At 28.4% G+C, this 57,671-nt stretch carries 52 protein-coding genes and 1 riboswitch (1 of these 53 running past the window's edge); of the genes, 32 read left to right on the top strand and 20 right to left on the bottom strand.

Annotation, left to right across the window (positions count from 1 at the left end):
• The 3 genes from IC173_RS15995 to IC173_RS15985 form a co-directional block, all read left to right on the top strand.
• Nucleotides 1–573, top strand: partial view of a PRD domain-containing protein gene (locus IC173_RS15995; protein ID WP_227825111.1) — the 3' portion only. Its footprint begins 276 nt before the window's first position; the window shows 573 of its 849 coding nt (coding positions 277–849); its start codon lies off the left edge, out of view; the stop codon is at nucleotides 571–573.
• A gap of 426 nt (nucleotides 574–999) precedes the next feature.
• Nucleotides 1,000–1,479 (top strand): GyrI-like domain-containing protein, encoded by a 480-nt coding sequence (locus tag IC173_RS15990; protein WP_227851368.1) that lies wholly within the window; start codon nucleotides 1,000–1,002, stop codon nucleotides 1,477–1,479.
• A gap of 312 nt (nucleotides 1,480–1,791) precedes the next feature.
• The gene (locus IC173_RS15985; RefSeq protein ID WP_227435351.1) at nucleotides 1,792–2,148 is read left to right on the top strand and encodes a VOC family protein; all 357 of its coding nucleotides are present in this window, start codon (nucleotides 1,792–1,794) and stop codon (nucleotides 2,146–2,148) included.
• Nucleotides 2,149–2,344: 196 nt separating this feature from the next.
• On the opposite strand, the gene IC173_RS15980 is transcribed toward IC173_RS15985, so the two are convergent.
• Nucleotides 2,345–3,676, bottom strand: a complete 1,332-nt coding sequence (locus IC173_RS15980) for an MATE family efflux transporter (RefSeq protein ID WP_227855850.1) — start codon at nucleotides 3,674–3,676, stop codon at nucleotides 2,345–2,347.
• 102 nt (nucleotides 3,677–3,778) lie between these two features.
• Here IC173_RS15980 and IC173_RS15975 point away from each other — a divergent pair, with 102 nt between their 5' ends.
• From IC173_RS15975 to IC173_RS21030, 4 genes are all read left to right on the top strand, one after another.
• Nucleotides 3,779–4,690, top strand: coding sequence for a LysR family transcriptional regulator (locus IC173_RS15975; RefSeq protein WP_227855849.1), 912 nt, complete (start codon nucleotides 3,779–3,781; stop codon nucleotides 4,688–4,690).
• Nucleotides 4,691–5,031: 341 nt separating this feature from the next.
• Nucleotides 5,032–5,886, top strand: a complete 855-nt coding sequence (locus IC173_RS15970; RefSeq protein WP_227855848.1) for a helix-turn-helix domain-containing protein — start codon at nucleotides 5,032–5,034, stop codon at nucleotides 5,884–5,886.
• A gap of 251 nt (nucleotides 5,887–6,137) precedes the next feature.
• On the top strand, nucleotides 6,138–8,255 hold the full coding sequence (locus IC173_RS15965; protein ID WP_227855847.1) for a 3'-5' exonuclease: 2,118 nt from the start codon (nucleotides 6,138–6,140) through the stop codon (nucleotides 8,253–8,255).
• Between the two features lie 114 nt (nucleotides 8,256–8,369).
• Nucleotides 8,370–8,648, top strand: coding sequence for a DUF4368 domain-containing protein (locus IC173_RS21030; protein ID WP_413927197.1), 279 nt, complete (start codon nucleotides 8,370–8,372; stop codon nucleotides 8,646–8,648).
• Here the strand turns inward: IC173_RS21030 and IC173_RS15955 are convergent.
• The 4 genes from IC173_RS15955 to IC173_RS15940 form a co-directional block, all read right to left on the bottom strand.
• Entirely contained in the window at nucleotides 8,632–8,985 is a 354-nt protein-coding gene (locus tag IC173_RS15955; protein ID WP_227483366.1) for a hypothetical protein, read from the bottom strand. The genes IC173_RS21030 and IC173_RS15955 overlap by 17 nt on opposite strands.
• A 59-nt stretch (nucleotides 8,986–9,044) precedes the next feature.
• Nucleotides 9,045–9,830: a type II CAAX endopeptidase family protein gene (locus IC173_RS15950; protein WP_227435340.1), complete on the bottom strand. Its 786-nt coding sequence runs from the start codon at nucleotides 9,828–9,830 to the stop codon at nucleotides 9,045–9,047.
• Between the two features lie 56 nt (nucleotides 9,831–9,886).
• Nucleotides 9,887–10,552, bottom strand: coding sequence for a TetR/AcrR family transcriptional regulator (locus IC173_RS15945; RefSeq protein ID WP_227483365.1), 666 nt, complete (start codon nucleotides 10,550–10,552; stop codon nucleotides 9,887–9,889).
• A gap of 571 nt (nucleotides 10,553–11,123) precedes the next feature.
• Nucleotides 11,124–13,367 (bottom strand): excinuclease ABC subunit UvrA, encoded by a 2,244-nt coding sequence (locus IC173_RS15940; protein WP_227855846.1) that lies wholly within the window; start codon nucleotides 13,365–13,367, stop codon nucleotides 11,124–11,126.
• Nucleotides 13,368–13,702: 335 nt separating this feature from the next.
• Between IC173_RS15940 and IC173_RS15935 the strand changes: the two genes are divergently transcribed.
• The 4 genes from IC173_RS15935 to IC173_RS15920 all read left to right on the top strand — a co-directional run bounded on the left by IC173_RS15935 (nucleotide 13,703) and on the right by IC173_RS15920 (nucleotide 19,018).
• Entirely contained in the window at nucleotides 13,703–14,419 is a 717-nt protein-coding gene (locus IC173_RS15935) for a hypothetical protein (protein WP_227483363.1), read from the top strand.
• 28 nt (nucleotides 14,420–14,447) lie between these two features.
• The gene (locus tag IC173_RS15930; RefSeq protein ID WP_227483362.1) at nucleotides 14,448–15,383 is read left to right on the top strand and encodes a penicillin-binding transpeptidase domain-containing protein; all 936 of its coding nucleotides are present in this window, start codon (nucleotides 14,448–14,450) and stop codon (nucleotides 15,381–15,383) included.
• A gap of 294 nt (nucleotides 15,384–15,677) precedes the next feature.
• The gene (locus tag IC173_RS15925; RefSeq protein WP_227435330.1) at nucleotides 15,678–16,361 is read left to right on the top strand and encodes an ABC transporter ATP-binding protein; all 684 of its coding nucleotides are present in this window, start codon (nucleotides 15,678–15,680) and stop codon (nucleotides 16,359–16,361) included.
• The gene (locus tag IC173_RS15920; RefSeq protein ID WP_227483361.1) at nucleotides 16,358–19,018 is read left to right on the top strand and encodes an ABC transporter permease; all 2,661 of its coding nucleotides are present in this window, start codon (nucleotides 16,358–16,360) and stop codon (nucleotides 19,016–19,018) included. Before IC173_RS15925 ends, IC173_RS15920 begins: the two co-directional genes overlap by 4 nt.
• Nucleotides 19,019–19,147: 129 nt before the next feature.
• Here the strand turns inward: IC173_RS15920 and IC173_RS15915 are convergent, their stop codons facing one another.
• The 4 genes from IC173_RS15915 to IC173_RS15900 all read right to left on the bottom strand — a co-directional run bounded on the left by IC173_RS15915 (nucleotide 19,148) and on the right by IC173_RS15900 (nucleotide 22,103).
• A complete protein-coding gene (locus IC173_RS15915; RefSeq protein WP_227483360.1) occupies nucleotides 19,148–20,329 on the bottom strand; it encodes a sensor histidine kinase in 1,182 nt (393 codons plus the stop codon).
• A complete protein-coding gene (locus IC173_RS15910; protein ID WP_227435324.1) occupies nucleotides 20,329–20,991 on the bottom strand; it encodes a response regulator transcription factor in 663 nt (220 codons plus the stop codon). The genes IC173_RS15915 and IC173_RS15910 overlap by 1 nt, the downstream gene beginning before the upstream one ends.
• Nucleotides 20,992–21,105: 114 nt before the next feature.
• Entirely contained in the window at nucleotides 21,106–21,303 is a 198-nt protein-coding gene (locus IC173_RS15905) for a hypothetical protein (protein WP_227435321.1), read from the bottom strand.
• Between the two features lie 161 nt (nucleotides 21,304–21,464).
• Nucleotides 21,465–22,103, bottom strand: a complete 639-nt coding sequence (locus IC173_RS15900; protein WP_227483359.1) for a TetR/AcrR family transcriptional regulator — start codon at nucleotides 22,101–22,103, stop codon at nucleotides 21,465–21,467.
• A 166-nt stretch (nucleotides 22,104–22,269) separates the two neighbouring features.
• Here IC173_RS15900 and IC173_RS15895 point away from each other — a divergent pair, with 166 nt between their 5' ends.
• The 5 genes from IC173_RS15895 (at nucleotide 22,270) to IC173_RS15875 (ending at nucleotide 26,363) form a co-directional block, all read left to right on the top strand.
• Nucleotides 22,270–22,878: an MBL fold metallo-hydrolase gene (locus tag IC173_RS15895; RefSeq protein ID WP_227483358.1), complete on the top strand. Its 609-nt coding sequence runs from the start codon at nucleotides 22,270–22,272 to the stop codon at nucleotides 22,876–22,878.
• A gap of 97 nt (nucleotides 22,879–22,975) precedes the next feature.
• The gene (locus IC173_RS15890) at nucleotides 22,976–23,707 is read left to right on the top strand and encodes a PadR family transcriptional regulator (RefSeq protein ID WP_413926960.1); all 732 of its coding nucleotides are present in this window, start codon (nucleotides 22,976–22,978) and stop codon (nucleotides 23,705–23,707) included.
• Between the two features lie 101 nt (nucleotides 23,708–23,808).
• Nucleotides 23,809–24,567 carry an ABC transporter ATP-binding protein gene (locus tag IC173_RS15885; RefSeq protein WP_227483357.1) on the top strand — a complete coding sequence of 253 codons (759 nt, stop codon included), beginning with the start codon at nucleotides 23,809–23,811 and terminating at the stop codon, nucleotides 24,565–24,567.
• A 3-nt stretch (nucleotides 24,568–24,570) separates the two neighbouring features.
• Nucleotides 24,571–25,311: an ABC transporter permease gene (locus tag IC173_RS15880; protein WP_227483356.1), complete on the top strand. Its 741-nt coding sequence runs from the start codon at nucleotides 24,571–24,573 to the stop codon at nucleotides 25,309–25,311.
• Entirely contained in the window at nucleotides 25,311–26,363 is a 1,053-nt protein-coding gene (locus IC173_RS15875) for an ABC transporter permease (RefSeq protein WP_227483355.1), read from the top strand. The genes IC173_RS15880 and IC173_RS15875 overlap by 1 nt, the downstream gene beginning before the upstream one ends.
• A 129-nt stretch (nucleotides 26,364–26,492) precedes the next feature.
• Here IC173_RS15875 and IC173_RS15870 read toward each other — a convergent pair whose 3' ends face one another.
• Both IC173_RS15870 and IC173_RS15865 read right to left on the bottom strand, forming a co-directional pair.
• On the bottom strand, nucleotides 26,493–27,152 hold the full coding sequence (locus IC173_RS15870) for a CatA-like O-acetyltransferase (protein WP_227435303.1): 660 nt from the start codon (nucleotides 27,150–27,152) through the stop codon (nucleotides 26,493–26,495).
• A complete protein-coding gene (locus IC173_RS15865; RefSeq protein ID WP_227483354.1) occupies nucleotides 27,145–27,723 on the bottom strand; it encodes a TetR/AcrR family transcriptional regulator in 579 nt (192 codons plus the stop codon). Before IC173_RS15865 ends, IC173_RS15870 begins: the two co-directional genes overlap by 8 nt.
• A gap of 344 nt (nucleotides 27,724–28,067) precedes the next feature.
• On the opposite strand from IC173_RS15865, the gene IC173_RS15860 reads away from it, so the two are divergent.
• Nucleotides 28,068–30,146, top strand: a complete 2,079-nt coding sequence (locus IC173_RS15860; RefSeq protein ID WP_227855845.1) for a penicillin-binding transpeptidase domain-containing protein — start codon at nucleotides 28,068–28,070, stop codon at nucleotides 30,144–30,146.
• Nucleotides 30,147–30,574: 428 nt separating this feature from the next.
• Here IC173_RS15860 and IC173_RS15855 read toward each other — a convergent pair whose 3' ends face one another.
• Nucleotides 30,575–32,377 carry a BlaR1 family beta-lactam sensor/signal transducer gene (locus tag IC173_RS15855; RefSeq protein ID WP_227855844.1) on the bottom strand — a complete coding sequence of 601 codons (1,803 nt, stop codon included), beginning with the start codon at nucleotides 32,375–32,377 and terminating at the stop codon, nucleotides 30,575–30,577.
• 2 nt (nucleotides 32,378–32,379) lie between these two features.
• Complete coding sequence (locus tag IC173_RS15850) at nucleotides 32,380–32,766, bottom strand: BlaI/MecI/CopY family transcriptional regulator (RefSeq protein ID WP_227435294.1); 387 nt, start codon at nucleotides 32,764–32,766, stop codon at nucleotides 32,380–32,382.
• A 261-nt stretch (nucleotides 32,767–33,027) separates the two neighbouring features.
• Between IC173_RS15850 and IC173_RS15845 the strand changes: the two genes are divergently transcribed.
• The 3 genes from IC173_RS15845 (at nucleotide 33,028) to IC173_RS15835 (ending at nucleotide 34,991) form a co-directional block, all read left to right on the top strand.
• Nucleotides 33,028–33,705 carry a flavodoxin family protein gene (locus tag IC173_RS15845; protein ID WP_227435291.1) on the top strand — a complete coding sequence of 226 codons (678 nt, stop codon included), beginning with the start codon at nucleotides 33,028–33,030 and terminating at the stop codon, nucleotides 33,703–33,705.
• Nucleotides 33,706–33,716: 11 nt separating this feature from the next.
• Nucleotides 33,717–34,142 (top strand): MarR family transcriptional regulator, encoded by a 426-nt coding sequence (locus IC173_RS15840; RefSeq protein WP_227855843.1) that lies wholly within the window; start codon nucleotides 33,717–33,719, stop codon nucleotides 34,140–34,142.
• A 69-nt stretch (nucleotides 34,143–34,211) separates the two neighbouring features.
• Entirely contained in the window at nucleotides 34,212–34,991 is a 780-nt protein-coding gene (locus IC173_RS15835) for an EFR1 family ferrodoxin (protein ID WP_227825130.1), read from the top strand.
• Nucleotides 34,992–35,146: 155 nt separating this feature from the next.
• On the opposite strand, the gene IC173_RS15830 is transcribed toward IC173_RS15835, so the two are convergent.
• Nucleotides 35,147–35,770, bottom strand: coding sequence for a uracil-DNA glycosylase family protein (locus IC173_RS15830; protein ID WP_227435286.1), 624 nt, complete (start codon nucleotides 35,768–35,770; stop codon nucleotides 35,147–35,149).
• A gap of 372 nt (nucleotides 35,771–36,142) precedes the next feature.
• Between IC173_RS15830 and IC173_RS15825 the strand changes: the two genes are divergently transcribed.
• Nucleotides 36,143–36,658: a hypothetical protein gene (locus IC173_RS15825; RefSeq protein ID WP_227855842.1), complete on the top strand. Its 516-nt coding sequence runs from the start codon at nucleotides 36,143–36,145 to the stop codon at nucleotides 36,656–36,658.
• A 354-nt stretch (nucleotides 36,659–37,012) separates the two neighbouring features.
• Here the strand turns inward: IC173_RS15825 and IC173_RS15820 are convergent, their stop codons facing one another.
• Complete coding sequence (locus IC173_RS15820; protein WP_227855841.1) at nucleotides 37,013–39,487, bottom strand: FtsX-like permease family protein; 2,475 nt, start codon at nucleotides 39,485–39,487, stop codon at nucleotides 37,013–37,015.
• 2 nt (nucleotides 39,488–39,489) lie between these two features.
• Nucleotides 39,490–40,158, bottom strand: coding sequence for an ABC transporter ATP-binding protein (locus IC173_RS15815; protein ID WP_227483347.1), 669 nt, complete (start codon nucleotides 40,156–40,158; stop codon nucleotides 39,490–39,492).
• Nucleotides 40,159–40,751: 593 nt separating this feature from the next.
• Between IC173_RS15815 and IC173_RS15810 the strand changes: the two genes are divergently transcribed.
• Nucleotides 40,752–42,740 carry a sensor domain-containing diguanylate cyclase gene (locus tag IC173_RS15810; protein WP_227855840.1) on the top strand — a complete coding sequence of 663 codons (1,989 nt, stop codon included), beginning with the start codon at nucleotides 40,752–40,754 and terminating at the stop codon, nucleotides 42,738–42,740.
• 342 nt (nucleotides 42,741–43,082) lie between these two features.
• Here IC173_RS15810 and IC173_RS15805 read toward each other — a convergent pair whose 3' ends face one another.
• Both IC173_RS15805 and IC173_RS15800 read right to left on the bottom strand, forming a co-directional pair.
• Complete coding sequence (locus IC173_RS15805; protein WP_227483345.1) at nucleotides 43,083–44,243, bottom strand: sensor histidine kinase; 1,161 nt, start codon at nucleotides 44,241–44,243, stop codon at nucleotides 43,083–43,085.
• The gene (locus IC173_RS15800) at nucleotides 44,231–44,905 is read right to left on the bottom strand and encodes a response regulator transcription factor (RefSeq protein WP_227483344.1); all 675 of its coding nucleotides are present in this window, start codon (nucleotides 44,903–44,905) and stop codon (nucleotides 44,231–44,233) included. The genes IC173_RS15805 and IC173_RS15800 overlap by 13 nt, the downstream gene beginning before the upstream one ends.
• Nucleotides 44,906–45,168: 263 nt before the next feature.
• On the opposite strand from IC173_RS15800, the gene IC173_RS15795 reads away from it, so the two are divergent.
• Nucleotides 45,169–45,951: an EFR1 family ferrodoxin gene (locus IC173_RS15795; RefSeq protein WP_227435272.1), complete on the top strand. Its 783-nt coding sequence runs from the start codon at nucleotides 45,169–45,171 to the stop codon at nucleotides 45,949–45,951.
• Nucleotides 45,952–46,062: 111 nt separating this feature from the next.
• Here IC173_RS15795 and IC173_RS15790 read toward each other — a convergent pair whose 3' ends face one another.
• The gene (locus IC173_RS15790) at nucleotides 46,063–46,890 is read right to left on the bottom strand and encodes a carbon-nitrogen hydrolase family protein (RefSeq protein WP_227855839.1); all 828 of its coding nucleotides are present in this window, start codon (nucleotides 46,888–46,890) and stop codon (nucleotides 46,063–46,065) included.
• Nucleotides 46,891–47,107: 217 nt separating this feature from the next.
• Nucleotides 47,108–47,213: riboswitch (guanidine-I (ykkC/yxkD leader) on the top strand.
• Between the two features lie 72 nt (nucleotides 47,214–47,285).
• Here IC173_RS15790 and sugE point away from each other — a divergent pair.
• Nucleotides 47,286–47,606 (top strand): quaternary ammonium compound efflux SMR transporter SugE, encoded by a 321-nt coding sequence (gene sugE / locus IC173_RS15785; RefSeq protein ID WP_227435269.1) that lies wholly within the window; start codon nucleotides 47,286–47,288, stop codon nucleotides 47,604–47,606.
• 270 nt (nucleotides 47,607–47,876) lie between these two features.
• Here the strand turns inward: sugE and IC173_RS15780 are convergent, their stop codons facing one another.
• The gene (locus IC173_RS15780) at nucleotides 47,877–48,557 is read right to left on the bottom strand and encodes a phosphoribosylaminoimidazolesuccinocarboxamide synthase (protein WP_227435267.1); all 681 of its coding nucleotides are present in this window, start codon (nucleotides 48,555–48,557) and stop codon (nucleotides 47,877–47,879) included.
• Nucleotides 48,558–48,964: 407 nt separating this feature from the next.
• On the opposite strand from IC173_RS15780, the gene IC173_RS15775 reads away from it, so the two are divergent.
• From IC173_RS15775 to IC173_RS15740, 8 genes are all read left to right on the top strand, one after another.
• Nucleotides 48,965–50,017, top strand: coding sequence for a galactitol-1-phosphate 5-dehydrogenase (locus IC173_RS15775; protein WP_227435264.1), 1,053 nt, complete (start codon nucleotides 48,965–48,967; stop codon nucleotides 50,015–50,017).
• A 54-nt stretch (nucleotides 50,018–50,071) separates the two neighbouring features.
• Nucleotides 50,072–50,488, top strand: coding sequence for a PTS sugar transporter subunit IIA (locus tag IC173_RS15770; protein ID WP_413927365.1), 417 nt, complete (start codon nucleotides 50,072–50,074; stop codon nucleotides 50,486–50,488).
• A gap of 28 nt (nucleotides 50,489–50,516) precedes the next feature.
• A complete protein-coding gene (locus IC173_RS15765; protein WP_227435260.1) occupies nucleotides 50,517–50,990 on the top strand; it encodes a PTS sugar transporter subunit IIB in 474 nt (157 codons plus the stop codon).
• Between the two features lie 43 nt (nucleotides 50,991–51,033).
• Nucleotides 51,034–51,792, top strand: a complete 759-nt coding sequence (locus IC173_RS15760; RefSeq protein ID WP_227855838.1) for a PTS sugar transporter subunit IIC — start codon at nucleotides 51,034–51,036, stop codon at nucleotides 51,790–51,792.
• Nucleotides 51,793–51,816: 24 nt separating this feature from the next.
• Complete coding sequence (locus IC173_RS15755) at nucleotides 51,817–52,656, top strand: PTS system mannose/fructose/sorbose family transporter subunit IID (RefSeq protein WP_227435256.1); 840 nt, start codon at nucleotides 51,817–51,819, stop codon at nucleotides 52,654–52,656.
• A gap of 481 nt (nucleotides 52,657–53,137) precedes the next feature.
• Nucleotides 53,138–53,785: a response regulator transcription factor gene (locus IC173_RS15750; RefSeq protein ID WP_227435254.1), complete on the top strand. Its 648-nt coding sequence runs from the start codon at nucleotides 53,138–53,140 to the stop codon at nucleotides 53,783–53,785.
• Nucleotides 53,778–55,163: a sensor histidine kinase gene (locus IC173_RS15745; protein ID WP_227435252.1), complete on the top strand. Its 1,386-nt coding sequence runs from the start codon at nucleotides 53,778–53,780 to the stop codon at nucleotides 55,161–55,163. Before IC173_RS15750 ends, IC173_RS15745 begins: the two co-directional genes overlap by 8 nt.
• A gap of 472 nt (nucleotides 55,164–55,635) precedes the next feature.
• Nucleotides 55,636–57,671: cell wall-binding repeat-containing protein (locus tag IC173_RS15740; RefSeq protein ID WP_227855837.1), on the top strand; the 2,036-nt coding region annotated here is incomplete at its 3' end.

Here is a 57,671-nt window from a genome sequence, read left to right as displayed (position 1 = left end):
ATATATTTGGCTTTAACTGACCACATCGCCTTTGCAGTGAGACGCTTTAAAGAAGGTATAATGATTGAGAATTACTATTTGTTTGAAATTAAAGAATTTAATCCAAAAGAATATGATATAGGAAAATATGCGATTACTGTTTTTAAGGAGGTTCTTGGTCTAGACCTACCAGAAGAGGAAATTGGTAATATAGCAGGCCATTTTATAAATGCACAACAAGACAATCCTTATAGTGATAGAAATAAGAGAAGTGCTAAAATTGTGAATGCCATTTTACAAATAGTTCATTATCACTTTTCTATTGTATATAATAAAGAATCATTTTATTATATGAGATTTGTAATGCATCTAAAGGCTTTTTCTCAAAGATTTCTGGCTAATGAACCATCAAAAGAAAAGATAGATTTTATATATAATCAAGTGCGTAAAAATTGTAAGGAAGAATATGAATGTGTAAATAAAATAGGAGCCTATATACACAAGGAATACTCTAGAAAATTACCTCGTCAGGAGGAATTATATTTAATGATTCATATTCATAAGATTCTAGGGGAGCTAGATGAAAACTGTTAAAATGTTTTAGTATATTAGTAACTTGATAATAAAAATAAGAATTAACCAAATTTAAATAATGGAATTATTTTAAGAGATAGCTATTAAACTATCTCTTAATTTTATGCAAAAAATGACTCTAAAAGTAGTAACCTAGAAAATATGTTTAATCCTAATGTTATTTATATATTAGAAGAACTACAAGATTAATATTGATTTTCTTTATGAATTTCAAGGATGAATACTAGTGATTTATAATAAGCAGTACTATTTCTTATTTGAGTTATTCATTATTTTCAATCCATTTGTATTTACTTAAAATAAGAGCACTGTGTGACAAGCATCATAATATTGGTTTTGTTATACTGTTAATATAAAGATGCAACTAAGAATAAAAACTACGAAACAGAGGCTAAGAAATAAAAATAAAGTAATGGAGGATATGAAATGGCTAGAATATCTAATATAACGATGGCTGAACAGCCTTCGTATTGCATTTTAGCAATACGAAAAACTATTGACTTTATGGTAGAATTTTCAGAGTTTTCACAGCAAAGTTTTCGAAAAATTTCCAACTATTTGGAAGAAAAGGGAATATTGTCTGCAGGAGCACCAATTGTATGCTTTCATAACATGGACTTAGAAAAATTAGATGTTGAAGTAGGTTTTCCTGTAGCTAATCATTCTGTATTTAATAATATGGATACAGAAAATGAAATTTTGCAAAAGATTGTTCCAACACAGAAAATAATAACTGCAATTGATTTAGGACCATATGAACTGCAAGACCCTACACTTGAAGAATTATTTTTGTGGGCGAAGGATAGTGGATATGAACTTTATGGAGATATCTATTATCAGTACTTGAATGATTTAAATCGTCCTGAAAGTGAGTATCTCACTAAAATGATGTTACCTATTCTATAAATAACAAAACAGAATAGAAATTCTGTGGATACATAGGTTTAGCTGTAATAAAAAACAAGTTAACTACCATTTTACTATGAATGGTAGTTAACTTGTTTTTTATATGGATTGTTTATGATATGACAGATTGAATTGTTACTTAATGAGTGACTAATAGACGTTTTTATTGAAAGTTACTACCTGTTATGTGATAATAAGGACTTGTTAGGGTAATTATTATAGTTGTGGTTTAATGATTGAGATATTATCATAATATTTGCAAAATGATATAATCGAGAAGAAACAAGACAGATAAATAAAGGAGTAAATAATATGAAGATATATGATGTATTAACACGTTTTTATATTAAGGATATAGAAAATGCAATTCCTTTTTATGAAAATCTTTTAAAAGATAAATGTTCTTTACGTTTTTCTTATAAAGAAGTGGGGTTAGAGTTGGCTCAAGTAGGAAATGTTTTGCTGTTATCTGGTTCTGATACTGCTCTTAAGCCATTTATAGAAACGAAAGCTACTTTTATGGTTGATTCTGTGGATGAATGGAGAAGTCATCTGCTACAAAGTGGAGCAGTAGTAATAAGAGATAAGAAAAAAGTTCCTACAGGATATAATATGACAGTAAAACATCCAGATGGCACAATTATAGAGTATGTTCAGCATACAAAATAAAATTAGCTCAAAATATGGGATTAACTCAAACACAGGATTAACTTTAAAATAGAGTTATTAATAAATAGCTTAGGGTAATATATTATATACTCAAAAGTTTAATTTGTTAATCTTAACTCTGATATATTATAAATTAGATTAATATGTATCAAAATAAAAAAAGTTATTTACATAAAAGGTGAACTTTGGATAGAGTTCACCTTTCTATTTTTTTTGACCTACAAAAAATAATATACTGAAATGTCACAACAGAAACCCATCCTATGCCAGTAGCAAATGCAATTGTCTTTAAACCAAATTGTTGAATAAACAAATAAGAAATAATAACACGAATTGATATATGTAAGACGGTTCCAATTACAGGAATATTTACTTTTCCACTTCCTCTATACCATCCAACAAATGCACTTCCTATAAAACATAAAACATAGAAAATAGAGATAGTTTTCATGTACTCTATGCCATTTATCATAATTCTACTATTGGCATTATTTGTCATAAATTCAATAGTAGTCTTTGCGAAGAAATACATTATCAAAGATAATCCAATTCCTAGACAAACTAGTGTAATCAATCCTGTATAAAATCCTTGCTTTGCTCTTTTTCTATTTTCATTTCCAAGATTTTGTGCGACAAATATAGAGATAGCCTCAGCACCACTATCACCAAAAGAATTAGCAAAGCCTTCAATTCTTGTTGTAGCAGTGTATGCTGTAATCATGTCTGCTCCCATTAGATTTACAGCTCCCTGTACTAGTAATTTTCCAATATATAAACTGGATTGATGAAGAGCTGAAATTAGACTATAGGATAGAGTTAATCTTAATAATTTCCATTCAAACTTCATATCTTCCTTTCTAAACAAAAGAAATGAAATGTTTTTTCTTATATAAATAAAACAAAGAATTGATGCAAGAGTCTGTGAAAGTACAGTTGCAGAAGCTGCTCCTTGGATTCCAAAATCACATACTGCAACAAAAACTATATCCAAAACAGTATTTATTATCATTGAAAGCATTAAGATAATTAGGGTAGCTTTAGTATTCCCAACAGCTCTCAAGGCTGCTGATAATAAATTATAAAAATATGTTGCGATAAGTCCACAAAAAATAATATTTAGGTATGGTATCGCGATATTTGAAACTTCTTGTGGTGTATGAATTAGATTTAGTAATGGAGAGAGTATAAATATTGAACATATACTTAATCCTAAAGTTAATGTAATGCCAAAGATAGTTGCTAGAAAAGATTCTTTTCTAAATGAAGATAAATCACTAGCTCCATAAAAATGTGCAAATATAATTGATATACCTGTACAACTTCCACTTAGTACAAATATAAAAAGGTTCATAATAGTTCCAGCTACACCTACAGCAGCAAAAGCAGTTTGACTTACAAACCTACCAACTATAATAGCATCAATAGTATTGTAAAGTTGTTGGAGTATATTTCCTAAAAGTAATGGGAACATGAGTATGACCAACTCTTTCTTTATGTAACCTTCTGTTAAGTTAGTTGTATATTTCATAATGGCACCTCGTTAAATTTTAAGATACAATTAGTTTACAGTCAGATTAAATAATTGTAAAATGCTGTTTTTATCCATATAATATAAATAAATATTTATATTATGAATTGGGGTAAGATTATGACAGAACTTGAGATACAAGCTTTTTTGACTATTATAAAGCTGGGAAGCATTTCTGCTGCTGCTGAAAGTTTATATGTTACTCAGCCAGCTTTAAGTAGACGCATACATGCATTAGAAGCTGAATTGGGATACAAATTAATTAATCGAAAAAAGGGAGTACGAATATCAGAGTTGACAGAAGAAGGGAAGGCATTTGTTCCAATTGCAGAAAAATATAAAACTCTCTTACAAGAAGCTAAGTATATAACTAAGATTGATAGAAGTAAAATTATAAATATATCCTCTATAGGAAGTGTTAGCTCATACATACTTCCAGATGTATTTTCCTGTTTTATGAATACATATCCAGAGTATAATGTAAATTTTTATAACTATCATTCTTATGAAGCATATGATTATGTTTCCAAGGGGGAAGTTGATATAGCTCTTATTTCAGATGATATGTTTTTTAATGACATAGAAACAATACCAATATTTAAAGAAGCCATGTTACTGGTAACAAGTTATGGCTCAAAATACAATGGAGAATTGCATCCATCTGTTTTAGATGTTGCCGATGAAATAAGACTTCCATGGAATCCTGAATATGATTTGTGGCATAATTTTTGGTTTCGTTCAACTCTTCAACCTAAAGTATTTTTAGACCAAATGTCTCTTTTAGAGTATTTTATGAGACAAGAAAATGTATGGGCCATTGTGCCAGTATCAGTAGCATATCACCTTAAAGAAATATCTAATATCGAGATACATTACATAAAAGATGCTCCACCAGATAGGTTTATTTATTATTTAGTTAAAGAATCTAATAAACAGGAAATAATAGATAAATTTTTAGATTTATTAAACGAAAAACTATTGAAAATTAAAGGGTTGGAGTCTTTAATTAAATAATAGAAGAGAAGATAGTAAATCTTAAAGTTAAAAGTTTATTTAGAGTTAAATAAATTAAGTGTATATTTAAAAATAAAGAAATATTTATATAAAGAAGAGTATTTCAAGAGAATATTAAGAATCTCAAATGAAATACTCTATTTTTCTTTTTTAATGATTATATTATATGAAAAAATGTATATTATTAAGTTAGAAATATGTAAGAAAATTGAAAAATAGGTTACAAGATGAGATAAACATATAAAAAATAATTTTCACATTATAAAAAATAGCAAGATTTATTAAATATGACTAAGAAGTAATTGATATAATGTCTCATGGATAAAAGGAGGAGAGCTGCAATGTTTTATAAAGTAAATAATGTTATAACTGCTATTGATTATATAGAGGAGCATTTATCAGAAAAGCTGGATTTAGATATAGTTGCTAATGCTGTTCATTATTCAAAATATCATCTACATAGAACTTTTACAACTTCTGTTGGGTTGACAATGCATGATTATATAAAACGAAGAAAACTCACAGAGGCAGCAAAACTATTAGTATTTTCTAAAAAAACAATTATTGAAATTGCATTGATAGCTGGCTATGAAAGTCAACAAGCATTTACTTCTGTATTTAAAGATATGTATAAAAAATCTCCAAATAAATATCGAAAAGAACAAGAATTTTATCCTTTGCAGCTAAGATTTGTTTTGAAAAAAGAAAATCTATTTTCAAAAGATATATCGGAATTAGAAAAAGATATTACACTTGCTAAAATATCTGATATACCATCATGGATGAGTTTAGTGAGATTAGTCATAGATGGATTCCCAAATTTACAGGAGGAAGAATATATCTCTCAATTAAAACAATATATTTTGGAAAAAAGAGCCTTGATATTAAAATTTAATAACATTGCTATTGCAAATATGGTATTTAATAAAGAAACTGGGAGCATTGACTTTTTTGGAATACACCCTCAATATCGTAATTCAGATATTGCACAGGTGTTTCTAAAAAAGGTTATTGAGAATTTTTTGATAGATAAATCTATCTCAATCACAACTTTTAGAGAAGGAGATAAAGCTGATACAGGACATCGGAATATGATAAAGAAGTTAGGTTTTGCAGAAGCTGAATTATTGACTGAATTTGGGTATCCTACTCAAAAATTTATTCTGTCTTCTAAAAATGAAAAAGACACTGAATAGTACTAATAATCTATTGTATTAAAAAATAATTTTACATTTTTAGGTGTATTTATTTTGCTGTCCATGTTTCTCATAACTTTGATTATAAATATAAGAAAATGTATTTTTTATTTAAAAAGAAATATAAATTTTGAGGCTGAAATTTAAAACAAAAACTAAATTTGAATCAAAGAGCAAGAATGATTAAAAAATATAAAATTCAATTCAGTATAATGATTTAAGATAATACTTAATTGGCAAGGAGGATTCAAATGTCTAAAAATCAGCAATTAGAAAGTTGTAATTCTATTACATCCAATCCTAAACATAATATATCTGGACAAGAGATGGAGTTAGCAACATCTTTTCCAGATGAGATTGCATATCTTATAGATATAAATAATAAGCTGGATAATGCTTTGGAGAATGCAGAAAATTCAGTTGATAAACTAGATAAAGATTACATGGATGCTAAATTATATATGGTAAAAAATCGTGGAGAGATAGACCCACATGAAATGTTCCAAAATGAACTGGCACTAAAGCAAATAGATAGTTATGGGGCTTTTATGGTAAAAGTTCGAGACAAGATTGCTAAAATGAAAGATTCGCCATATTTTGCTAGGATAGATTTTCAACTAAAAGATGAAGGTTATGATTCAAAGTATTATATTGGTCGATTTGCATTTGATTATGAAAATGAACTTCTAATACTAGATTGGCGTTCTCCAATGGCCAGTATGTTTTATGATTGTGAGATAGGACCAGCAGGGTATAATGCACCACTTGGATGGATAGATGGAGAAATAACACGTAAACGACAGTTTAAAATTAAAAATGGAATACTGGAGTATGTACTTGAAAGTTCTATGAATATACAAGATGATATTCTTCAACAGGAACTTAGTAATACTTCAGATGAAAAGATGAAATCCATTATTTCAACAATACAAAAAGAGCAGAATCAAATTATTAGAAATGACAAGGCTGACACCCTCATTATTCAAGGAGTAGCTGGTTCTGGAAAAACATCTATAGCCTTACATCGAATTGCTTTTCTTCTTTATCGATTTAAAGATAAGATATCAGCAAATAATGTAATTATTCTATCACCTAATAAAGTCTTTGGTGACTATATTTCTAATGTACTTCCTGAACTAGGAGAAGAGCCTCTATGTGAATTAAGTTTTGAAGATATAGCAGAAGTTCAATTAGAGAGGATTATTGATTTTGAGGGAGAAAAAGATTCTCTGGAAGTAAATGATGTACAATGGGAAAAAAGAGTACGTTTCAAGTCTACACTTGATTTTTTAAAGCTTATGGATAAATATATAAAGCAAATGCCAAATATGGTCTTTATTCCTAAAGATTACACTTTTGGAGGTTTTATAGCTAAAAGTGACTGGATACTAAAAAGATTTGATGCATATAATAAATATCCAGTTAAGCGAAGACTGGAGATGGTAGCAGAAGATATTCATTATAGATTTGAATCAGATAATATTATGGAAGATGACTTACCAAAAGTAAAAAATATACTGAAAAGTTTAAATAGAATGCTAACAATAAAAAATACTCTAACAGTGTATAAGGACTTCTTCAAACAGATGAATATTCAAGATATGTTTGTAATGCCATCAAAGAATACTCTTGAGTGGGCAGATGTATATCCATTTATATATCTTCATGCTGCATATGAGGGATTACAAGAAGACAAAGTGATAAGACACATTGTTATTGATGAGATGCAGGATTACACTCCTATTCAATATGCTGTAATAAACTTGCTTTTCAAATGTAAAAAAACTATTCTTGGAGATTTTGGACAACTAATCAACCCTAATCATTTACATACATTAGATGATATGGTACAGATTTATGATGGTGGAGAGTTAGTAATGTTAAACAAGAGTTATCGTTCTACTTTTGAGATTATTAATTTTGCCAAGAAAATTCAAAATATAACTTCGCTGGAGGCTATTGAAAGACATGGTGAGGAGCCTGTTGTGATTAAATGCAGTAACGAATCAGATGAGATAGAGAAGATAAAAATGGAGATTGAGCAGTTTGAGGAAAGCAACAATGCTACCCTTGGTATTATACTAAAAGCCAACAGCGAGGCTAAAGCAATATATGATGTTATTAAGCAAGAATATGATGTTAATTTAATATCTCCTGAAAGTTCTAGTTTTATAAAAGGTGTATCAATTACTTCTATTAAAATGTCAAAGGGGCTAGAGTTTGATGAAGTTGTTATTCCTTCAGTAAATAATAAAACATATTACAATGATTACGACCGTAGTTTATTATATATTGCCTGTACACGGGCTATGCATAAACTTAAGCTTACATACACTGGAAATTTAACACAGTTGATAGAACTTAATTGAGATATATAGTTTACATTGTAAAGATTGATTTTTCTAACTTATTATGAGGTATCACACCTTGCCACTCAATTACTTGAAAATCTTATTTCATGTGCTTTTCCGCTTGTGCTCTTAATGGGGGAGCTTATTGACCTCATTGACAAATACAAAAACTTTGACACCATGACAGCAACTATGCTTAATGAGTTTGTTGAAAAAATTCTTGTTGTGCATGAGCGTTACCGCAAGGGTAGCCAAGAAGGTAGTCCTCCAATCCGAGGATATGGCTGGCTAAGGGCGTATATGCCCTTACCAGAAGTTTATCAAGGCAGGAACCCGTGTCGCCATTATTTGAAAGAAACTGGGGTAGCATTTACGCTTCTCCAGTTTCATCAATTTATTTTATCGTGTTAATAAGTTTTTTCGTTGATATTATATCTGTTTGAATAATTTGTGCACTGTGCTTGACGTTGCAAATAATATATGTAGGCAAGTCTTGGGATTTCAAAATTTCTATTTGATTTGAAGTACCTATATTGCTTTTTTCAAGATATTCTAATCGTTTTGTAAGAATATCAACTGCTTCTTTTCTATCTAAGAATTTAATAAAAAAAATAGCAATCATAAAAGGAACAAGGTTATAATTAAAAATTTGAATAAATGATACAAGTGTACCTTTCAACTCAATATAACCTGTCTTAGAAAGCAAATAAACGGTTTTGTCAGGTATATTTGCATTTTCTTTAGCCATATGAACTCCTTACAGCTCAGCAAACTTGCGTTTCGATATGAAGCATTGTATCTTCTGAGTTACTTCCAAGACAAATTCATCTGTATGTAAGCAATCATAGCTAAAATAACTTGGAGACCCAGCAGCACAATTGATTTTGCTTGTATTGGCTGGATAAGAAGGTCCATTGTGAATAGACCACCAATCGCATTGCACCACGCATGAAAACACACACAGATCATGACACTTCCAGTCAGCCTGTATAAGACTGCCAACATAAAAGACATCGCGATACACCAACACAAAAACGAGATGAAGTTCATGGAGGATTGGTTTGCGTTCTGTAGCAACCAGAGCGGAAGATGCCAAATGGCCCATATCACGCCTGTGAGAAGACATGCAGCAAAAAAAGGGAGTTTTTGCTCTAATGCTGGCTGCAAAAAACCGCGCCAGCCAAGCTCTTCCAATCCGCCGCCTATAATCATGAATGGAAACATAAGGAGTATCGTATACCAAGGCTTTCCTAGATATCGATTGCAAAGGATATTGATCACAATCTGGCTGGCAAAGAAAATAGCAACAATCAGGGCGCGAGAGCTGGATATATGATTGGTTCTGACGATACGTTCACAAAGTTCTTTAATCCCGTGAATCTGTCCGCTTTTTTTAAGAAGAATCGTAACAGCATAAGCTGGAGCAAATCCAATTGAGAAACCAACTAGTAAGTAGTATACGACAGTTCCAATCGGTTCTGCAAACCATTCAAGCCGTTCGCCTATTATGACGATTGTTGTAGCACTCCATGCAATTAAAAATACAAGCAATAAGTATTGTAGTATTGGTTTTTTCTCATAATAATTCCACATCAGCATAACCTCCTCATTGTAAATAAACTATGGACTCATTCTTGTTGTCCTTATTTTCAGACTGACTGGTTACTGCTTCCCAACATGAAAAGGACAGATGTACACAGGCTGAACAGTAATCCATCCGTATTCAACTGAATATATTGCATAGCAGGGTAGCACCTTGTTAGAATCAAGTCTCTTTCGATTCCGCTGAGACATACTGTAATGAAAGAATATATTTCATCTAACGTCTGTTTAGGAGAGAAATAGCCTTTTTGTATTTGCTCTTCAATATATTGATATGCTTGCGTTTGTAAATAATCGCTATGGGATGCAACCTTTACATTTGCCCGAAACCTCTGATAATATTGCTGGTCGCTGGCAAGCGTAGAAAGCATTTCATTTAAAATCTTACCGTACCCAGTGATGCCAATCATAATCGCATCAAAATATAGCGAAAACAGCTGCTTTACAACATCTTCTGGAGAATGTCCTGAGTGCAGTATTTCATCAACTTTAGCAGACACGTCAATAATTGATGTGTCTCTGTTAATGAGGGCAAATAGGATATCCTCCAAATTAGTAAAATAACGATATACAAGCCCGTGACTAAAGCCTGTTTTCTCAATAATATCTTTCATTTTAACTGTATATACTGGCTTGGACATGCAAACATCAAATGCAGCATCCAGTATCTGATCCCGTTTTTCCTCCAAATACTGTTCATTTACTTTTGGCATTACATAAACCTCCCTTAAAATGACTTTATCGTCATTATTATATGATATACTATACTCTCTTTTCTATGTCATGTCAATGTTAAAATGACGAATGTGTCATTTTAATATTGTGGATGTGGTCCAGTCAATCGCAGGCAACATAGCTGTTAATAAAACTGCGGCTGGTATCAGGTAGAACGAAGTGGGAATAGGAACCGAAAACGACGTGAAGACAAATGATTGTGTGGTAAAGTAAGTCGGAACATGAAGCTTAGCACTAATTAAAGCAATGTATCCGCTACTATATCAAGGAGGAGGCACTTTAAACTACGCCAGCACTGGATAAAACGATTTTTCCCTTGTTGATTTCTGATAGGGGAAATACTGAGATTTTGTTAATCATTTTGTTAATTCTATAGATTAAAGTGTCTTCTATAGAATTAACAAAATATCAGAAGTACTATTTGAGGTAATTAGAACTGTACAAGCCATAAATAAAATATATAATTATGTGTATTTTTATTCTATACTTTAATAGATATTTTTTAAAATAAAAAGCATTTTTTCTGTAGTTTTATTTACACCATTGTTCTTATTTTTTTATTGATTTTCTAAGAAAGTCTGATGTTATAGTATTACCTTTTTTTAACATTTCTGATGGAGTACCTTCAAATACTACCTGACCACCATTTTTACCACCATCAGGTCCAATATCTATCACCCAATCTGCTTGCTTTAAAACATCTAAATTATGTTCAATGATAATAATTGTATTACCTATGTCTACTATTCTTTCAAAAATCAACATAAGCTTGTCAATGTCAGACATATGAAGACCAGTAGTTGGTTCATCTAGAATATATATAGTACCTCTTTTATTAAGATTTTTTGCTAGTTTAATTCTTTGACATTCTCCGCCAGATAGTGTACTAAGTGGCTGACCTAAAGTCATATAAGATAATCCAACATCTTTCATAGTTTGTAATATTTTACAAAGTTTCTTTTCCGTAAAGAATTCAAGTGATTCATCTACTGTCATGGAAAGAACTTCAACTATATTTTTACCCTTATACAATTTTGACAGGACTTCTTCATTATATCGAGTACCTCTACAAGCTTCACATATATTAATAACAGGGTCCATAAATACCAGTTCTGTAACAAGTACTCCTTTTCCATTACAAATAGGACAAGCCCCTTTAGAATTAAAGCTGAATAAACTTTCACCAACATTATTTTCTTTAGCAAAAAGTTTTCTTATTTCATCAAAAAAACCAAGAAATGTAGCTGGCATAGAGCGATTTGTAGTCGTGATAGGGTTTTGGTCAATTTTAATAACATCTTTTTCATATTTTTTTGCAAAAATACTAGAAATCAAAGTACTTTTTCCAGAACCAGCAACTCCAGTAACAACTGTCATGATTCCAACCGGTATATCTATATCAACATTTTTTAGATTATACAAACAAGCTCCTCTAATGGGAAGAAAGTTTTTTGGTTTACGAGTATTAGATTTTAGAGATAATGACAAATTCATAGCTTTTGAAGTAAGTGTATTTGCTAGAAGTAATTCATTATAGGTACCTTGAAATATAATATTTCCCCCATGTTTACCAGCATTTGGACCAATATCTATAATCTCATCTGCTATAGATATGACATCTTTATCATGTTCTACCACCAGAACTGTATTTCCTCTGTCTCTAAGTCTTTTTAATAATTGATTCATACGATGTACATCTCTTGGGTGCATTCCAGTGCTGGGTTCATCAAAAATATAGGTTAGACCTGTGAGGCTACTTCCCATATAGCGTACAAGTTTTAATCTCTGAGCTTCTCCTCCAGATAGAGAAGTTGATTCTCTATTTAGATGTAAATAAGGAAGTCCAATATCAATCATTCTTTTCAAGCCATCAGTAAGAGTATCTACAACAGTTTCAACTCTATCATCATTTATTTGAGAGAGTAAATTGTAAAGTTCAGTAAATTCCATATTACTCATATCTGCTATAGAATACCCTAAAATAGTGCAGTTAAGAGCATCTTTATTTAATCTTTTTCCATGACATTCAGGACATTCCTCATCAGTTATAAGTCTTTCTGACTTTTCTTTGGTGTGTTTGCTCATATTGCTAATATCTCGATTTAGATATGTTTGATTGTATTTATTAAAAATACCTTCAACTTTTGAATTTTCAGGTTTGCTTTTTCCATCTTTTGAGCCATATAGCAATAAATTATATTCCTCCATAGAATAATCCTTCAGAGGTTTATCTAAATCAAATAGTCCAGATTCAGCATACTGTTTCCAATACCATGAATTAGGTTTAAATAGAGAGTCATTTACACAACCTGCATTCCATGAATTTTCAGGATTTAGAATAGACTCAATATTAATCGCTTTGACTCTACCAATTCCAGAACAGTTTTTACACATACCATTTGGGTCATTAAACGAAAAATATGATGTTGTTCCTATATATGGTTTGCCAATTCTAGAAAATAATAATCTTAGTGAAGAATACAAATCGCTTATAGTTCCTACTGTAGAACGTGCATTGCCACCAAGAGGAGACTGGTCCACGATTACAGAAGCAGTTAAATTATCAATCAGTTCTACATGAGGTTTTTTGTATTTTGGAAGTCGACCTCTAATAAATGCTGAATATGTTTCATTCATTTGTCTTTGTGATTCTGCCGCAATTGTGTCAAATACAATACTTGATTTTCCAGAGCCAGAAACTCCAGTAAAGACAATGATTTTGTTTTTTGGAAGTTTAAGTGAGATGTTTTTTAAATTATTATGTGTAAGTCCCTTTATTATGATATCTGACATAAATACTAAGCCCTTTCTTTATATATTTTAGTAGCATAATTATATTATGTAGTTATATTATAATAAGGTTAAAGTTTATTTTCATGATATATTCTGCTATATTACAGATATTATTTTTAAATTTACTTACAGTGTAAACAGTATTAATTAGTATGCTACATATAAAAACAAAACTCCTATTATAAAACTTATTTAGAATTTAGTAAAAATAAGCTAGTTTAAAAGATTTAAATAACTTGACTTTTAAAACTTACTATTGTAATATTTTAAATATTACAATGGTAAGTTTTAGGTGTATACTCAGACATAATTTTACTACTTGAAAGGAGAGAACAATGTTACTGATAGTTATAATAGCTGTTTTTATAATAGCTTTAATCAACATAATTATATTAGGTAAAGAAAATATAAAAGGAATAATTATTCCTGTAGCTTTATTTCTTGTAAGTGACTTCTTATTTCTTTGTGGAAATATTATATTGAGAGGAGGAGTGATTTTACTATTCATAGGATTATTTGCAATACCATTAATGTTGATTGCTTTCATATGGATTTGTGTACATATTATTAAGCTACATCTTAGAAAAGATTTAAATAAAAGAAAAGTAATCGGATGTATAGTTTGTACTTTTATAAGTATATCTACTATATTTCTTCCTAGACCAAGTGAAAGTTTTAGATTCCAACTTTACAAAAAGGATTATATAGAGGTTGCACAAGCAGTCTTAAAAGCATGTGATGAAAAAAAGTTAAATTCTGAATATAATCTAAATATTAAACTTGGCAAAAAGGAGTTAGAAAATATTTTTTCCGAAGAAGTAGTAAATAAAATAAATAAGTTAAATAGAAATGTAGATGTAACTAAGATAGTTGGTAATAAAAAATCAGTTTGTTTTTTCTTTGGAGCTGAATTACAATCTGTTGATGGGATTGTATTCTTTAAAGATTTAAAAGGAAATAAGCCAGAGTTAGATTTTACAAATAAACACATTCAAGCTCCACGTTTAGAGTATATGGCAGATGATGTCTATTATTTTAAAGGAGGATTATAAATATACATATATAGGGAAGGAGTAAGATATGAAAAGAAAGACAAGTTTTATTTTAATAATTATTCTATTAATCATTGCATTTATAGCAAAACATTCAATGGAAAGTAATCAAAAGAGTAAAGAACAAGATATTAAGAGTAACAATACAAATTTTAAATCAAATGAATTGGATAGTAAAGATAGTACACAACAGAAAAAAGATAAAGTTAATGTAGTTGATTATAGTAATTGTTTTAAAGATGTTAGTGGAGGGGCTGTTTTTTATAGTAGTAAAAATAAAGAATATAATATATACAATAAAGAGTTAATTGAAACAAGGGCTTCACCTTGTTCTACTTTTAAAATAATTTCAACATTAATTGGTTTAGAAAAAGGAATAGTAAATTCAAAAGAATCAGTTATGGGGTATAATGGCACAATTTATGAGATTGAAGATTGGAATAGAAATCTTAATTTGGAAGAAGCATTTAAAGTATCTTGTGTTTGGTATCATAGAAAACTGATGAATCAAGTTGATGCTAAATTTGTTCAAAATACACTAGATAATCTAAAATATGGGAATTGTGACATTAGTGAGTGGGAAGGAAATTTAAAAAATGGAAGTAAAGATTTAAATGGGTTCTGGTTAGAATCTTCATTAAAAATCTCTCCCAAAGAGCAAACACAAGTATTAACTAAAATTTTTGAGGGTGATACAAGTTTTAAAAAAGAGAATATTAATCTCTTGAAGGAGATTATGAAAATAGATACAAATGATAAGAAAATAAATGTATATGGTAAAACTGGAACAGGATTTGATGAAAAGAAGCAATGTGTTGATGCATGGTTTGTTGGGATGGTAGAAAATGAAGATGATAAATATTACTTTGCTATTAAATCAGATGATTATAATAAAAAAATCGGAGGACCAAAAGTAAAAGAGATTGCAATTGATATAATTAAGAAATATTACAATACTATATAATAGACATAACTTTATACTAAAATATTAGGTAGATTTAAGGAACTATGCAATGAATTGATAAATATATTGCATAGTTTTTATTTTATTTATATTATTTTAAGTATATGTAAAAGGATATGAGCAAAATTTTAATAAAAAATAATCTTATATTGGTTAAAATTTATAAGGTGTTTATGTAAAGTATCATATTTAATTGAAAAAAGTATTTTGAGAGAGAGTCAACATTTAGTTTGAAGTGTCACTATAATGTCATTTTGGATTGCTAAACTTTAACTATAAAGGAGATGATTATATATGGAAATACTAAAATGTGAAAATTTAACAAAGACATATGGCTCAAATCAAACTATGGTGACGGCTCTTAATAATTTGAATTTATCAGTTCAAAAAGGTGATTTTGTATCCATAGTAGGAGCCTCTGGTTCTGGAAAATCTACATTACTCCATATGCTTGGAGGAGTAGATAGACCTACATCTGGAAAAATTTATATTGAAGATACTGAGATAGCAAGCTTAAAAGAAGAAGCATTGGCAATTTTTCGACGCAGAAAAGTAGGGCTTATATATCAATTTTATAATCTTATACCTACTCTTGATGTTAGAAAAAATATATTATTACCAATGTTACTTGATAAGAGGAAAGTGGATGAAGATAGGTTTTCGGAAATTGTATCTACCTTGGGATTAACTGATAGGCTAAAACATCTTCCAGGTCAACTTTCAGGTGGGCAACAGCAAAGAGTAGCTATAGCTAGAAGTTTAATATATAGACCAGCTATTTTATTAGCAGATGAACCAACAGGTAATCTTGATAGAAAAAATTCTGAAGAAATTGTAGATTTACTAAACTTATCAAATAAACGATTTAATCAAACAATACTTCTTATTACTCATGATGAAAAAATAGCATTAGAAGCAAATCGCATTATAACTATGGAAGATGGTATGATAGTTTCTGAAAAGGTGGTGAAGAAATGAATATTCTTCAAGAATACACCTTAGATTTTGTACGTCGTAATAAGCGTAGTAGTATAGCTATAATGTTGGCTATATTACTTACTACAACTATGATGTCTTCTTTATGTGGATTATTATATACAATGTGGAGTGATTTTATAAGACTTTCAGTTGAGAAAGAAGGTAATTGGCATGGAGAATTATTTGATGAAACTCATGGAAGTGACTTATCATTAATTGAAAATTTCTCTTCAGTTGATGATGTGATGATTAAAGGACCATGGTATGTAGGTAAAATTAATGATGATAAAAGGGATTACATAATTTATAGAAATGCCACATCAGAATATTGGAATTCTATGCCAGAAAAAGACACTATACTAGAGGGGCGTCGACCAAATAATGCTAATGAAATTGCACTCTCAAAACAATATTTTGAAAGTAATCCAAATGTAAAAGTTGGTGATAAGATTACTATCCCAATAGGAGATAGGGTTTTAAATGAAAATTATATTGTACCTACAGCACCAACAGCAAAAGGTGAAAGTTTTAGAAAGATTTCAGAAACTGTGTTGACAATAGTAGGGAAAATAGATGTTACTACTTCATCAGTTGTACCTGCATATACAGCTCTTGGTTATCTTGATAGATCAAGTATAAAGCCTAGTGATAATATTACTGTATATTTGCGATTTAAAAATATTAGAGGTACATATAAAGAGCTTCCAAAGCTTGCTAAATCATTAGGATGGAAAATGAATGAATATGGAAAATACAATCTTAAGTATAATAGTAATTATCTTTTAAAAAAGTTAGTCTTTTCTCCAGAACAGAAAGCATCTATGAACAGTATAGAAAAATTTTCAACACCTCTTATGTATTTAACAATAGCAATCTTTACAGTGGCTGTATTTGTAATGGTGATTTATAATGCTTTTGCATTATCAGCAAATGCTAGACTTACTCAATTGGGCATACTAGCTAGTATTGGAGCATCTCCAAAGCAGATTAAAAAGTCTGTAGTTTTTGAAGGTTTTTTATTGACAATTATTCCTTTACCTATAGGCTTATTTTTAGGGTGGGCATTGTGTAATGGCCTTGTAAGTTATATTAATTCAGTAAATATTAATATTGATAATCAACAGGTAATCTTTACTTATGGTATTCCTGCTTTCTTACCAGCTGTTTTACTTACAATAATAACAGTATGGGTTTCCGCACTGATACCAGCACGTAGAGTATCAAAACTAGCACCTATAGAAGCAATCAGACAAGGTGATAGTGTTAAAATTAAAAGTTCCAATAAATACTCATTAACAAGGTTATTTGGTATAGAAGGAGAACTTGCAGTAAATGCGCTTCGTGCCCGTAAAAAATCTTATCGTACTGCAACAATATCTTTAACACTTTCTTTTTTATTATTGACAAGCTTTCTAAATATAATTGCATGTCAAAAAGGTGCAGAGAGTGTTTATGGTAGTGATATTTATGCGAGTCAAAGGGATATATCATTGTATTTGGAAAATAGTGAACCTACAGAAAAACAGTTTTTAGAGCAATTAAACAATACACAAGGTGTAGAGAGTTCATTATATTATCTAAAAATGTCTGCAGCAACTTGGTTAACTGAAAAAGATGCTTCAAAAGAGCTTGCAAAGAGTGGAGGATTTAAAAATATAGTCTCAGCTAAAAAATATTCTCCTATAGAACGTGATGGTAAGTTTCGTATCACTTCAACTATGATTGGACTTGATGATGAGAGTTTTGCAAAATATTGCAAACAACTTTCTATAGACCCTAAACCATATTATGATACAAAAAATCCAATTTCAATTGTATATAATCGTGAGGAAGATGTTGAGCGTAGTACACGTAGGGATAAAGTATATATAGATTATTTAAATCTTTCTGTAGGAGATAACATTACATTAAATGAAAAAGTATATGATGAAGATGAGGGAAATTATACTTTTAACATGAAAGTAGGAGCTATTACAGATACACTTCCACAAATAGCAGAAAGGCTTGGTAGATACACACTAATTCAAGTAGTACCAATGTCTACAGTACAAGATATGTCTAAAAATTACCATGAAAATCGTAGATTAAAATCAAATAGGATAACAGGGCTATTTAAAATAGATAATCATGATAATATTTCTAAAGTAAGAAAAGAGTTTGAATCTATTTGCAACCAATATTATGGGTCAGGTGATTATAGGATTAATGATGTTGTAGAAAATGAAGAGTTAAGTGATAGTGGACAAATAACTATGAATTTAATAGTAGGATTTATTACAGCATTGTTAGCTGCAATTGGCTTATCAAATGTATGGGCGACTGTTTCAGGGAATCTTAGAAGTAGGCGACAAGAATTTGCTATGTTACGTTCTGCAGGATTGTCTCCAAATGGCATGAAAAAGATGATTATCTTAGAAGGATTATTTTTTGGTCTTACACCATTATTACTCAGTATTCCTGTGCAAATAGCTATATTGTATGCTTTCATCCATATAAATGAAATAAGTTTTATGGAGTATTTATTATTTGCACCAATATCCATAGTGACGAGTTTTACCATATTGATACTTATTGTAGTAATAGCATCGTATATTATGGGATGTAAACAATTAAATAATGAAAACATAGTAGAATCTATAAAAAATGAGACAATATAAACAAGATTTATTTGAATATTTTTTAAAAGCAACTTTAAATAATATTGTGTGTAAGTTATAAATAATGTATAAATGATAAATAAGATATAATGTAACTGGATTATAGGTGTTTTCCTATAATCCAGTTTTTTATGTATAAAACTTAATTATGAATTTTGCACCACCATGATGACAATTTTCTGCATGTATAGTACCATTTTGATTTTCGATAATAGACTTTGATAGAGCAAGACCTATACCAATGCTGTATTTGCTAGCATTTTTACCACGATAAAATCGATTAAAAATATATGGCAGGTCTTCTTGAGCAAAACCTTTACCATTATCTTCTATAATAATTTCAATGTATAGAGGATTTTTACTATAATAAGCAACAATCTGTCCACCATCTTCTACATGTTCACTACAGTTTTTAAGAATATTTAAAAGAGCTTCCAAAGTCCAGTTAATATCAATGTTAAATTCTACAAACGAAGAGTCTTCAATAAGAAATGTCTGGTTTTTTTCTTTTAAAATTTCTTCTATAGGTTCAACTGCATGAGTAAGAAGAGAATGGACATCTATAAGCTTACTTTCAAATATTAAAGTACTTGCATCTAACTTTGACAAAGTAAGTAAGGATGACACCAATCTTTCTAATCTTAATATTTGATTTGTAAGTCTGTTGAGGTAATCTATTTCTTCCTTGGGACAACTTTCTGCAAGTAACTGTGCCATGAGCGACATAGAAGTAATTGGAGTTTTAAGTTGATGTGCGATATCTGCAAGATTATCTGAAAGAGTTTGTCTTTCTTTTAAAGCAAATTCTTTTGAGCAACGAAGTTCTCCCACAGTTTTGTATATCTCGTCTTCAAGATGTGAAAACTCATCTTCACAACGTAAAAGTACAGATTCTTTTCCTAAATTTACTTCTTCTAAATAGCTCGTAAGCATATTTATTCTATTCATATTTTTTCTTTTTTCTCTATACTGAATTATAAACATAACTATAGCCATTGTTGACACTATAATAAAGGACACTATCATGAAATAAAAAAAGTTTTTATACCAAAATGTATTTTTAGTATAACCATGTTTTAATAAAATCTCATTTCCCACATTAAAGTCATGAGAATCTGAATTTTTTAGTGATTCTAAAATATGTTCTGTAGATTTAGGATTAAGTTGATAGGATGTACCAATGGTTTTAGCTATCATATTATATTCTTCAGAAGAAGTTACAGTTGTTAGAATTATACTTAACAAAATAGTAATAACTAAACAGAATACTATAAAAATAACAGTATTATTGATATATTTTTTTATTTTCACTAGCTGTCCTCCATTCTGTATCCTATACCTCTCAAGGTTTTTATACAGGATGGATTTTTTAGTTTTTCTCTAAGTCGCTTTATTGTAACAGTAAGAGTATTATCATTTACAAAGTTGCCATCTATATCCCAGAGCATTTCTAAGAGTTTTGCACGAGTAAGTGCTTTATTTTTATTCTCCATTAGACTTAGGAGTAGTTTGTATTCTCCTGCTGTCAAAGAGATTTCAATATTGTCCAAATATACTTTGACTTCATCTTTATTCAATCTTATATTTTCACATGTAAGAGTGCTAGTAGTGTTAGAATGAGTACGTCTAAGTACAGCATTAATTCTAGATTGAAGTACTGAAAGTAAGAATGGCTTAACCACATAGTCGTCTGCACCCATATCCAAACCTTGTACAATATCTTTTTCATCATCGCGCACTGTCAAAAATATCACTGGAATATCTCTTATATTTTTAACATATTTACAAAATTCATATCCAATCCCATCAGGTAAATTTAAATCAAGTAGAATTAAATTGATATCTTTATCAAATTTTTTCTTAGCTTCAGTGATTGTACTATAACAACAAACTACATGGTTTTTCTTTTCTAGGGAAGCTTTTATCCCAAATGCAATTGTATCATCATCTTCTAAAAGAAGTATTTTTGCCATTTATTTTCAGTCCTTTCATTTAAAAGAAATTATAGTGTAAAAATATGGTTATCAGCATAAATAACTAACTGCTTGTGTGATATTGAATATTCAGTTACCAAACTGGAATTTGTTTTAATCTTTACTATTGCTCTTTTCTATAATAGTTCCAAGACCAGCTCCTACTATCATTCCAAATACTAATCCATAACACATAGATATTCCAGTTTTTCCTTGAGAGATACCAATCGCAAAACCGATAGCAATACCAATACCTGCACCTATAAACATAAATAAAGTAACATAACTATTTCTTTTATCTTTTTCTTCCATACACAGCCCTCCAACGTAAATTTCTATTTATACAGATATTATACAGATACACAAAATCATACACAATGGAAATCCTTGTTCTACAACAAAGTTATCATTTTATCCTCTAGATTATCCTGCACAGAAAATAAAATTCCTGTCAAAAAACTTATAAATTAAAACTACGCTTTAAGTGAATCTATCAAAAGACCAAGAGTGGTTTCAATAAATTTTTTTTCTTCTATATTAAAATTGTTGAGATACGATTTTCCTGTTATAGATAATAAATTAAAAAATCCTGTAAGTGTAAATATTGATGAATACATAAGAGTGGGTATCTCAATATCTGACCTAATACTTCCATCAACTTTTCCTATTTCAAATAGTTCTTGTATTTCTTCAAACATAAATTTATTGAAAGAAAAAAACTTTTCTTTAAAAGGTATCTCTAAGTCTGAGTTTTTAGATTGTACAAGTCCAATCATTCCCATTAAAGCTAGTAAAGAAGGCTCTTTACAGTAGAATTTATGAAATGCAGAATATGAAAATTTTAATCTTTCAAATCCAGTTTTACCTTTTGAACTTTCTATTTTAACACTATCCCAAAGTCTTTTATACCCTCTTAGTACAACAGCAAAAAACAAATCTTCCTTGCATGAGAAATATTTATATATAGTACGTTTTGTATATTCTGTTTCCTTTGCTAGTTCATTCATAGAGGTGTTATCAAATCCATTAAGACAAAATAATTTTTCTGCTTTGACAACAATTTCATTTTCTCTTTGGATTTTTTCTTTATCTCTTTTTGATAATTCTGGCATATAAGACACTCCTTTTTACTGATTCCATTGATAAAATAGTATACTAGTGGCATACTTATATAACAACGGTATACTATTGCGAATAAAATTAATGTAAAGCACTATAATTTATTATAACTTTACTAATTAATTATATAGGTAAAATATAAAAAAGGGGGATTTATTTATGCAAATAAAAGAAAATATCTTGTTGTTAGATAGTACTCGTGGTGCAAATTGTTTTATTGTGTTTGATGAAGAGATTACATTGATAGATACAGGACTTCCTTTTATGGGGAATGGTATAATTAAAGAATTAAAAACACTTGGGATTCAACTAACTGATATTAAGCATATTTTACTGACTCATCATGATGTTGACCATATGTCTAATATTAAGTTATTGAAAGAATATACAGGAGCAAAAGTGTGGGCTCATATGGAAGATATCCCATTTATTATAGGAGAGAAGGATAGACCTGGATTCAAAAAATTTATTGGAAAGACAATTGCAAAAAGAATTATTAAAGATATAGAGCCTTATAGAGACAATATGCAAGTTGGAAATATAAAAATTATTCATACACCAGGACATACACCAGGACATGTTTGTATGCTTTTTGAAGATGTTTTGTTTGCAGGAGACTTAGTTAAGAATAAGAACGGAAATATAATTCCATATCCTAATCTGTGGAACTGGGACTCTGAAAAAATGATGAAATCTGTAAATGAGTTAGAAAATTTAAAATACAACTGGATATGTATGTCTCATGGAAGCCCTTGTACTAAAGAATAAAAATAATAACTTATGATACATTATTTAAAATAATAACTATTGACTATATACAACGTTGGTGATAGTATAATATCCAAGATAGAGTATAAGGTGGTGAATTTTTCTGATACGTACTTTAATTTTATATTATTTAAATATTAAGCCAACACATGGATATGAAATTCAAAAATTTTTACAAGTTTCTGGTGCAGATAGATGGACCAAAATACAATCTGGTTCAATCTACTATGCTTTGACAAAGTTAGAAAAAGATGGATTAGTTAGAGTTTTGAGAGAAGAAAAAAATGGTGCTAGAATTCGTAAGATTTATGAGATTACACAAAGTGGTAAAGTGGAGCTAAGAGAAGAACTACAAAAAGAACTGCAAATGCCTATAGTTCCAATAGGTTCAAATAAGTTTTTGTTGTATAATATTTTAGATGTATTACCAAGAGATACTATACAAACCAATCTTGAAAAGCATATAAAGCATCTGATAGAGCAGAAAAAGTATTGGGAAAACTGGAAAGAAATTAAAAAGATTGATAAAAAAAGCCTTCCAACAGAAAGAATTGCCTTTGATATGACAATTGATAATTTGAATTATCAAATACTATGGCATGAGGAAATACTAAATAATATTGATAAGTACATATCTGTTGGTTATGAAACACAGAACGTCATTAAATCTATAGATTTTTCAAATATAGAAGAAGATTTTTTATTTGCAAATGAGGCAACAAGTGAACTATTAGAGGTTCAAAAACTCAGAGATGAAATAATTAATAATCCAGACAAAGCTATAGAAAATATAGATAAAATAATACTAAAATTACAAAATAAAAAATAAGTTTATTCATAATAACACGGGTCAAAGACTCGTGTTTTAAAAAAACAATATATACAACATTGGATATATAATATTGGTTAAAATATTAGGAGGTTTTATAAATGGAAAATGTACTATTAGAGATTGAAAAGTTATCTAAAAGATATAAAAATAAGGAAGTTGTATCAAGGGAGAGTTTTAAAATACTAGAAGGGGACATTTTAGGTTTTATTGGGCCAAATGGAGCAGGAAAAAGCACCTCTATTAATATGTTTACTACGATTTTATCTCCAGATAGTGGCGATATATATTATAAAGGTAAAAGTATCAAAAATCAGCAAAATGTTTTTAAAAGTGCTATTGGTGTTGTGCCACAAGAACTGGCAATATATGAAGATTTAAGTGCATATGATAATGTTAAATTCTTTTGTTCATTGTATGGTTTTAGAGGAAACGAACTCAAATCTCGAACTAAAGAGGCCTTAGAGTTTGTTGGACTTTGGGGTAGACACAAAGAACTTCCATCAAAATTTTCTGGAGGAATGAAACGCAGATTAAATATAGCTTGTGCAATCGCACATAGTCCTAAAATTCTCATTATGGATGAGCCAACAGTTGGAATTGACCCTCAATCGAGAAATAAAATTATGGAAGCAATTAAAACGATTAATAAGAATGGTACAACAATTATTTACACTAGTCACTATATGGAGGAAATAGAAGCTTTATGTAATAGGATTATTTTAATTGATGAAGGAGTAATTTTAGAAGACTTAGATAAGAGCGTATACAAAGATAAGTATTTAAAACTTGGTTTCAAGACCTTGGAGGATATTTTTTTATATCTTACAGGTACAAATTTGAGAGATTCGGAGGAATAATATATGAGATATTTTTTACCATTGTTTAGATTAGGAATAAAGAGAAGAAGTAAAGATTTTTTTATTTTATTTTATAATATTGTTTTTCCATTAATAATCATAATGTTATTAGGATATTTAACATCAAAATCTTATGGAACAGAATTTACATCATATAACTATTATACTATTGTCACAATACCATTTTGTGTACTTATGGGAATTATTAGTGTTTCATATGCGGCACAAGATGAGAAAATTTCTAGTACATCATATCGTTATATGATTTCTCCTATTTCTATAACAGCACTAGTACTTTCAAAACTTTTTTCTTGTACAATTATACTTTCACTGTGTAATGTAATAACTTTAATGATAATAAAAAGTGTTTTTCAGATAAGTTTTGGTGGAAATTTTTTAGTTATTATTTTTCTTTTAGTGTGTGAATCAACTGTAGTATCAGCTATAGGTTTATTTTTAGGTCTTGCATGCAAAACCTTAGATATACTACGTAATATCATTAATATACCAATAGTGATTTTTGGTTTCTTAGGAGGAGTATTTTTTCCAGTTAGTTCATTAAACCCAATTGTTTCATTAGCAATTAATATATCACCATTGACTTGGGTCAATAGGAGTATAGTTACTTGTATTTATGATAATAATTTTCAACCTATTTTTTATATATCATCTATATTTGTAATGATAAGTATTTTAATTACAGTACTTACAGTTAAATTTTTTAAAAAGGAGGCATTTATATAGTGAACCTAATAGGTATTTTTAATAATAATTTTAAAAGAAATATAAATAAAAAATCAGGATTTTTAGTAACACTCTTATTTCCAATAATTATAGTAATACTTGGAGTAATGGCAAACTACATAAGTAAACCACCTTTTAATATTGGTATTTTAAGTGAGTATAAAAATGAGCAAGTTTTAAATGAATCTGAAAAGAATATTTATACAGATATGGTTAAGGCATTAAAAAGTACTCAAGGAATTGATGTTGAAACTGCAGATTTTAAAACAGTTAAAACTGATATTATAACTGGAAAATATTCTGCTGTTATATATTTTAATAAGGGTAATTTCGAACTTTATTCTATAAAAGATAAAAGTACAAATAATATATTAGAGTATTTAATAGAATCATATAAAGAAGATTCAACACCTATAAATATAAGTAAACTACAAGAAAATACATTAGGGGTTTTGCAAAGAATAATTGCTTTTATTGTATTATTTTTAATGATAACATCTACTATTACAGCATCAATGATTATTAAAGATAAGAATTCAGGTACATTTACAAGAATATTATATTCACCACAAAATATAAGAGGATATGTGTTAGGGAATATGCTATATAACTTTGCAATCACATATTTTCAATATCTAGTTTCTATAACTATTATTAAATTATTTAATATTGATATTAGTATCAGTTATATAAATTTACTTTTAATGGGTGTATGGATATCGGCTTTGGCAACTTCTTTTGGAACATTTGTATCTTCCTTGTTTAATAAAGAGATGTATGCAAATTTATTTGCTACTGGTATATCTCTTATATTATCACTTGCTGGTGGTTCATTTATTCCAATTGATAAAATGCCTACTATGTTGCAAAATATGAGTATCATAAGTCCTATACGATGCTTTATAAGTATTTCCACTTACATGGAAGATGGGAAAGGATGGTTTTCTAATATGAACTATATTTATATTTTAACAGCAATAATAGTAGCTTTAATTTTGTTAACTGTGGGATGCACTAAAAGAGTAAAATATTTAAATAAAATTGAGAACTAAATAAAATTAAAGAAAAAATAAATAGTTATAATTAAAATAAGTAAACAATCACATTATCCTATCAGTGCAATGTGATTGTTTATCCTAGATTATAAATATTATAATACATGGTTATAATACAGATGTTTTTTAGAATAGCCATGTATCAGTATTAAAGCACATTTTTTGTATATCATCAATAAAACAACTTACATGGTATCCATCAGTAGCTGCATGATGTACTGTTATAGAAAGAGGGAGAAGTATTTTTTCATCTTTTTGATGATACTTACCTGATTCAACTGTAGGGAAATAATAATTTTCAAGACCATGATTATGTACAGTAAAGCTTTTAAAACTAATCCATGGAAGACATGAAACAGTATAGCAATTTTTTGGAGGATTAGGTTTTGCTAAAAAACCATAATTTTTTCCATATTGTTCAACATCATTTAAGTAACTCTTATAGAATATTGAAAAATCTTTATTGTATTCTGTCCATATTGATGAAAAAGTTTTATTATCATCATGAAAAATTGCATAGAATGGAGTTAAAGTATCCCAATATCCTAGTTCATTTTCATCATATGCAATCTTTAGTTCTTTATATCGATTTAAACAAGTTGTTACTATATATAGATATGCTGGATAAAATTTGATATTTTTCTTTTTCGTTTCATCAAGTAAATGAGTAATATCTATTTCTATAGTTAAATCAAATCCTACATTTGTCATCTTTGAAAAATAATAAAAATGTGTATATCGTTCCCAGTTTTGTAAGTCAATTTTATGGAATTGTTGTTTATTCATATAAAATCACCATATCCTTTATAAGATTTATTTGATTATCAATATCGTTATCTGTAAGTATTAAAACAGGTGCGGATGTCTTCATACTATCAAACAAGAACATTATGTGTGTTGCAAGTATTGTAGAATTACATTTTTTAAATTCATTTTTAGATTGTCCATAATCTATTAACTTCGAAAGCATTGTAATAGCTGAGTTATATCTTTTGTTCATATAATCACGCTGGTCTTTTTCTACAAAAGCAAATTCATGGATTGCAAAATCTAGTCCAGAATATTCACTTTGTATTTCTGACTTTTGTTGATTAAGAAAATACTCTAACATTTGCCTAGCTGATATATTTTCTTTGATACTTTCATCTAATAAATTTTTAGCATTGTCTTTATGAGAATTTAGCATATCAATAAAAATTTCTTTTGTTGAATTAAAATGTCTGTATAGACCACCACGACTTAAATTACATGCTTCACAAACATCTTTCATAGTTACATTACTGTAGCCTTTTTCAGAAAATAACCTTATTGAAGTATCAATAATAAATTGTTTAGTTTGTATTCCCTTTGTTGCCATAGATTTTCCTCCTTTGCGACATGCGTGTCGCTTTTGATTATAAGACACTTATGTCGCTTTGTCAATTTAAATTTATATAGTATAAAACAGTTAGGTGTAAGATAACTTAATTTATTTTAAATTAAGAAAGAAATTTATTAAAGATAGTAATAATAATATTGACTTTTAAAACTTACATATGTAATATATAAATTACTATCAATTATAATATTTAAGATACATATTTTTTATGAGTATATTTAAAAACAATAGACCAATAAAAAAGTATATAATTGATATATTTATGGGCTTATTTTAAATTTAAAGCTTACATATGTAATATATTGAAGAATAAGGGGGTTTGTATGAAAAAAAAGATAAAAACAAAGAAATTACTAATCCTTGGAGCTTTAATCTGTTTAGTTACAGTTATTATTGGTCTTACAATTAATTTTGTATTGAATGGATTTAATAAAATCAAACCAGATGAAGTATTAAAACAGTATATGTCTTTCGCAAATGAAAGACAATATGAAAAAATGTACAATCTATTAGATGAGAAAAGTAAACTAGAAAACAAAAAAGAAGATTTTATCTCTAGAAATAAAAAAATATACGAAGGAATTAGTGCACACAATATAAGTATTGATATTAAGGGCATTAAAAAAGATGAAGATGAAGGTACAAAAATAAATTATGATTCTAAAATAAACACTTTAGCAGGAGAAATCTCATTTTCAAATGAAGTATTGTTGACTAAAGACAAGCAAAAAAACTATAGAATAAGATGGCAGTCAAAAGTTATATTTCCAGAACTTGAAAATGATAATAAGGTTCTAGTATCAACACTTAAAGCTAAAAGAGGAAATATTTTAGATAGAAATGGTGAAGTACTTGCTGGTCAAGGTCTTGCATCTGTTATAGGATTAGTGCCTGGAAAGATGAGTAATAATGTAGAAGACCTAAAAAAACTATCTGATTTACTAGATATACCAGTTGAGAAAATCCAAAAAAAATTAGATGCATCTTGGGTAAAAGAAAACTCAATGGTACCTATAAAAACTATTGAAAAAATAGAAGAAAATCCAGATGGATCTGTAAAAGAAAAAGATAAATCATTACAAGAATCATTACTTAGCATTTCAGGAGTTAAAATATCTAATACAGAGGTAAGAGCATATCCACTAGGTGAAAAAGCTGGTCATTTAACTGGGTATGTTCAAAATGTGAATGCAGAAATATTAAAAGAAAAAAAGGGAAAGAACTACAATGTTAATAGCATAATAGGTAAAATTGGTTTAGAAAGTTTATTGGAAGACAGAATACGTGGTATTGATGGATGTGAGATTATCATAGCTGATAGATATGGAGATAAAAAAGAAACTTTAGCAATTGTTCCAAAGCAAGATGGGGAAGATGTCAAACTGACCATTGATTCGAAGATACAGAGTAAATTATATGACCAGTTGAAAAATGATAAAGGTTGCGCAGTAGTTATGAATCCTAAAACAGGAGAGATTTTATCTCTTGTAAGTAGTCCATCATACAATCCAAATGAATTTATACTAGGTATGTCAGGGGATAGATGGAAGGAACTCAATGAAAATGAAAATAAACCAATGTATAATAGATTTAAAGCCAGACTATGCCCTGGGTCTTCTTTCAAACCAGTTACTGCTGGTATTGGTATAACAACAGGAAAGATTAATCCTAATGAAAATTTTGGACATAGTGGTCTTAGTTGGCAAAAAGATTCTAGTTGGGGAAGTTATAAGGTAACTACATTAAAGGATTATGGAAATACTGTAAATATGAAAAATGCATTGATTTACTCTGATAATATTTACTTTGCCAAAGCAGCATTAAAAATAGGTGAAAATGTATTATCAAAAGAATTGTTAAAACTGGGATTTGAAGAAAGTATACCATTTGAATTTGGATTAGCTTCTTCAAAATTTGGTACTGACAATAAATTTGATACAGAAATACAATTAGCAGATAGTGGGTATGGTCAAGGTAAAGTACTTGTAAATCCAGTACATATGGCATCAATATATTCAACTTTTGTCAATGATGGAAGTATGATAAGGCCTTATCTTGAATTTAAAGAAAATCCACAGACTGAATTCTGGAAAAAAGATGTGTTTTCTAAAGAGTCTGTGAAAATTATTCGTGATGATTTAATTCAAGTTATTGAAAATCCAAATGGAACAGGCCATAGTGCTAAAACTGAAGGAGTTACTATTGCTGGAAAAACTGGTACAGCAGAAATTAAAGCATCAAAAGATGATACTACTGGAACAGAGCTTGGATGGTTTAATGCTTTTACAGTTGATGAAAATAGTGACAAACAGTATTTAGCATTAGCTATGGTCGAAGATGTGAAACATCGTGGAGGAAGCCATTATGTTATACCTATTATAAAATCAGTATTTGAAGATTAATATGATGTATTAGAGATTATATTTTTGGCTTATTTTTAGATAAAAGTCAAACTAATAAGAGACTTCACTATATAGTGAAGTCTCTTATTAGTTCAAAAAATAAAATAGTGGCAACAATTGAGGATGTGAGGGAGAGTTGCCACTATTTGTATAGGGTATTATATTATGTTTTTAAGCTAGTTTTACTATCTTCTATGTTTATATAATAAACCTTGTATATGAATTTTATAGAGAATTAATTTGAATATTGTATGAAGTTTTTAAATCTTAAAGAAAAAGTATTAGGTTTTATGTAAATAAATAAAAACTTACATAAATATTTAAACTATTTATAAATAAAATCACATATTTAGAGTATTTATATAGATATGTGTAAACAAATTACAACCATCAAATTTTTTTATTGTAATTTTAAAAGTATATTTGCATTAATTTGTCTTATATATTTTTTTATCATTTAAAATAGACAATGTTATTTTGGCTGCTGTGATACCATTAGAATAATCTTTACTTTGAATGTTTGTTGCAAATAAATAAGTATTTCCATTTTTTTCTACATAGCCTATAAACCAACCATTTACATCTTTTCCATTTATATTAGCAGTACCAGTTTTTCCATAAAGCGATACTCCAGCTTCTTTAGATATCAATAATGAATCTTTTACAGTTTTTATATTGTCATCTTTAAATTCAAATTTATTTGTATAAAAATCTTTAAGTAAATTTACCTGTTCAATAGGTGAGATTTTCAAAGAAGATTCTAACCAATAGTTTGATATCCCAGATGAAACATCACAATTTCCATAGTTAATTTTTTTTAGATAAGTTTGTACGTTTTTCATACCATTTTTTTTGTCTAAATCTTGAAAATACCAGTTAACAGAGTTTTCCATAGCGGAAAATAAGTCATGGTCTTTATTCCAAGAATCATTAGTAGAATACTTCCCATCCCAATGAATGTATGAATTATCTCTTGTTATCACACCATTTTCTAATCCCAACAAAGCACTATAAATTTTATAAGTGGAGTCTGGTGAAATTCTCGTTTTACTTTTTTCTTCATTATAAATATGATACTGATTGGACTCTAAATCATACATTACAAAACTCCCATCAAAACCCTTGAAATACTGACTTAAATCTTCATATAAAGTTTGATTACTTGTAATATTATATTTTTCATTGACATCTGCCATAATGGATAGTGTAGGGCTACTTCCAAATACAATTAAAGCTATTATTGTAAAAATTAAAATACTTTTAAGTTTTAAAGCTTTTGACTCAATTTGGAAATCTGTTATCTTTAATATACGTCTTTTTATTTGCTTTTTTGAACCACCAATATCTGAAGTAAGTGTGAGATTAGATGGTTTTGATAGATTGTCTATAAAATTTATTATGGTATGTCCATATTCTATGTAGCTATTCTCATCAAGTCTTTTTAAAACTGAAATATCACATGCAATCTCACGGTCTAATCTCATTTCTTTAAGTGCATACCAGATAAGAGGATTAAACCAATATAATATTTGGAAAAAACACATTAGATAATTTACTAAAATATCTTTGTTTTTAGAGTGTTGTAATTCATGAAGTAAAATATATCTTATGTCTTTTAAAGATAATTTAGATATAGATTCGCTTGGTAATATAATATGTGGCCTAAAGTATCCAAATGTAATAGGTGTATTTATAATAGATGATTTACATAGTATAAAATTCTTATCTAAACCTATATTTTCTTTACAGTGCTTAAAAAGTGAAAGTATCTCTTCATCTTCTAAAATTTGTACTGATTTTTTTATATTTCCTATTTTAAAATTACAATGAACTGTAATAATTATCATGGTTGTAATTCCAATTATCCATAATGTTAGCAATAAAATATTTAAATTATCGAAATTAGATTGACTCAAAGATACTGAAAAATCTTTTAATGCATTTGAATTATTAATTATACTGTCTGAAGAGTTTTTTACAATAGAAGTATTTGCTGTATTATTTTCAATCTGAGTAAAACTAGATATATAGCTAAATATATTTAAATGATTAATATATTTAAGCGGAATAAATGGGATTATTAACATTATAAGTATCATAAACCCGATATTGTATTGATACATTGCAGAAATATGTTTTTTTAATATTTTTTTAGCAAGCAAAATTATAATAATTAAAAAAGATAAGGTTATTGTGCTAAGCAAGAATCGAATAAAAAATGGAGCATACATACTTACTTATCCTCCTTAGTTTTCCTTTTATCTAAAATATGTCTTAATTCTTCTATATCATCTTCTGATAATTTATCATTCTCTAAAAAATTTAGTACCATAGAATTAAGCGTTCCATTATAAAAGCGATTTAAAAAAGAACTACTTTCTGTAGATACATACTCTTCTTCTTTAACAATTGGAGTATAAACAAAGACTCTGCTATTTTTTTCATATGCCAAAGCTCCCTTTTTAACCAAACGCAACAACATTGTCTGAATAGTCTTAGGACTCCACTTACTTGTTTTTACTAGCTTTTCAATCACTTCATTCGTACTAATAGGAGCATATTTCCAGATGATTTTCATTACTTGATATTCTGCTTCTGAAATCTGTGGTAGTTTTTTCATAAGATACCTCCTTATACTTACATTTGTAATATATAAAGTATATTATCATTAGTTTGCTTTGTCAATTTTTTTAAATAGTTCATTTTTAGTCATCTAGAAAGTATATGTATTTAAATATAAATAGTATTAATTAAGTTGTATATCTATGACTAATTAATCTGTATGTATGGTAAAAAATTAAATATAAGGATTATATTGACAGTTAAAAAAATAGTTGATATACTTATTGTTGATATAACAACTAAAATGGAGGTATAAATTATGATAATTACAGTTATAAATGGAAGCCCTAGAAAAAATGGGGCAACATCAAAGGTTTTGACTCAGTTATGCAAAGATATAAAAAAAATTAAACCAAATGTCAAAATCAATTTTTTTAATCTAAGTGAAGTCAATCCATCATATTGCATTGGTTGTTTAAATTGTTATAAAATAGGTAAGTGTATTAATCAAAATGATAAAGTAGAGTATATTCATGATATAATTACTAAGAGTGATGGCGTTATATTTGGTAGTCCAACTTATGGAAGTAGTGTAACTGGTCTTTTTAAGGTGTTTACAGATAGAGCTCATATGATGTTAGAGCGATTATTGTATCATAAACCATGTATAGCAGTTACAACATATGAAAATGCTCGTGGTTCAAAAGCTATTTCTTTTATGAAATCAATGGTTTTAGATTCAGGAGGTTATGTTTGTGGTCATTTATCTGTAAAGGTTGGATTTAATCAAAATCCTATAGTTGAAAGAGTAGAATCAAAGATACAAAAGGTATCTAAAAAATTTGTTTATTGTATAGAGGAAAAGAAAAATCCACCTGTGTTTTCTCAAATCTACGACTTTATTGCTATGAATATTATTTTAAAGCCAATGGCATTTAAAAATATTGAGCAATATAAAGGAATAATTGATAGATGGGAGGCGCAAGGTATTATTTAGATGGAGGTATTATGAGAGATTTTGAGAAATTATATGAAGTTACAAGTAAGTTAATAAGTACTTCATTGAAAGTAAAAGAAGATTTAAAAAAGATGTTTAAGCAAAATGGGTATGATATAACAACTGATCATTATGCTTTATTAAGATTTCTATGGGAACAAGATGGAATTTCTCAAATAGATTTGTGCGAAAAATCATGTAAGGATAAATCTAATACAACAAGAATTTTAGATGTTATGAAAAATAAAGGATTGATTGTTCGTAAAGTAGATGTTAAAGATAGACGAAAATTTCAAATATTTTTAACAGATGTAGGCAGAAAATTGGAAGAGCCATTAAATAAAATTGCAGATATATATGCAACAGAGACATTTAAAACTATTTCAGATGAGGAGCTGTCTTTATTTACTGAAGCTTTAGATAAACTCAGTAAATAAGTATAAACTATGTTTTAAGAAGTCTTTTTAACTCATTGATGATACAAAACAATAGAAAGAGGGATAAGGATGAGTTCTAAGATTTATTATTTTTCTGGAACAGGAAACTCTTTAGTGGTTTCAAAGACTTTAAAAGAAATGTTAAATGAAAATGGGGAAGTAATACCTTTAGCTATACATAGAAAAGAAAGACATATAGACGTAAATGAAGATATATTGATAATTGTTTTTCCAGTTTATTTCGCTGATGTTCCTGATATAGTAAAGTTTTTTATAGATAAGTTAAATTTTAATAGTAATACTCATATATATGCTATTGCCACTTGCAATGGGGTGGCTGGACACAGTTTATTTACTATAGATAAATTACTTAAGAAAAAGGGTAAAAAATTATCTGCTGGTTTTTTAATTAATATGCCTGGAAATGCTTTGATAACACCTCCAGATGTTGAAGAGGAAAGATTGAGAAGTCAAACTAATAGAGTAGCTGAAGTTGCAAAATGTATCAATAACTTGGAATTTGGAAATATAGAGGGAAAAAACAATTTAAAGTCACATATAGATAGTGTTGTACTTCGTCTAGTAGGTAAAAACATGCAGATTGCCACCACTAAATTTTTTGCAGAAGATAATTGTAATGGGTGCGGAACATGCAAAAGAGTTTGTCCATTAGAAAACATAAGTATAGTTGACAGAAAACCAAAGTGGGGTAATGAGTGTGAAAGATGTTTAGCCTGTTTTCATTGGTGTCCAAAAGAGGCTATTAATATAAAAAAATCGTTTTTGACAGATAGAAAGAAGTATCACCATCCAGATGTTACAGTAAAGGATATATTTTTAGAAAAATAGATAAGTTTGATTTGTTCAATGATGGACAATATTAAAGGTTAGTGATAAATAATATTAAATAAAAATTTAAATTTACTATAAAAAAAGTACTATAATTATAACTTATGATTTGAAAAGTAGAGTGCCTCAAAGCGTTTTTATGAGGCACTTTTCTATTATTTTATAAGTTCTATCATTTTTTGAATATCTTCTGAGGCCATTTCGAATTTTGATTTTTCAATCAATAAGTTCCCACCAGTCATAATATATGATGGAAATATTCGTAAATTGTCATAATAAAGTTCATTATTACGAAGTTTGTATGTTGAAATAGAAGGAACTGCATTCTTTTTTGTATGTTTTTTAGTAATCATATTAAAAGATTTTTTTGCTACATCTCCCATTAACATTATTACCTTTAGATTGCTGAATAATTTAATTTCTTCTTCTAAAATAGGCATGTGCGATTGAATAGTGTCGCGAGTTATTGTATATTCTGATTTAGGTAATTTTACTGCATTTGTTATATATATGCCTAGATTTAAGATATCGTTTATGCTAGATACTTTTATACCTGCATTTTGGAATAAAGGGATTGTATTTTTTAAGTAGTCAGCATGCTCATCTAAACTATAAAAATCATCATTAGGATTACTTGGTACAACTTCGTTAATCATTATAGTTTTTATAGAGTCTGTATCTATTGTTATATTGGGAAGATATGATAAGACTTCATTATCCTCAAAAAGATTATTATTTTTAATAAATTCATTTAAAGTTGATTTTATATTTATCTTCATATGTTTAAGCTCCTTAATTTTAAGCCTTAAATACTATAAAAAGTAATTGTAAAGCAAAAGAATTTTAAAAACATAATAGCACAATAAACATGACAACATAATGTCATGTTTATTAATTAATAACTTATATAAAGAATATCCTTTGAAAAGTTCAATTCTATTTAAAAACATAAATATGCCCTCCAGAAATAATATTAATCTATTACCATTATAAAAGAAATTAATTCTAAACTGTTATAAACCAAAGATAGTAAAATTACATTGACTTGTAAAGTTTTTAGAAGTACGATGTAAATATTAAAATTAATAAATCAATGTTTTTATAATGAAATGTATTAATAAGATTACATAAAGATTGGATGGAGATTTTATATGAAAAAAATGCCAGAAGGAAAAATAAATATAGATACACAGGAAGTATTACAACAAAAAGTTAAAGAATGGAAAGCTGTATATGAAAAATATAGAAGTACTTTAAATGTAAATGCTAAGTCTATTTTGGAATTAGTAGAATATTTGAAACAAAAGTATACACTAAAAGAAGAAGCTTCGGAAGAATTTAAAAATGTAGTCATTAATAATATTAAGTTAAACAAACCTTTTTCAAAAAAGATACCAAGCAATAGAGAATTAAAACCTATTGTATTTACAATTCAAAATGAAGGAAAAGCAAAGACTTTATATGAAAATCAAGAAGAAGTTTATAGTGGTTGTTCTATTGTTGTAGGTATGGAATTTGAAACAGGTTGTGTTTTTGTGGAAGGTAGTAGTGAACTTGCTGATGAAATAACTGCATTTAAAGGATTAGATGAAGATGATATAAATAATTATTATTTAGTAGCAAATTATGTTAGATGTATAAAGAAATATAATCTTATAGATGAATAAATACTTTAAATTAGGCAAAGTAAATCTAGCTGACATACTGTAGAAAATCAAAAGAAATAGATAACTGTGTATTTAAAAGTCAATTAATGTGATTTTTCTCAAAATCGTTTGATTTTACAAATTGTATTAAACTTATATACTATTTTTGCTAATTTACTACTTTTAAACCATAAAATATATCAAGATACGAGAGTATATGTAAATATACACCAAATGAAAACATAAAAAAAGACCATAAATAAAGGCGATAGCAATATTTGTGGTCATAAAGATATATAATCAAAAAATCTATAGGATTATAGTTTTAAAAAGATAACTTATTATGTTTTATTTATAGATATTAATTTATTATTATCATTCTATAATATCTATACAATCAATAATATCCATTTTTTTAATTCTCCTTAAAGGAATAAGAGTGGCTATAATACATGCAATTATAGAAACAAGTGTAGCTTGTGAAATCGAAACAATTGGGATATTAGTAAAATCAATTTTTTCTATAGTAGCCATGTTTATTATAACAGTACTGGCATATCCTGCAATTGAACCAAATATAGAAGCAGAGATTCCATAATAACAACCTTCCCATAAAAACATTTTGTATAAACTACTGTTACTCATACCAATAGCTCTCTTAACTCCAATTTCATTAATTCTAGTATTAATGTTTGTATGAGTTGTGTTAATAATGTTTAAAGTACCAATCAAACCTACAAATAGTATAATAGTCCATGCTAAAAATTGTATTTGTTTGAAACTTTCTTTAAGTTGGTTGTCTGATTCAATATACGATATCCAACGAGAACCTGGATTGTTTTTGCAAATTTGTTCAATAGATAATTTTATTTCTTCTAAATTTGATTTATCTTTAGCATAAACATTTATCTGACTGAATCTATTTTTATTTGTTAGGGTGTCATATACAGTATCATATACAATAACATCAATACCATTTAACCAACCATTACCCTGCAAATTAATCATTTTATCTACAGTATTGTATACTTTTAATTGTTTTTTATTAATTGTAATATTATCCTTTGGTTTTAGATTTGTAGCCTTAAATTTTGTATCTGATGTAGAAATAGCAATTGGATTTTTTATAAGACATAGAGAGCCATTTTTGAAATCCTCCAATAAAGAATCTTTTACAGAAGGTATTAATTCTTTAAGAGTTTGTTCATCAACTCCAATAACTTTTAACATTTCAGAACCATTTTTAAAGTTAATATCTGTATTTATTTCCCCTTGTTTATATTCAGAGTATTTGATAAAAGAGGTACGATTGATATTTTTCATGTTAACTATTTTATCTAGCGTAGATTTATCAAAGCCAGGCACTTCATTTATTAAAGAAAAATCTCCTTTTTTTAAGTCACTAACCGATTTGGATACATCTAATACATTAGAAAATTCACTCAGTGCAACAAATACTGTTATACTCATAAATAATGATAGTATAGTTATTATAGTTCTACCTTTATTTCTTTTTAGATTTAGCCATGCTAGATGTCTTTCGAAGTTTTTGATTGGTTTTTCTCGTTTAATCTTAATTTTTCTTTTGATTTTGATAGTGCTACCAGCCATAGCAATTTTAGGAGAAACATGTGAAGCATATATTGCTGATGGTAAAGCCGCAACAAATGAAAATACTAGTGAAATACTAACACTTAATAATAGTGGAATTAAGTATGCTGTTGAATTTCTCTGTATAATCTCAGGCATTTGTTTACTGTCATTTACTAAAAATATATCTGGATTTAAAATATTCGTAACCATCTCAGTTATGCTTTCAGAAGAAACAATTCCAATTATAGCTCCAATAGGTATAGCGATAGCGCATAAAAATAAAATTTGTAAGATAATAATTTTATATAGTTGCCTTGGTTCAGCTCCAATTGCTCTTAAACATCCATACTCTTTGATTTTCTTTGTAACAGAAATTTTTAAAATATTATAGATTACAAGTCCAGAGGCCAGTAGTACTAAGAGTGCAACAAATAAAGATATTATTATAATTATAGACATGCTATCACTATTGGAACTGTTTTTATCTCCTTCAAAGTTAATTCCTAATGTATTTAAATAAACCCAGTTGTATTGAATTGAACTACGAGAAATATTGACTTTTTTGGCTAATTGATTTACAATTTCCTGAAATTTATTTTGTTGCTTTATTTTAAAATCCAATGATGATAAAGCATATCTTTTAGGTAATAGATTTTCTGATGTACCTTTACCTACAACACTATTTACTATTCCACTTGCATAGCCTGTGTAGTCATTTTCTAAAATACCACTTAGTTTAAAATTGGTTTTATAACCATAGGGTTGTTCTGTATCATTTAAGAGTGAGATATTTAAATCCATAGGAATAGTTATACCAAGTTTTGGTTTTATTCCCATAAGTTGTAAGGTGTTTTCATCTAAAGCAATCTCATTTTTATTTTTAGGAAGATTTCCAAACTTTAGTTTCATTAGTTTTGGATAGTTGGAAAGTCCTATTTTATCGTATTCTTTTACAAGTATAGAGATACCTTTATTCTTTATTTTACTAGTACCAAGTGTTGTTGAAAGACCAGCTTGGTAGATTCTATTATCTTTTTTTAGTTTATCAACTTGAGTTTTATTGAGTTGGTGAAAGGATACATGTCTATCACCATTAAAAGAGCGAGCTTGCTCTTTTCTTAAGTTTTGAAGTATGCCAATTGATTGACCTACTACAGTTGTCATTATAGTTGACATTATTATTGCAATAACAATTAATGTAGTCATAAGTTTTTGGTTTTTTAACTCTTTTATTGAAAGTGAAAGGTAATTCTTCATTACTATTTCACCTCCATAAGTACACCATCAATTATTGAAAGCTGTCTGTCAGCAAGCTTTGCAATCCTATCATCATGAGTTATTACTACTAGAGTCTTTTTAAATTGTTTTGATGTTTTAATAAGAAGATTCATAACTTCACTACCACTTTTGCTGTCTAAGTTTCCTGTAGGTTCATCTGCAAATATTACATTTGGCTTTGCAATTAATGCTCTAGCAATAGCAACTCTTTGTTGCTGACCTCCTGAGAGTTCATGTGGAAGATGATGCAATCTATCTGAGATTCCAAGCAATGATGAAATTTCATTTAAGTATTCTTTATCAGGTTGTCTTTTATCTAATAATACAGGCATTGAAATATTTTCTGAAGCTGTCAAAACTGGTAGTAGATTAAACTGTTGAAATACAAATCCAAAACATTTTCTTCTAAGAGTGGAAAGTTCCTTTTCACTATATTTATACATATCTTTCCCATCAAGTAATACCTGCCCAGATGTAGGACTATCTAATCCACTCAAGATATGTAAAAGTGTACTTTTTCCACTTCCAGAAGGTCCAATGATAGAAACAAATTCACCTGAGTTTATTTCTAAATCAATGTTGTTTAATGCAATAACTTTGTTGTTATTAGAACCATATATTTTTGATAGTTGTTTTGCTTTTATAATCATAAAAAACACACTCCTTTTTTGTATAAGAAGAGTGTAAGTCATAAAACTCAATTTTCTCTCAACTTTTATACAATTATATAAATAGAAGTAAATTATAGACAAAAAGGATATAAATATATTTGAAATACTGTGTTAAAAAATAAGATAGATAGACTTATCTATATCTATTATTTTGAATCTCAATAGAAATTATAATTTAATAAAGAAATAAGAATAAAAAATTAAAATGAAATTTCCTTAGAGAAGTTTAATTAGTTTAAAGAAAATATTTAAAGAAAATTTATTAAAACTAGGCAGATTTAAGGGTATTTGTTGAGTACAATTCAATTCGTAGGGGTATAAGGGTTAAATGGATGTAATTTACTATTAAAGAAAAAGATTCCAAAATAAAGTAGGAGTTGCTATGAACATTTTTACTTAATATTTTTATTTGTTCATAGTAGTTGATATAGGAGGAGGATAACTACTAATAAAATTAACTGTAGCTTTGAAATCTAAATCTGTTATGGATTATTATTGTGATATAATAATTGTAAACATAAAATTAAACCAGATATTGGGAGGACTATAGAATATTGGGAAGACTATACAATATGAAGATAGTATTCGCAAAATTGCGAATAGGGGCAGTTCCACTTATCTTGAGCATTGCCCTAATTTTGACAGGTATATTGTCAGTTCGTTCTATCAACAACCTTGAGGGAGATGCACGTGTTATCAATTATACAGGTATTATCCGTGGTGCTACACAGAGACTGATAAAAAAAGAACTTGCTCATGTACAGGATGATAGTTTGATTGCACACCTAGATGATATACTAACAGGGCTTTCTAATGGAAGTGCTGAACTTAATTTAATAAGACTTGAAAGTGAAGAGTATCAATCATTATTAATAGAAATGAAAAAGGATTGGTCAGATATTAAGGTAGAAATCATGAGTTATAGAGATGGTAGTTCTGGGGACAAACTGTTTGAGATGAGTGAAGATTACTTTAACTTAGCGGACCAGTTAGTAATGGTTGCAGAGGTATATACTGATAAAATCGTTCAAGATGCTCGAAATTTATTGTTTTATATTAATATAGTGTTTATATTGATGGCAGGGCTATGTACTGTTTTTGCTTTCTGCCAAGATAAACGTCGCAGAAGATTGATTGAAGCTGAAAATGAGAATAAACTAAAGAACGAACAGTTATCAAAAAGGTTGCAAGAATTGCTTGTTCCTATAAATGAAATAACAGAACTAATGTATATATCAGACATTGATACCTATGATTTGCTATTTGTCAATGAAGCTGGAAAGAAAACTTTCAATATCAATGACGAAGAGCATTTGAAGTGTTATAAAGTATTGCAGGGATTTGATTCTCCATGTTCATTCTGTCAGAATTCTATTCTAAAAAAGGATGAAAATTATACTTGGGAACATACAAACCCAATCACTAAACGCCACTACTTATTAAAAGATAGATTAATGGAGTGGGAGGGCCGCACAGCAAGAATGGAAATTGCATTTGATATTACTGAAGCAACTAATGAAAAAATTGAACTAGAGAGCCGTTTGAAGAGAGATAATGTTCTTGTTGAGTGTATTCGAGAACTTTATCGCAATCATGAAACGTTAGATGCTACTAATTATGTATTGGAACAGGTAGGAAATTTGTTTTTAGCTGAACGTGCCTACATTTTCTTATTTCATGGTGATAATCTATCTAATATTGCAGAATGGTGTAAAGAAGGTATAATTCCACAAATTGATAACCTACAGGATTTACCACAGTCAGATTTTGCAATGTGGCTCAATGTGTTTCAAAAGCGAGGCAATGTAGTTATTCATGATATAGAAGACTTAAAATTGACTATGGAGTTTGAATATGAGATTCTTTTACAACAGAAAATTAAGCGTCTGGTCATGGTTCCATTAGAGCGTAATGGAAAATTAGATGGATGTATTGGACTGGATAACCCCCCTATAAACTTAACGGAAAATGCAGCTACATTTCTTGAAACTCTTAGTTATTTTATTATGATTGCAATGCATAGAAATGAAAATGAGGAAGTTCTTTATCGTTTAAGTTACTTAGACACTCTTACTTCTTTTTATAATAGAAACCGTTATATTCACGATATTGATAACCTTGTGGGCGAAAAAAATTCTATTGGCGTAGTATATTTAGATGTAAACGGACTCAAGGAAATCAATGATAATTTGGGACATGATTCTGGTGATGAGTTGCTTAAAGCATGTGCAAAAATCATTCAAAATAGCTTTGAAATAGGTTCCTACTATCGAATTGGTGGTGATGAATTTGTAATTATTTGCATAGATATAAGTGAGAATGAATTCAATGAAAAAGTTCAAAAATTAAGGAATAATTTTATGAATGATGAATGTAAAGCTGCCATTGGTTCAAAATGGGAAGAAAATTGTGAAAATATTCAATTCATTATAAAAACTGCAGACGAACTCATGTATGCTGATAAAAAAGAATTTTATCATAACCATCGTGCAACAGGACGCTATCGACATAATACTTATGTATTAGAAGATTCAGATAGATTGAAAGAAAAAAATATTTAATAAACAGTTTCAAGTTTATCTGTACATAAATTTATACATAAAGAGTAAAGAAGTTATTTAAGCAGAAGCATTAGTATGTTATTTGAATGATGATGGACTGAGTTAATTGACAGATAAATTTATTATTGTATTATAAAAATTAAATTTAATTAGCGAAATAGATTTTTATGTATTTGAAATGTGTTGTGTAAATCTATCTGATTTAAAAAAATCAGATAGATTATATTTATGTTTAAGGTTGCGTCTTTTTATTAGAATGTACGCTATAGGGTATATTTTAATAAAACTTAAAAGTTTATTATGTTTTATACAAGAAAATCTAGATTAAAAATTAAAGTACCTCTAGTCTTTTGTTGAGAACTTTGTTGTAATTTTAGCACCACCAATTGGATTGTTTTCAATAAAAATAGAGCCACCATGTTTCTCACATAATACTTTAGATATATAAAGACCCATACCAAAATTTAAGTTGTTATTATTTAAAGTCTTATCTTTATAAAAAGGTTTTAATGCTGATTTTATAGATTCTTCACTAAATCCCACACCATCATCTTCAATTACGAAAGTAAGGAATTCTTGCTCAAGGTATATAAGTATAGATATTTTATTTTTTGCATATCTAAATGCATTTGATATTATATTTTCAATAACTCTATGAATAATATTTTCATCAAATAATACGTTTATATTATCCACTTTATTTGTAATTTTAAAAGATTTTCCAGCTTGTTTTGATAGAATAGAGATATTGCTATCTAAGTTTTCTACAAAAGCATTTATACTTGATGTAGATTTTGTAATAACTAGCTCTTCTAATCGTTGAGCATTACTCATACTATTTACATAGTATTCAATTCTGTTGATATGTTCAGACATAAGTTGTGCAGTTGATAAAATTTTTTTATCACTAAGTTTTCCTGTTGGCATGTATTTTATTAAATAATCTGAGTATCCCTTTAGAACAGTCAGAGGATTTCTTAAATCATGAGAAAAAGCAGCATTAAGCTGTTTTCTATCGTCTATCATAGTCCACATTTTTATATTATTTTTATTTAGTTGCAACCTCATTTTCTCAAAGGCACTACACAGATTACCTAATTCGTCATTACTCTTATATTCTAAGTAAAAATCTAAGTTATTATTGGATATTTCGTTTGCTCCTTTATTAAGTATTTCAATAGGTATCTTTAATTTTACCTTATAAAAAATTATATCAGCCAATAATAGAAGTCCTATAAAAAATACGAGTGGGAGTATAAGCTGAAGTGTGCTAATTATATTAATCAATACTTTATCAAAATCACTATATTGATTTAAATTATTTTGCACTATGGTTATAGTTTCTGTGTATAAAGGAGTTTGTAAATATTTGTCTTGTATAGAGTGATATATGTAATTAAGTAAAATGTATGAGACTGTTGTAAGTACTGATGCTATAATTAATGAAGATAGAGTGAGAAAGAAAAAAGATTTTTTTAATGACATATTTTTTATTTTATCCATTTGTAACCAGCTCCCCATACTGTTTCTATGTAATTTTCAAGAGTATATCTTGATAATTTAATTCGTATTTTTCTGATATGTTCCATTATAACATCACTATTTCCATTTTTATCATAGCCCCATATTCTATCATAAATTCTCTCTCTATCAAATACTTGACCAGGATTCGTAGAGAGAAGTTCTACGATATCAAATTCTTTTTTTGAAAGTGAAACTTGGTTATTATCAATGGAAATTGACCTTTTTTCATAGTCTATTACTAAATCTTTATAAAAATTGACTTTAGTATGATTTGATTTTCTTTGTTCGCGTCTTAAGTGAGCAGAGACTCTTGCCCCAAGTTCCTCTAAATCAAAAGGTTTTACAATATAATCATCAGCACCAACACGAAAACCATTAATTTTATCATTGTTTTCAATTTTGGCTGTTAAAAATAAGATAGGACATGATATATAGTTTCTAATTCTACTGCAAACTTCAATTCCATCTATTTCAGGCATGTTTATATCAAGTAGAATAATGTCTGGATTTTTAGATATTTTTTCTAGTGCTTCTTTTCCATTTTGAGCAGTATAAACTTCATAATCATTTATTTCAAAATAATCCTTTAATAAAGTGGTGATTCCTTCCTCGTCATCTACAACAAGTATTTTACTGTTCATAAAAATTCTCCTTTCTAAATAAAACTTTTTAAACAACTTCTATTTTAGTATAAAAATCTCAAGAATTTCTCAAATTATTAAATTTACATAAAAATATAATAGTTTTAATGATTAAAATTAGTATATTTTTATATACTAAATAAATCAAGTGTCTAATTATTGGAAAATTTAAGCATGTAGTTAATAGTCTTTATTTGAGTATTCTAATTTTAATATATAAAGATGAATAATTTTCCAAAAGGGCATCTTGGGAGGAGTATTTTATGAAAGATAAAGTTATTTATTATTTTACATCAACTGGAAATAGCCTAAGTGTAGCAGAGAGTATATCGAATAAAATAAATGCAAATATAATTAGAATATGTGAAACAACTGATGTAGATTGTAATAGTGATATGATAGGATTTGTATTTCCATTATATTTTTGGGAGTTACCTAATCTTGTTTCTAAATTTATATCAAATCTAAATATTAAAAGTGATAAACCATATATTTTTGCTGTAGTAACTTGTGGAGGCATGATAGGTGGAAGTGCGCTTCATGATGTGAATGCTTTATTGAAAGAGAAGGGTCATGGACTAAATCTAGGTTCAAGGATACAGATGGTTTCTAATTACATTTGTGAGTTTAAAATAAAAGATGATAAAAAAATTGATAATTTACTTAGAAAAGCAGAAATCAAGGTTAATGAAGTGTCAGAAGATATTGTAAATAAGAAAAGTAATAAAATTGGCAAAACAAATTTTATATACAAGAAGTTTTATAAAAAATATATTTCATCTTGTGCAAATCAAGATAGCCATTTTTCAGTTGAAGATACCTGTATAGAATGTGGTATTTGTTCAAAAGTATGTTCTGTAAATAATATAGACGTTGAAAAGGGGAGACCGAAGTTTTTACACAATTGTGAACATTGTTTAGCATGTGTACATTGGTGTCCTAAGCAAGCGATTCAATGGAAAGATGTAACTAAAAATAAAAAGAGATACCATAATCCAAATATAAAGTTGGAAGATATGATAAGTGAGAAAAGTAAAGATATTTAATAAAAAATGACTACTATTAATCAATTAGTAACTAAGAGTAGTTGGGATAATTACCATAATAAAAACCCCATAAATATTTTAAATAATTAATTTAGGGGGTTTTATAATTTTTTATTTTAAAATATTAAGTTCATATAAGTCTGTTCTTCTATGTTTAAGTAATGGTAATTGTTGTCTTATGTTAGGAATTAAATCTCTATCAATATCAGCATAGATAATGCATTCCTTTTCATCAGCCTGAGCTATAATTTTTCCCCAAGGGTCTGAAATTCTTGAATTACCAAAAGCTATGTAAGAAGCATCTTTATTTCGAGCAGGTGCAGCACCAACATAAAATATCTGATTATCTAAAGCACGCATTCTGATAGATAATTCCCAATGTGCAGGTCCAGTTGTCATATTGAATGCTGCTGGCAAGATAACGATTTCTGCACCTTCAAGAGCCATTAAACGTGATAATTCAGGGAAACGAATATCATAGCAAATAGCAATACCCATCTTTCCATATTCAGTATCTATTATAGTAACATCATTTCCAGCAGTAAGAGTATCAGATTCTTTAAAGCTAACTTTTCCTGTAACTTCAATGTCAAATAAGTGCATTTTGCGATGTTTTCCAATTAAAGTTCCATTTTTATCAAATACATAACAAGTATTATATATTTTGCTATCTTCTAACTCTGGAATACTACCAGAAATTAGATAAATACCATGTTTTTCGGCTAGTTTACTCAATGTATTTGTTGTTTCACCTGGATATTCTTCTGCAAATTTAGGAAAGTATTTATTTTCATATGGACAATTAAACATTTCCGGTAAAACCACAATTTTAGCCCCATTATTGGCAGCTTCTGTTACCATTTCTACAGCATGATTAATATTTTCAATCTTGTTTTCTGTAGTAATCATCTGACACACTGCAATTTTGTAGGAATTCATAAAAATTACTCCTTTCGATATTTTTATGTTATTATAACATATTAAATAAAAATTAGATATAAATACAAAATATGTAAGTTGAATATGTTATATAACCAAAGAGTACAAATTACTATAGATATATATTTTAATTTATACTCTTATAATTTATATCATATCAATATATTGACTTTTTTTACCTATGTTGATAGTATTATTTTAAAGACAATAAAATAATACTAGAGTTTTATAGGGTTCCGCAATTATTAATGATTGGTCTGGTCCAAGATAAAACCCACAACATAATTTTGTTGTGAACACGGAAGGATAAAAACCTGGGAGATATTTTATAATATTTCTCAGGTTATTTTATTGCTAAAAAAGAGATATATTATTTGAAAAGAGGGATGATTTATATGAAATGGTTATTTTTATTTATTGCAGGACTATTTGAAGTTTTTTGGGCATTTCAATTAAAAAATTCACATGGATTTTCTAAGTTGACTCCAAGTATACTTACTGTTGTTGGGATGATTGTTAGTTTTTATTTTTTATCATTGGCGCTTAAACATCTTCCGCTTGGAACGTCATATGCCATATGGACTGGAATTGGTACAGTTGGAACTGCTATTGTAGGAATTGCTCTTTTAAATGAACCAGTTAATATGGCTAGAATTTTATGTATAGGTCTTATTGTAGTGGGGATTGTAGGATTGAAATTATTATCTAGTAACTAATAAGTATGAATTAGGATAAATAGTAGGAGGTGATAGTTATAGAATATAGAAGCTAATTTATAGAAATTAAGTGCATCAGCAGAATAAAAGATGCTATAAAGTTAGAAATTATAAAATGTTGTAATAATACAATAAAAAAGCTATGAAATTAGAACTTATAAAATGTTTTAAAGTAATTGATATTTTATAGAATTTCTGATTCATAGCTTGTTATTATTTATACGTTTATTAGATTTGTATTTGAAAATTATATGTATATATTCTGTATAATTATTTTGCTAATAATAAAGCAGTTAAATCCATAGGGTCAACTATTACACCATCTTTATAAACACGCATATTTCCAGATGCTATCTCATCTATTAATATTACTTCATTATTGTAGAATCCAAATTCAAACTTAATATCATAAAGTTCAAGTCCTTTTTCAGCTATAGTATCACGAACTATGTTAGAAATTTTTTGAGTCATACTCTTCATTGAATCAAATTGAGCTTGAGTCATAATATTTAAAGCTTCTAAACCTTCAGATGTTATAAGTGGGTCACAACGGTCATCATCTTTTAAAGTTGCTTCTACATAACAGTCTAACTTAGCTCCTTCTTCAACACATGAACCATAACGACGTAAGAAACTACCAACAGCTCTATAACGACAAATAACTTCTAATCCATTACCAAAAACTTTTGCTGGTAACACTTCCATAGTTGCATCTTCTAAATTAGCACTTACATAATGAGTTTTAATTCCAGCATTGTTTAGAATTTCAAAGAACTTAACAGATGTTTCTAAATTAGCCTTACCAATTCCATCTATGCTTAGCCCTACAGTATTTTCACCTGGATCGAATACACCATCTTTGCCAGTTACATCATCCTTAAATTTAAGTAAGAAATTTCCATTATCTAATTCAAAAACATCTTTAGTCTTTCCTTGATACACTTTTTTCATAAACAACCTCCAAAATATTAAATTATTATATTGAATAAGGCATTAGTGTCAAAAAAGTTCTGGTATTCGTATAAAAATTTATATTGATGCCTTATATTTAATATTATATCACAAAAATAGAGAATTTTTCCGAACATTTTTATAAAAATAATAAAAAAAGTACATTTTATGAAAAATTTTAGAAAAGTACTCAGAAAGAAAGTGAGTGTCATTTGTATTAACACACATAAGTTTTTGTAGGAAAATTTTTTGACACACTTTGACACACTTTGACACACATATAATAACAGTGCGATAAATGGCATGAAAACTATATTTACAAATGTTGGCATAAAAATTGCTCTATATATTTTACATAAAAAAGATGAGTATATATCTAAATAAAATAAACAATAGAGGTGGTTAATATGAAGTCAGTTAAGTTCTATGGTGTAAGAGATACAAGAGTAGAGAATGCAGATATACCTAAAATATTAGAAAAAGATGATGTAATAGTTAAAGTAAAAGTTGCTGGTATATGTGGCTCTGATATATCAAAATACTCAAAGACAGGCCCTCATATGGTGGGAGAAATCTTAGGACATGAATTTTCAGGAGAAGTAGCAGAAGTTGGTACAGAAGTAAAAGATTTTAAAATAGGAGATAGAGTTGCTGTTTGTCCAGCTATGCCATGTTTTGAATGTGATGAATGTAAAAAAGGGTTGTATTCAAGATGTAATAATGTAGCAATAATAGGCAATAAAGAGCTTGGAGGATGTTTTGCTGAATATACAAAGGTAAAGGAAAGAAATTTGATAAAAATACCAGAAGAAATAAGTTATGAAACGGCTGCTGCTTTAGAACCAGTGTGTATAGCAGGGCATGGACTTTTTAGGTCAGAAACTAAGGTAGGAGATACTGTTGTAGTACTTGGAACAGGACCAATAGGCTTATTTTCGATACAATGGGCAAAAATATTTGGTTCTACAAAAATAGTGGCTATAGATGTATTTGATGAGAAATTAGAATTAGCGAAGGAATTAGGAGCAGATATTTGTATAAATGCAAAAGAAAAAAATATTGTAGAAGAGATAAAAAAATTAACTAATGGAGCTGGAGCAGACATTGTTATTGAATCAGCAGGAACTCCAATGACATGTGGTCAGGTATTATTATTAGCCAAAAAAGGTGGGACAGTACTGTATGCAGGAGTACCATATGGAGATGTAGCTTTAAGCAGAGAACAATTTGAGAAGATAGTGAGAAGTGAGCTAACTGTGAAAGGAACTTGGTTTGGAAATTCATTTCCATTTCCAGGAAAAGAATGGAGTGCTGGCTTGTATCATATGCAAAAAGGTGACATGAATGTTGAGAAATTGGTGACACACAGAATAAATTTAGATGAAGTGCCAGATTATTTTGAAAAAATATACAAAAGAGACATTTTCTTTGGTAAGATAATGATTAATGTGGCTAATTAAGGTAGAGCAATAAAGATAGTAATTTATAATGTATATAAAAAAGTTAAGAGAGGTATGATTCATATGGCAGGAATAATTATAGCTGCACATGGGAATATGGCTAAAGCAATGTTAGAAAGTGCTGAATTAATAGTAGGGAAACAAGAAAAAGTAGAAACTTTAGGATTAAACCATGGTGACAGTATAGATGAGTTTAGTAGAAAATTAGAAAATGGAATTGAAAAATATAAAGATGAAGGTATTTTAGTATTACTTGATTTTTATGGAGGAACTCCTTTCAATACATCTGCTGTTATAATAAATAAATTTGCTAAGGAATGTGAATTAGAATGTTTAACAGGTGTAAATTTGCCTATGCTTTTAGAGCTGTTTTTAAACAGAGATACTATGAAGTTAAAAGATTTAAAAAATTTATGTGAAGAAGTTGGAGTTTTAGGAATTAAAGATGTAAAAGCAGCTTTAAATATATAAAATAAATTAAAATTTTGGAGGAATTATTATGAGAAATATAGCATTAACAAGAATTGATGATAGATTAATACATGGGCAAGTTATAACTGCTTGGTGTAAGATTACATCAGCAAAGAGGATAGTAATAGTAGATGATTTAGTTGTAAAAGACCCTTTTATAGTTCAAGTCTTACAAATGGCAGCACCCTCAACTGTTAAGGTTGAAGTGCATGATATAGAATCAGGTGCTGAAGTTTTAAAATCATATGATGGAGATGAAAATTTAATAGTATTAGTTAAATATCCTAAAACTGTTTTAGGTCTAGTAAATAATGGAGTAGATTTAAAAGAATTAAATGTTGGGGGTATGGGAGCTGGTCTTGGAAGAAAAAGTTTTTATAAGAATATATCAGTATCAGATGAAGAGAAAGAAATATTTAGGGAATTAATATCAAAGAATGTTAAGTGTTTTATACAAATAGTTCCAGATGCAAAGAAAATTGATGTAGGAACATTGTTGTAAGACCTATTTTGTAAATATTTAAAATTAAATAAGGAGGAAGAACATGCAAATTTCACTAATTCAAGCAGTTTTAATAGCAATTTTTTATTATCTTTCTTGGAGTCCATGGCTAACTTATGTTGGATTTTTTACATGGAATAGACCTTTATTAGCTGGATTTGTAACAGGAATTATACTAGGAGACCCAGTTCAAGGAGCAATTATAGGTGCAGGTATAAATATGATATCTTTAGGATTCATATCAGCAGGAGGGGCTCAAATGGGAGACCCAGCTTTTGCAGGATATGTGGGGACTGCTTTAGCTATAGCATCTAATTTGGATGTAAGTACTGCAATGGCAATAGCTGTTCCATTAGGTACTGTTGCAACTGTACTTTGGATAGGTAAAATGACAGTCAATTCTTTTTTTGCACACTGGGCAGATAGAGAGGTTCAAAAAGGAAATATAGATAAAGTAGCATTTATAAATATAGTTCCACCTCAGATACTATTGTTTGTAATGAGTTTTATACCAGCATTATTAGTTGTTTATTTTGGGCCAAATGCAATAGATGGAATGTTAGAAGTAATGAATGATAATGTGTTACATGTATTCAATGTAATTGGAGCTATGTTACCAGCGTTAGGAATTGCTATGAACTTAAAATTAATTGGAAATAAGTTTACTATGCCATTTTTCATATTAGGTATATTAATGGCTGTTTATTTTAAAGTAGATATAATAGTAATATCTGTTATTGGAGTAATACTTGCTCTTACAATTACTTCAATTAAATATGGAAAAGATGGTGCGACATCTTAAATATATAAGAAAGGGGAAAAAATTATGTCAGATACAAAAAGTGAAGTAGCTAAGAAAACGTTAAGCAAAAAAGATGTGATAAAGTCATGGCTAAGATGGTTTTTCTTTGCACAATCTAACTACAATTATGAAAGATTACAATCAACAGCATTTTCACATTCAATGTTACCAGTACTTAAGAAGTTATATCCAGATAAAGAAGAGTTAAAGCAAGAAGTAGAAACTCACTTGGCATTTTTTAATACAGAGCCTATATGTGGATGTGTTATACATGGAATAACAATAGCTATGGAAGAAGAAAAAGCTAATGGTGCAGATGAAATAAGTGGTGATGGTATGAATGCCATAAAGACAGGTTTAATGGGACCATTGGCAGGTATTGGAGATACTTTAACTCAAGGAGTTATAACACCTATAGTATTAGCTGTTTGTATTGGTTTAACTGAGGGAGGAGCATCAATTGCAGGACCGATATTATTTGTATTGGCTCAATATATAATAATGACCTCAATTTCATTTGGAATGTGGACAAATGGATACAAGTATGGTAAAAAAGCTGTTGAAAGTATACTTCAGGGTGGAATAGTAAATAAAGTTATAGAAGGTGCTTCGATACTAGGGACTTTAGTTATGGGCGGACTAGTAGGTAGATTTATTAATTTATCTACACCAATAAGTTATACTAGTGGAGATTTTAAATTTAGTCTTCAGACAGATTTACTTGATAAGATATTTCCAGGGTTAATTCCTTTGGTACTTACTTTATTGGTACTCTTTGCTTTAAAGAAAGGTCTTTCTCCAATAAAAATAATGGGTATATTGATAGTGGTAGGTGCTATTACAGGTATATTAGGATTATTTTAAATAAATGCATATGATGTATTGATGAGGATTTTAGATAAATTGGCTATATCTATAAAATACAATAGCAATTAGGGTAAATTAGATTATTAATAGATTAAGATTTAAGCTTTAAGCTTAGATAAGTCGTGTAGAATATATAATTTTGTAAAAGGTATCTCAAAATGATTTTTAAATCATAGGTGAGGTACCTTTTTTATTTATGTATAAAATCTTATGGGATTGGATAAAAATATTAATTTTATATAGAAGAGTTATTTTGTAGGTTTCTGCTTTATATTAATATTTAGAGATTAACAATTATATTTAAAAATTTTGCAGAGTTAACTATGTGTTTAAATTTATAGATTTAGTATTAAAGCTTATCTGTACTCTATTTTATATTGGTATTTAGTAATAATTGTAAACTTCTTGTAACATATATTTTATATAATTGAAACAATGGATATAATATGAAATATAATAAATTTAGGGATGTGAATATATGAATGTATTAATTGCTGATGATGAAGTGAGTATGATTAAGATACTTTGTGCTTATTTTAAAAAAGAAGGCTTCAATGTATTTACTGCAAAAAATGGGGAAGAGGCTTTAGATGTTTTTTATGAAAATAAAATAGATTTAGCAATACTGGATTGGATGATGCCAGTAATTGATGGAATAGAGGTTTGTAAAGAGATAAAGGAAAATAGTAACACAAAGGTACTTATGTTGACAGCTAAAAGTCAAAGCGAAGATGAAATCGAGGCACTCAATATAGGTGCAGATGAATATGTTAAAAAGCCATTTGACCCTAGAGTCTTAATAATAAGGGCTAAGAAATTGGTAAATTATAAAGATACAATTAATATAAGAGATTTAAAAATAGATTTTGAGTCAAATAAAGTTTTTAAAGGTAATGATGAACTACTATTGACTAAAAAAGAATTGGAATTAATACATTGCTTAGTAAATAATAAAGGAATAGTTTTATCTAGGGAAAGACTTTTAGATTTAGTCTGGGGATTGGATTATGATGGAGATTTTAGAACAGTAGATACTCATATAAGAAGACTGAGAACAAAAGTAGGAGAAGATATAATAAAAACTTACAGAGGATTAGGGTATAGTCTGGAGGATTTTGATGACTAAACTAAATAAGAAGTTATCTATAAGTATATCAATAGTAGTTGTAGTTGTTTATATAATATCTATAGCTATAAATAGTATGTTTATTCATAGGTATTATTTACATGAAAAAAGAAATGTATTGAACAACATTGAAAATGAAATAAAACATAAGGATATTAATAAATTAAAGTCAAATATTGAATTAATTGAAGAAAAAAGTAATACAGCCATTGTATATGTAACATTAGATAAAAATTACAAAAATAAAAATAGTATGGATAAAATAAATCAAGATTTGCTAGACGCTTTTTGGAATAAAGGTTTGAGCTTAAATAAATTTTGGATTGAAGGAAGTGTTTTAAAAGATATTGACAATAAAAGTATTAATAAAATATATAATCAGGGAAAAACCAAATATAGTCTACTAGTAAAGTTTATGAAAAAGGATAATTATTTATTTGCTATATCTATACCAATAGAACATTCAGAAGAAACAATTGGTATAGTAAATAGATTTAATATAATAATGGGGATATTTTCAGTAATTATAATAACTATACTTACATTTATACTGTCAAACAGAATTATAAGACCTATGGAAAAGTTAAAGCTTTTATCGAAGGATATATCTGAGTTAAATTTTAGAACTGAGGCTATAAAAACGAATGATGAAATAGAGGAGTTAGCTTATAGCATAAATATAATGAGTGTGAAGCTTGAAAAGGCACACAATGAATTAAATAAAAGAAATGAAAATTTAAAATCTTTTATATCTGATGCATCTCATGAAATGAAAACTCCAATAGCACTTATAAAAGCATATGCTATAGGTATGAAAGATGGTTTGGATGATGGTACTTATACAGATACAATAATTGAACAGGCAGAAAATATGTCTAATACAATAAATACTCTTTTATATTGGGCTAAATATGAGAAAAAAGAAGTTAGTTTGTGTGAAGTAGATTTAAAGGAGAGACTGCTTAAGAATTTAAAAAATTATGAATTATTGATATCTAAGGATAATATAAGTGTTCAATGCGATATAGAAGATAAAAATCTTATAATAAATTCTGATAAAGATAGTATAGATATGGTACTTAATAATTTGATTAGTAATGCAATAAAGTATACTAGTGATAATGAGATAGAGATTAATCTTTTTAGAGATAAGGATAAGATTATTTTATCTATAAAAAATGGAATAGATTATGATAGAGAAGATGATATTGATGATATATGGAAGCCTTTTTATGTCTTAGAGAAGTCAAGAAGTAAAGAACTTTCAGGTACTGGTCTTGGTCTTACAATAGTTAAGACTATACTTGAAGAAAATAATTTTAGATATAAGGTTGAAATTTGTGATGGAAAGATAGAATTTTATATTATCTTTATATAAGCTTTATACTATTTTTATATTGTCTCGTAAAAATACAACAAAATAAAATATAAATATAAAAAATAATTTAAAAAATATCAAATTAATTTGTTTTTCATATGGATAAAATTGGTTATTTAATATATAATCATAATAAGCATAAATAATGAAATTTATTTATAAAACAAGTAGCACTTTTAATTCTAAGGGATACTTAAAGACTAATTTTAAAGAGGTTTTCTAACTATAATGATTTTATAATTAATATATAATTTATTTATTATTTTCTTATATTATAGTTATTATAAAGGAATGCGTAGATTTTCTAATTGATTGAAAAATTAGTAAATTTTAATTTTAAGGTGAGTTTGATTTTTATGTTAATGAATTGTTGTAAAATAGTAGGTTTTATGTAAAAAAAAGTAGCTCTTAGAATTAAAACGGGAACAAAACGAAACAATTAGGTACTACTAATGGACAAGGGGGAAATATAATGAAAATACCAAAGAAGATTGCTGCTATGCTTACAGTTACTATGATAGCTGGAAGTTCTACAGCAGGTATAGTTAGTGCACAAACAGTAGCAACAAATTTAACAGGACAAGAGAGATATGAAACTGCTGTAAAAATAAGCCAAGATGGATGGAAAAATGCTGATGAGGTAGTAATAGTAAATGATTCATCTATAGCAGATGCTCTATCCGCAACACCATTTGCAAAGGCAAAAAATGCTCCTATACTTTTAACAGGTAAAGATAAATTAAATGATAAGACAAAAGCAGAGTTACAAAGACTAAAAGCTAAGAAAGTATATCTAATAGGTGGTACTTCTGTACTAAGTGCAAATATAGAAAAACAAATAAAAGATTTAAAAATATCTTTTGAAAGAATATCTGGTGCAGAGAGATACCAAACATCTTTAGAGTTAGCAAAGAGATTAGATGCAGTAAGTGATGTTAAAAAAATAGCTGTAGTTAATGGTGAAAAAGGGCTTGCAGATGCAGTAAGTGTGGGTGCTCCAGCTGCGCAAAATAATATGCCAGTAATACTTGCTGACTCTAAAAATGGAACAGCAGTTGCAGATAAATTTATAAAAGATGCAGGAATAACTCAATCTTATGTAATAGGTGGGGAAAGTTCAGTTTCTGAAGCTGTAAAAAATAAACTACCAAATAGTACAAGATTAGGTGGAACAGATAGAAATGATACAAATGCAAAAGTAGTAAAAGAATTCTATAAAAAGACAGATTTAAAAAATGCATATGTAACTAAAGATGGTATGGCTAAACAAGACCAACTTATAGATGCATTAGCAGTAGGTGTATTAGGAGCTAAAAACCAATCACCAGTAGTTCTAGTTGGAAAGAATTTATCAGCTTCACAAAAATCTTTAGTAAACTCTAAGAGTTTTGACAAAATAACTAAAGTTGGTGGAAATGGCAATGAGACAGCATTTAATGAAATGAAATCATTACAAGAAGTAAGCACAGTTGAAGCTAAAACAATTTCTGAGTTAAAATCAGCTGTAGATAAAGCTACTGCTAATGATGTTATAAACTTTAAACCAACTAGTGAAGTTAAAGAAGCATTTACAATACAAACTGATAAAGCAGTAACAGTAAACTTAAATGGTACATATACAAAGGCTGTAACTATCAACATGCCTAATGGGGATGTAAACAACTATGCAAAAGTAGACGATGTAGTTATAGATGATGTTAAAGATGGAACTTTCATTAACTATGGAAAAATAACTAATTTAAAAGTTAATGATAAAAATGGAGCTAAGATAGAAAATAATTCAAAAGGTGAGATTGGTAGTTTAACAGTAGCATCTGGAGCAAGTCAAGTAAAAGTAACTAATGGTGGTAAGATAACTACAGTTACAAATAATTCTAAAGGTACTACTATAGATAATAAGGGTACAATAAGTACTGTTAAGGGAGATAATTCTCCATCTATAAGTGGAAATAATCCAGGTTCTAACTCATCAGGAGGAAGTTCTTCAAGTGGAGGAGGTTCACATGGAGGAAGTAGTAGTGGAGGAAGTTCTTCTAACCAAAACCAAACAGCAGTAAATAAAGAGGCAGCAAAAATAACAAGTGTAACTGCACCAGCAAAAGATGCAACTAAATTAACAATGCCATCAGTATCAAGTGGATATACTATAGCAATAAAATCATCAAGTAGCGAGAATGTTATAAAAAAAGATGGAACAATAGTACCACAAAATACAGCAACAACAGTGAAACTAGTATTTACAGTAACACATACATCAAGTGGAAAAACAGCAGATACTAAAGAAATAGAGGTAGTAGTACCAGCTAAATCAACAGATGAAGAATTACAAGCAGCAGTAAATAAAGAGGCAGCAAAAATAACAAGTGTAACTGCACCAGCAAAAGATGCAACAACACTAACAATGCCATCAGTATCAAGTGGATATACTATATCAATAAAATCATCAACTAACGAAAATGTTATAAAGAAAGATGGTACAATAGTGCCACCAGATGCAGAAACAAAAGT

Origin of the sequence: Clostridioides sp. ES-S-0048-02, assembly GCF_020658495.1 — a bacterium.
GTDB lineage: Bacteria > Bacillota > Clostridia > Peptostreptococcales > Peptostreptococcaceae > Clostridioides.
The sequence above is the reverse complement of the archived record's forward strand: the minus strand, read 5'-3'. Positions and strand labels throughout refer to the sequence as shown.

What these genes read in the sequence shown, in the direction of transcription:
- IC173_RS15985 (WP_227435351.1), top strand. Translation starts at nt 1,792, where the DNA reads ATGAAGATATATGATGTATTAACACGTTTTTATATTAAGGATATAGAA.
- IC173_RS15765 (WP_227435260.1), top strand. Translation starts at nt 50,517, where the DNA reads ATGAGAAATATAGCATTAACAAGAATTGATGATAGATTAATACATGGG.
- IC173_RS15925 (WP_227435330.1), top strand. Translation starts at nt 15,678, where the DNA reads ATGGAAATACTAAAATGTGAAAATTTAACAAAGACATATGGCTCAAAT.
- IC173_RS15880 (WP_227483356.1), top strand. Translation starts at nt 24,571, where the DNA reads ATGAGATATTTTTTACCATTGTTTAGATTAGGAATAAAGAGAAGAAGT.
- IC173_RS15835 (WP_227825130.1), top strand. Translation starts at nt 34,212, where the DNA reads ATGAGTTCTAAGATTTATTATTTTTCTGGAACAGGAAACTCTTTAGTG.
- IC173_RS15830 (WP_227435286.1), bottom strand. Translation starts at nt 35,770, where the DNA reads ATGAAGATAAATATAAAATCAACTTTAAATGAATTTATTAAAAATAAT.
- IC173_RS15810 (WP_227855840.1), top strand. Translation starts at nt 40,752, where the DNA reads ATGAAGATAGTATTCGCAAAATTGCGAATAGGGGCAGTTCCACTTATC.
- IC173_RS15815 (WP_227483347.1), bottom strand. Translation starts at nt 40,158, where the DNA reads ATGATTATAAAAGCAAAACAACTATCAAAAATATATGGTTCTAATAAC.
- IC173_RS15850 (WP_227435294.1), bottom strand. Translation starts at nt 32,766, where the DNA reads ATGAAAAAACTACCACAGATTTCAGAAGCAGAATATCAAGTAATGAAA.
- IC173_RS15940 (WP_227855846.1), bottom strand. Translation starts at nt 13,367, where the DNA reads ATGTCAGATATCATAATAAAGGGACTTACACATAATAATTTAAAAAAC.
- IC173_RS15820 (WP_227855841.1), bottom strand. Translation starts at nt 39,487, where the DNA reads ATGAAGAATTACCTTTCACTTTCAATAAAAGAGTTAAAAAACCAAAAA.
- IC173_RS15870 (WP_227435303.1), bottom strand. Translation starts at nt 27,152, where the DNA reads ATGAATAAACAACAATTCCATAAAATTGACTTACAAAACTGGGAACGA.
- IC173_RS15865 (WP_227483354.1), bottom strand. Translation starts at nt 27,723, where the DNA reads ATGGCAACAAAGGGAATACAAACTAAACAATTTATTATTGATACTTCA.
- IC173_RS15980 (WP_227855850.1), bottom strand. Translation starts at nt 3,676, where the DNA reads ATGAAATATACAACTAACTTAACAGAAGGTTACATAAAGAAAGAGTTG.
- IC173_RS15910 (WP_227435324.1), bottom strand. Translation starts at nt 20,991, where the DNA reads ATGGCAAAAATACTTCTTTTAGAAGATGATGATACAATTGCATTTGGG.
- IC173_RS15945 (WP_227483365.1), bottom strand. Translation starts at nt 10,552, where the DNA reads ATGCCAAAAGTAAATGAACAGTATTTGGAGGAAAAACGGGATCAGATA.
- IC173_RS15800 (WP_227483344.1), bottom strand. Translation starts at nt 44,905, where the DNA reads ATGAACAGTAAAATACTTGTTGTAGATGACGAGGAAGGAATCACCACT.
- IC173_RS15775 (WP_227435264.1), top strand. Translation starts at nt 48,965, where the DNA reads ATGAAGTCAGTTAAGTTCTATGGTGTAAGAGATACAAGAGTAGAGAAT.
- IC173_RS21030 (WP_413927197.1), top strand. Translation starts at nt 8,370, where the DNA reads ATGGGGGAGCTTATTGACCTCATTGACAAATACAAAAACTTTGACACC.
- IC173_RS15895 (WP_227483358.1), top strand. Translation starts at nt 22,270, where the DNA reads ATGCAAATAAAAGAAAATATCTTGTTGTTAGATAGTACTCGTGGTGCA.
- IC173_RS15930 (WP_227483362.1), top strand. Translation starts at nt 14,448, where the DNA reads ATGAAAAGAAAGACAAGTTTTATTTTAATAATTATTCTATTAATCATT.
- IC173_RS15760 (WP_227855838.1), top strand. Translation starts at nt 51,034, where the DNA reads ATGCAAATTTCACTAATTCAAGCAGTTTTAATAGCAATTTTTTATTAT.
- IC173_RS15955 (WP_227483366.1), bottom strand. Translation starts at nt 8,985, where the DNA reads ATGGCTAAAGAAAATGCAAATATACCTGACAAAACCGTTTATTTGCTT.
- IC173_RS15795 (WP_227435272.1), top strand. Translation starts at nt 45,169, where the DNA reads ATGAAAGATAAAGTTATTTATTATTTTACATCAACTGGAAATAGCCTA.
- IC173_RS15975 (WP_227855849.1), top strand. Translation starts at nt 3,779, where the DNA reads ATGAATTGGGGTAAGATTATGACAGAACTTGAGATACAAGCTTTTTTG.
- IC173_RS15970 (WP_227855848.1), top strand. Translation starts at nt 5,032, where the DNA reads ATGTTTTATAAAGTAAATAATGTTATAACTGCTATTGATTATATAGAG.
- sugE (WP_227435269.1), top strand. Translation starts at nt 47,286, where the DNA reads ATGAAATGGTTATTTTTATTTATTGCAGGACTATTTGAAGTTTTTTGG.
- IC173_RS15920 (WP_227483361.1), top strand. Translation starts at nt 16,358, where the DNA reads ATGAATATTCTTCAAGAATACACCTTAGATTTTGTACGTCGTAATAAG.
- IC173_RS15770 (WP_413927365.1), top strand. Translation starts at nt 50,072, where the DNA reads ATGATTCATATGGCAGGAATAATTATAGCTGCACATGGGAATATGGCT.
- IC173_RS15745 (WP_227435252.1), top strand. Translation starts at nt 53,778, where the DNA reads ATGACTAAACTAAATAAGAAGTTATCTATAAGTATATCAATAGTAGTT.
- IC173_RS15885 (WP_227483357.1), top strand. Translation starts at nt 23,809, where the DNA reads ATGGAAAATGTACTATTAGAGATTGAAAAGTTATCTAAAAGATATAAA.
- IC173_RS15755 (WP_227435256.1), top strand. Translation starts at nt 51,817, where the DNA reads ATGTCAGATACAAAAAGTGAAGTAGCTAAGAAAACGTTAAGCAAAAAA.
- IC173_RS15790 (WP_227855839.1), bottom strand. Translation starts at nt 46,890, where the DNA reads ATGAATTCCTACAAAATTGCAGTGTGTCAGATGATTACTACAGAAAAC.
- IC173_RS15935 (WP_227483363.1), top strand. Translation starts at nt 13,703, where the DNA reads ATGTTACTGATAGTTATAATAGCTGTTTTTATAATAGCTTTAATCAAC.
- IC173_RS15780 (WP_227435267.1), bottom strand. Translation starts at nt 48,557, where the DNA reads ATGAAAAAAGTGTATCAAGGAAAGACTAAAGATGTTTTTGAATTAGAT.
- IC173_RS15840 (WP_227855843.1), top strand. Translation starts at nt 33,717, where the DNA reads ATGAGAGATTTTGAGAAATTATATGAAGTTACAAGTAAGTTAATAAGT.
- IC173_RS15825 (WP_227855842.1), top strand. Translation starts at nt 36,143, where the DNA reads ATGAAAAAAATGCCAGAAGGAAAAATAAATATAGATACACAGGAAGTA.
- IC173_RS15845 (WP_227435291.1), top strand. Translation starts at nt 33,028, where the DNA reads ATGATAATTACAGTTATAAATGGAAGCCCTAGAAAAAATGGGGCAACA.
- IC173_RS15900 (WP_227483359.1), bottom strand. Translation starts at nt 22,103, where the DNA reads ATGCCAGAATTATCAAAAAGAGATAAAGAAAAAATCCAAAGAGAAAAT.
- IC173_RS15990 (WP_227851368.1), top strand. Translation starts at nt 1,000, where the DNA reads ATGGCTAGAATATCTAATATAACGATGGCTGAACAGCCTTCGTATTGC.
- IC173_RS15860 (WP_227855845.1), top strand. Translation starts at nt 28,068, where the DNA reads ATGAAAAAAAAGATAAAAACAAAGAAATTACTAATCCTTGGAGCTTTA.
- IC173_RS15855 (WP_227855844.1), bottom strand. Translation starts at nt 32,377, where the DNA reads ATGTATGCTCCATTTTTTATTCGATTCTTGCTTAGCACAATAACCTTA.
- IC173_RS15950 (WP_227435340.1), bottom strand. Translation starts at nt 9,830, where the DNA reads ATGTGGAATTATTATGAGAAAAAACCAATACTACAATACTTATTGCTT.
- IC173_RS15965 (WP_227855847.1), top strand. Translation starts at nt 6,138, where the DNA reads ATGTCTAAAAATCAGCAATTAGAAAGTTGTAATTCTATTACATCCAAT.
- IC173_RS15805 (WP_227483345.1), bottom strand. Translation starts at nt 44,243, where the DNA reads ATGGATAAAATAAAAAATATGTCATTAAAAAAATCTTTTTTCTTTCTC.
- IC173_RS15905 (WP_227435321.1), bottom strand. Translation starts at nt 21,303, where the DNA reads ATGGAAGAAAAAGATAAAAGAAATAGTTATGTTACTTTATTTATGTTT.
- IC173_RS15750 (WP_227435254.1), top strand. Translation starts at nt 53,138, where the DNA reads ATGAATGTATTAATTGCTGATGATGAAGTGAGTATGATTAAGATACTT.